Annotated in this window: 44 protein-coding genes; 20 read left to right on the top strand and 24 right to left on the bottom strand. The window is 51.0% G+C overall.

The features are described from left to right. Nucleotides 1-109: 109 nt before the first annotated feature. The 3 genes from BV405_RS15235 to BV405_RS15250 form a co-directional block, all read right to left on the bottom strand. Nucleotides 110-592, bottom strand: a complete 483-nt coding sequence (locus tag BV405_RS15235) for a GNAT family N-acetyltransferase (RefSeq protein WP_086481758.1) — start codon at nucleotides 590-592, stop codon at nucleotides 110-112. 532 nt (nucleotides 593-1,124) lie between these two features. Further along, nucleotides 1,125-2,228, bottom strand: coding sequence for a TRAP transporter substrate-binding protein (locus BV405_RS15245; protein WP_245832354.1), 1,104 nt, complete (start codon nucleotides 2,226-2,228; stop codon nucleotides 1,125-1,127). 232 nt (nucleotides 2,229-2,460) lie between these two features. After that, a complete protein-coding gene (locus BV405_RS15250; RefSeq protein ID WP_086481760.1) occupies nucleotides 2,461-3,906 on the bottom strand; it encodes an FAD-binding oxidoreductase in 1,446 nt (481 codons plus the stop codon). A gap of 691 nt (nucleotides 3,907-4,597) precedes the next feature. Between BV405_RS15250 and BV405_RS15255 the strand changes: the two genes are divergently transcribed. Further along, complete coding sequence (locus BV405_RS15255; protein ID WP_086481761.1) at nucleotides 4,598-5,548, top strand: LysR family transcriptional regulator; 951 nt, start codon at nucleotides 4,598-4,600, stop codon at nucleotides 5,546-5,548. Continuing rightward, nucleotides 5,548-6,378, top strand: coding sequence for a helix-turn-helix transcriptional regulator (locus BV405_RS15260; RefSeq protein WP_086481762.1), 831 nt, complete (start codon nucleotides 5,548-5,550; stop codon nucleotides 6,376-6,378). The genes BV405_RS15255 and BV405_RS15260 overlap by 1 nt, the downstream gene beginning before the upstream one ends. Here the strand turns inward: BV405_RS15260 and BV405_RS15265 are convergent. The 6 genes from BV405_RS15265 to BV405_RS15295 all read right to left on the bottom strand — a co-directional run bounded on the left by BV405_RS15265 (nucleotide 6,375) and on the right by BV405_RS15295 (nucleotide 15,897). Then, complete coding sequence (locus tag BV405_RS15265; protein WP_086481763.1) at nucleotides 6,375-8,660, bottom strand: bifunctional diguanylate cyclase/phosphodiesterase; 2,286 nt, start codon at nucleotides 8,658-8,660, stop codon at nucleotides 6,375-6,377. The genes BV405_RS15260 and BV405_RS15265 overlap by 4 nt on opposite strands. A gap of 243 nt (nucleotides 8,661-8,903) precedes the next feature. Further along, a complete protein-coding gene (locus BV405_RS15270) occupies nucleotides 8,904-10,061 on the bottom strand; it encodes an alpha-hydroxy acid oxidase (protein ID WP_176330183.1) in 1,158 nt (385 codons plus the stop codon). Between the two features lie 225 nt (nucleotides 10,062-10,286). Next, nucleotides 10,287-11,051, bottom strand: a complete 765-nt coding sequence (locus BV405_RS15275) for a 3'-5' exonuclease (RefSeq protein ID WP_086481765.1) — start codon at nucleotides 11,049-11,051, stop codon at nucleotides 10,287-10,289. Nucleotides 11,052-11,053: 2 nt separating this feature from the next. Continuing rightward, the gene (locus tag BV405_RS15280; RefSeq protein WP_086481766.1) at nucleotides 11,054-12,988 is read right to left on the bottom strand and encodes a DUF294 nucleotidyltransferase-like domain-containing protein; all 1,935 of its coding nucleotides are present in this window, start codon (nucleotides 12,986-12,988) and stop codon (nucleotides 11,054-11,056) included. 199 nt (nucleotides 12,989-13,187) lie between these two features. Continuing rightward, on the bottom strand, nucleotides 13,188-14,819 hold the full coding sequence (locus tag BV405_RS15285) for a BCCT family transporter (protein WP_086481767.1): 1,632 nt from the start codon (nucleotides 14,817-14,819) through the stop codon (nucleotides 13,188-13,190). A 286-nt stretch (nucleotides 14,820-15,105) separates the two neighbouring features. Next, a complete protein-coding gene (locus tag BV405_RS15295) occupies nucleotides 15,106-15,897 on the bottom strand; it encodes a phosphotransferase (protein ID WP_086481769.1) in 792 nt (263 codons plus the stop codon). A 300-nt stretch (nucleotides 15,898-16,197) separates the two neighbouring features. On the opposite strand from BV405_RS15295, the gene thiB reads away from it, so the two are divergent. The 3 genes from thiB to BV405_RS15310 are packed head-to-tail and all read left to right on the top strand — an operon-like array spanning nucleotide 16,198 to nucleotide 19,561. Then, entirely contained in the window at nucleotides 16,198-17,235 is a 1,038-nt protein-coding gene (gene thiB, locus BV405_RS15300; protein WP_245832355.1) for a thiamine ABC transporter substrate binding subunit, read from the top strand. A gap of 27 nt (nucleotides 17,236-17,262) precedes the next feature. Beyond that, nucleotides 17,263-18,879, top strand: coding sequence for an ABC transporter permease subunit (locus BV405_RS15305; RefSeq protein ID WP_086481771.1), 1,617 nt, complete (start codon nucleotides 17,263-17,265; stop codon nucleotides 18,877-18,879). 10 nt (nucleotides 18,880-18,889) lie between these two features. Then, nucleotides 18,890-19,561, top strand: a complete 672-nt coding sequence (locus BV405_RS15310; protein ID WP_086481772.1) for an ATP-binding cassette domain-containing protein — start codon at nucleotides 18,890-18,892, stop codon at nucleotides 19,559-19,561. Between the two features lie 88 nt (nucleotides 19,562-19,649). On the opposite strand, the gene BV405_RS15315 is transcribed toward BV405_RS15310, so the two are convergent. Further along, entirely contained in the window at nucleotides 19,650-21,848 is a 2,199-nt protein-coding gene (locus BV405_RS15315; protein WP_086481773.1) for a sensor domain-containing diguanylate cyclase, read from the bottom strand. Nucleotides 21,849-22,341: 493 nt separating this feature from the next. Here BV405_RS15315 and BV405_RS15320 point away from each other — a divergent pair, with 493 nt between their 5' ends. Both BV405_RS15320 and BV405_RS15325 read left to right on the top strand, forming a co-directional pair. After that, entirely contained in the window at nucleotides 22,342-24,180 is a 1,839-nt protein-coding gene (locus BV405_RS15320) for a Na/Pi cotransporter family protein (RefSeq protein WP_086481774.1), read from the top strand. Further along, nucleotides 24,177-24,437 (top strand): hypothetical protein, encoded by a 261-nt coding sequence (locus tag BV405_RS15325; protein WP_086481775.1) that lies wholly within the window; start codon nucleotides 24,177-24,179, stop codon nucleotides 24,435-24,437. Before BV405_RS15320 ends, BV405_RS15325 begins: the two co-directional genes overlap by 4 nt. Nucleotides 24,438-24,552: 115 nt before the next feature. On the opposite strand, the gene BV405_RS15330 is transcribed toward BV405_RS15325, so the two are convergent. After that, complete coding sequence (locus tag BV405_RS15330) at nucleotides 24,553-25,794, bottom strand: multidrug effflux MFS transporter (protein WP_086481776.1); 1,242 nt, start codon at nucleotides 25,792-25,794, stop codon at nucleotides 24,553-24,555. Between the two features lie 437 nt (nucleotides 25,795-26,231). Next, nucleotides 26,232-27,653 carry a sigma-54 interaction domain-containing protein gene (locus tag BV405_RS15335; RefSeq protein ID WP_086481777.1) on the bottom strand — a complete coding sequence of 474 codons (1,422 nt, stop codon included), beginning with the start codon at nucleotides 27,651-27,653 and terminating at the stop codon, nucleotides 26,232-26,234. Nucleotides 27,654-27,983: 330 nt separating this feature from the next. On the opposite strand from BV405_RS15335, the gene cydP reads away from it, so the two are divergent. The 6 genes from cydP to BV405_RS15365 all read left to right on the top strand — a co-directional run bounded on the left by cydP (nucleotide 27,984) and on the right by BV405_RS15365 (nucleotide 32,670). Continuing rightward, the gene (gene cydP, locus BV405_RS15340) at nucleotides 27,984-28,322 is read left to right on the top strand and encodes a cytochrome oxidase putative small subunit CydP (protein ID WP_086481778.1); all 339 of its coding nucleotides are present in this window, start codon (nucleotides 27,984-27,986) and stop codon (nucleotides 28,320-28,322) included. After that, nucleotides 28,319-29,917: a cytochrome ubiquinol oxidase subunit I gene (locus BV405_RS15345; RefSeq protein ID WP_086481779.1), complete on the top strand. Its 1,599-nt coding sequence runs from the start codon at nucleotides 28,319-28,321 to the stop codon at nucleotides 29,915-29,917. The genes cydP and BV405_RS15345 overlap by 4 nt, the downstream gene beginning before the upstream one ends. After that, on the top strand, nucleotides 29,914-31,053 hold the full coding sequence (cydB, locus tag BV405_RS15350; protein ID WP_086481780.1) for a cytochrome d ubiquinol oxidase subunit II: 1,140 nt from the start codon (nucleotides 29,914-29,916) through the stop codon (nucleotides 31,051-31,053). Before BV405_RS15345 ends, cydB begins: the two co-directional genes overlap by 4 nt. An 81-nt stretch (nucleotides 31,054-31,134) precedes the next feature. Beyond that, nucleotides 31,135-31,254, top strand: coding sequence for a cytochrome bd-I oxidase subunit CydX (gene cydX, locus BV405_RS15355; protein WP_078746289.1), 120 nt, complete (start codon nucleotides 31,135-31,137; stop codon nucleotides 31,252-31,254). Nucleotides 31,255-31,331: 77 nt separating this feature from the next. Beyond that, entirely contained in the window at nucleotides 31,332-31,610 is a 279-nt protein-coding gene (locus tag BV405_RS15360) for a cyd operon YbgE family protein (RefSeq protein WP_086481781.1), read from the top strand. 133 nt (nucleotides 31,611-31,743) lie between these two features. Then, nucleotides 31,744-32,670: a DNA ligase gene (locus tag BV405_RS15365; RefSeq protein WP_176330184.1), complete on the top strand. Its 927-nt coding sequence runs from the start codon at nucleotides 31,744-31,746 to the stop codon at nucleotides 32,668-32,670. A gap of 136 nt (nucleotides 32,671-32,806) precedes the next feature. Here the strand turns inward: BV405_RS15365 and alr are convergent, their stop codons facing one another. The 11 genes from alr to BV405_RS15420 form a co-directional block, all read right to left on the bottom strand. Next, on the bottom strand, nucleotides 32,807-33,886 hold the full coding sequence (alr, locus tag BV405_RS15370) for an alanine racemase (RefSeq protein WP_086481783.1): 1,080 nt from the start codon (nucleotides 33,884-33,886) through the stop codon (nucleotides 32,807-32,809). Nucleotides 33,887-34,064: 178 nt separating this feature from the next. Then, complete coding sequence (locus BV405_RS15375) at nucleotides 34,065-34,448, bottom strand: RidA family protein (RefSeq protein ID WP_086481784.1); 384 nt, start codon at nucleotides 34,446-34,448, stop codon at nucleotides 34,065-34,067. A gap of 184 nt (nucleotides 34,449-34,632) precedes the next feature. After that, the gene (locus BV405_RS15380; RefSeq protein WP_086481785.1) at nucleotides 34,633-35,886 is read right to left on the bottom strand and encodes a D-amino acid dehydrogenase; all 1,254 of its coding nucleotides are present in this window, start codon (nucleotides 35,884-35,886) and stop codon (nucleotides 34,633-34,635) included. A gap of 778 nt (nucleotides 35,887-36,664) precedes the next feature. Beyond that, nucleotides 36,665-37,552 (bottom strand): hypothetical protein, encoded by an 888-nt coding sequence (locus tag BV405_RS15385; protein ID WP_086481786.1) that lies wholly within the window; start codon nucleotides 37,550-37,552, stop codon nucleotides 36,665-36,667. Nucleotides 37,553-37,632: 80 nt separating this feature from the next. Continuing rightward, on the bottom strand, nucleotides 37,633-39,309 hold the full coding sequence (locus tag BV405_RS15390; protein WP_086481787.1) for a hypothetical protein: 1,677 nt from the start codon (nucleotides 39,307-39,309) through the stop codon (nucleotides 37,633-37,635). 17 nt (nucleotides 39,310-39,326) lie between these two features. Beyond that, entirely contained in the window at nucleotides 39,327-40,622 is a 1,296-nt protein-coding gene (gene traF / locus BV405_RS15395) for a conjugal transfer protein TraF (protein ID WP_176330185.1), read from the bottom strand. A gap of 205 nt (nucleotides 40,623-40,827) precedes the next feature. Then, on the bottom strand, nucleotides 40,828-42,972 hold the full coding sequence (gene dinG, locus BV405_RS15400; RefSeq protein ID WP_086481789.1) for an ATP-dependent DNA helicase DinG: 2,145 nt from the start codon (nucleotides 42,970-42,972) through the stop codon (nucleotides 40,828-40,830). Between the two features lie 106 nt (nucleotides 42,973-43,078). After that, on the bottom strand, nucleotides 43,079-43,837 hold the full coding sequence (locus BV405_RS15405; protein ID WP_086481790.1) for a substrate-binding periplasmic protein: 759 nt from the start codon (nucleotides 43,835-43,837) through the stop codon (nucleotides 43,079-43,081). A 66-nt stretch (nucleotides 43,838-43,903) separates the two neighbouring features. Continuing rightward, the gene (locus BV405_RS15410) at nucleotides 43,904-44,158 is read right to left on the bottom strand and encodes a TIGR02647 family protein (RefSeq protein WP_086481791.1); all 255 of its coding nucleotides are present in this window, start codon (nucleotides 44,156-44,158) and stop codon (nucleotides 43,904-43,906) included. 288 nt (nucleotides 44,159-44,446) lie between these two features. Further along, nucleotides 44,447-45,790 carry an ATP-dependent RNA helicase RhlB gene (gene rhlB / locus BV405_RS15415; protein ID WP_086481792.1) on the bottom strand — a complete coding sequence of 448 codons (1,344 nt, stop codon included), beginning with the start codon at nucleotides 45,788-45,790 and terminating at the stop codon, nucleotides 44,447-44,449. A gap of 273 nt (nucleotides 45,791-46,063) precedes the next feature. Beyond that, entirely contained in the window at nucleotides 46,064-47,569 is a 1,506-nt protein-coding gene (locus tag BV405_RS15420; RefSeq protein ID WP_086481793.1) for an FMN-binding glutamate synthase family protein, read from the bottom strand. 241 nt (nucleotides 47,570-47,810) lie between these two features. Here BV405_RS15420 and BV405_RS15425 point away from each other — a divergent pair, with 241 nt between their 5' ends. The 7 genes from BV405_RS15425 (at nucleotide 47,811) to rsgA (ending at nucleotide 56,138) form a co-directional block, all read left to right on the top strand. Continuing rightward, nucleotides 47,811-49,085, top strand: coding sequence for an imelysin family protein (locus BV405_RS15425; RefSeq protein ID WP_086481794.1), 1,275 nt, complete (start codon nucleotides 47,811-47,813; stop codon nucleotides 49,083-49,085). A 183-nt stretch (nucleotides 49,086-49,268) separates the two neighbouring features. Next, the gene (locus BV405_RS15430; RefSeq protein WP_217895675.1) at nucleotides 49,269-50,753 is read left to right on the top strand and encodes a di-heme oxidoreductase family protein; all 1,485 of its coding nucleotides are present in this window, start codon (nucleotides 49,269-49,271) and stop codon (nucleotides 50,751-50,753) included. Then, on the top strand, nucleotides 50,753-51,895 hold the full coding sequence (locus tag BV405_RS15435) for an imelysin family protein (protein ID WP_086481795.1): 1,143 nt from the start codon (nucleotides 50,753-50,755) through the stop codon (nucleotides 51,893-51,895). Before BV405_RS15430 ends, BV405_RS15435 begins: the two co-directional genes overlap by 1 nt. A gap of 2 nt (nucleotides 51,896-51,897) precedes the next feature. Beyond that, the gene (locus BV405_RS15440) at nucleotides 51,898-53,103 is read left to right on the top strand and encodes a DUF1513 domain-containing protein (RefSeq protein WP_086481796.1); all 1,206 of its coding nucleotides are present in this window, start codon (nucleotides 51,898-51,900) and stop codon (nucleotides 53,101-53,103) included. 277 nt (nucleotides 53,104-53,380) lie between these two features. Further along, nucleotides 53,381-53,584: a hypothetical protein gene (locus BV405_RS15445; protein WP_086481797.1), complete on the top strand. Its 204-nt coding sequence runs from the start codon at nucleotides 53,381-53,383 to the stop codon at nucleotides 53,582-53,584. A gap of 90 nt (nucleotides 53,585-53,674) precedes the next feature. Continuing rightward, nucleotides 53,675-54,490: an exodeoxyribonuclease III gene (gene xthA, locus BV405_RS15450; RefSeq protein ID WP_086481798.1), complete on the top strand. Its 816-nt coding sequence runs from the start codon at nucleotides 53,675-53,677 to the stop codon at nucleotides 54,488-54,490. Between the two features lie 448 nt (nucleotides 54,491-54,938). Further along, nucleotides 54,939-56,138, top strand: a complete 1,200-nt coding sequence (gene rsgA, locus BV405_RS15455) for a ribosome small subunit-dependent GTPase A (RefSeq protein ID WP_176330186.1) — start codon at nucleotides 54,939-54,941, stop codon at nucleotides 56,136-56,138. A 106-nt stretch (nucleotides 56,139-56,244) separates the two neighbouring features. Here rsgA and BV405_RS15460 read toward each other — a convergent pair whose 3' ends face one another. Further along, the gene (locus BV405_RS15460; protein WP_176330187.1) at nucleotides 56,245-57,288 is read right to left on the bottom strand and encodes an OmpA family protein; all 1,044 of its coding nucleotides are present in this window, start codon (nucleotides 57,286-57,288) and stop codon (nucleotides 56,245-56,247) included. Nucleotides 57,289-57,671 lie beyond the last annotated feature (383 nt).

Below are 57,671 nucleotides of genomic sequence, written 5' to 3' on the forward strand. Positions count from 1 at the left end.
CTGTACTCTCCTGATCTGTACTCTCCTGATCTGTACTCTCCTGATCTGTACTCTCCTGATCTGTACTCTCCTGATCTCTAACACCTGCTCTCAACCACCTGATCTGCTGTTATTCAGCGGCAAAGCTCTTCAGCGCATCGCCGGTCAGACGATAACCCACCCACTCACTCTGCGGCTTGGCACCGAAAGACTCATAAAAGTCGATGGCAGGCTGGTTCCAGTCCAGAACATTCCACTCAAAACGACCACAGTTTTCCGCAACTGCCTTCTGTGCCAGATGCTTCAGCATCACCTTACCTGCGCCGCAGCCACGGAATTTTGGTGTGATGTACAGGTCTTCCAGAAAAATACCGTACTGCCCCAGCCAGGTGGAGAAGTTGTAGAAGAAGATCGCATAGCCTGCTACCTCACCATCTACTTCGCAGATCAGGCTGAAAGCTTTTGGCTCATCACCGAACAATGCCTGCTCCAGTTGCTGCGGGTTGGTTTTCACCTCATCAGGGGCTTTCTCGTAAACCGCCAGTTCAACAATCATGTCAAAGATACGGGAAACATCTTCACGGGTAGCGGGACGAATCTGAATAGCGGACATAAAACACTCCTAAAATGGTGACTGACCGGATGACTAATGCCTTAATTTCCTGAACTAAGCTCTTAACTCTCGTAAGCAAAAGCTCTTAATTCGTGTAAACAAAAACTCTCAATTCGCTAAAAAGGACTCTTAAGCAGTTGAAAAGCCAATGGATTCTAACAGAACAGGCATTCGTTTTTTTATTTTGAATAAGCGGACCAACAACATAAGACAGCTCTGAAATAAAAGACACAACCTCCGGCGGAAAGGACGCAGCATCGATAAGCCGTGTCGCCTGTGTCGAAGTTTTGCCGGGCATAAACTCAAACAAAAAAGCCGGTGCTCATTTACAGAGCACCGGCAAAGGTCATAGGACTGATTCAACAGCCAAAAAGGGACAGCCATGCAAGCTGTCAAAATCCTTCGGTCCGGCAGACCTCAGCGAAACCGCTGAGAACGGGAAGACAGCAGACCGAAGTAACATCAGTGCAGCGCTAACTCCGGTGGCAAAGCCTGAAACAGGGAGTTTTCAGCTTAAAACCACCGGCGATAATTAAAGCTCTGCGCCTGAGGTATTACGTGGCAGGAAGGCGTGTTTTTCCCACAGGTCATACTGCTTACGGAAGCCATCCAGATCGGTCCAGACTTTCTTGAAGAAGTCGTTTTTCGCACTCTGCTCTTCAACTACTTCGTTCCATGCCGTGTTGTAAGCAGTCAGAATCTCGTCGCTCCAGTAGCGGATCTCAACACCGTTCTTCTTGGCATTTGCCAGCACTTCAAACTGCTTGGCTTCACCTTCCGCCAGAGAGTCGGCAACAACAGCTTTACAGGCGGTTTCCACCAGAGCCTGCTGCTGCTCGTCCATTTTGTTCCAGACTTTCTTGTTGATCAGCAGTTCCTGCATAGAGGTCTGCTGGTGCCAACCCGGGAAGTAGTTGTACTTAACGATTTTCTGGAAGCCCAGCATCTGGTCAACCTGAGGCAGGGAGAACTCAGCTGCATCAATTGCGCCTTTCTCCAGCGCGCTGAAGATCTCGCCCGGAGCGATCTCAACGGTGCCTACGCCCATTTTGTCCATGACGTTAGCGCCCAGACCATAGAAACGCATGTTCAGACCTTTCAGGTCTTCCACGGTGTCGATTGGCTTGGCGAACCAGCCGGAAGTTTCCGGAGGAATCATGCCACAAGGGATCGCATGTACGTTGTAGCCGGAAGTGTCATACATCTCCTGGTGCAGCTTACGGCCGTTGCCGTAGTACATCCACGCCATAAACTCACTGGCTTCCGGACCAAAAGGTACAGAAGTGAAGAAAGCTGCAGCCGGCATTTTGCCCTGCCAGTTTGCAGAAGCGGCAAAACCAGAGTTCACTTTACCGGCGGATACCGCATCCAGAATTTCAGATGGTGCAATCAGTTTACCCGGATCATAAACCTTCATGCGGATCGCACCACCACTGGTGGCGTTCAGAATGTTAGCCAGTTTCGTTACCGGCGTACCCACTGCAGGCAGCTGGGTTGGGAAGGCGGTTGGGGTTTTCAGCAGCATGCGGTCTGCCGCCTGAGCCTGTGTGGCACTCAGGGCAACCGGTGCCAGTACAGCGGTCATACCAATCGCTTTGGTCAGGGTCTTCACGGTGGATTGCTTATCCAAAATCATTATCGTTGCTCCAGCATTCGATCTTTAAAGGGTTCTTTTCTTATAAGTTTTGTTTGCGTTTTTAAGCCTTGAGCACCGCAGCAGTCATGTAAGCCTGGGCGCTCTTTAGCTTTGAGCAGCACTCTTTAACCTCAGGAGAAGCATTCTTTAACCTTGAGAGAAGCAGAGCGCTTCCCTGGCCAACGGGTGATCGGCCAGGTTGTTGAAAGATTTTTAATGGTCTATTCGGAACTTAAACGACAGGATCAAAAATCTTTCCGGGATTCATGATGTAATGCGGATCCAGCGCCAGCTTCATCGACCGCATCAGGTCAACGGACTCGCCGCGCTCCTGCAGCAGGTAGCCTTTTTTACCGAAGCCGATGCCGTGTTCGCCGGTGCAGGTACCTTCAAGCTCCAGCGCTTTAGCCACAATCGCTTTCGACAAAGCCTTACCACGAGCCTGTTGCTCAGCATCGTTTTCATCCAGCAGGATAAGAACGTGGAAATTGCCATCACCCACGTGGCCGACAATCGGGCAGGTCAGGCCGGAAGCGATCGCTTCCTGCTCAGCATACAAAACCGCTTCCGCCAGACGGGAAACCGGTACACACACGTCTGTGGTCAGTACAGATGCGCCGGGCTGCAGAGAGAGCCCTGCGAAGTAGGCCTGGTGACGTGCTTTCCAGAGGGCGTTGCGCTCTTCGGTGCTCTCCGCCCATTTAAAGGCGCTGCCACCCATAGAAGCCGCCAGATCTTCCACCAGCTCAACCTGCTCTGCCACAGAACCGGCTGTACCATGGAATTCAAAGAAGAGAGTGGTTTTCGGCTCAAAGCCTTCCAGCTTGGAGTAGCCGATACAGGCCTGCATCTGCAGTTCGTTCAGCAGCTCAATACGGGCGATTGGAATCGCACACTGCATCACAGAGATCACGGTATCGACAGCACTTTGCAGATCATCAAACTGGCAGGTTGCGGCCTTGATGGTGTCCGGGATCGGATGCAGACGCAGCTGAATTTCGGTGATCACACCTAAAGTACCTTCTGCACCTGTGTACAGGTGTGTCAGGTCGTAACCGGCAGAACTCTTACGGGCACGGCCACCGGTTTTAATAATGCGGCCATCAGGGGTAACGACGGTCAGGCCGATAACGTTTTCACGCATAGTGCCGTAACGAACGGCGTTGGTGCCGGAAGCACGGGTAGACACCATGCCACCGATACTGGCGTTGGCACCGGGATCGATCGGGAAGAAGATACCATCGTAGCGCAGGGCCTGATTCAGCTCTTCACGGGTGACACCCGCCTGAACACGGCAATCCAGATCTTCCGGATTGGTTTCCAGAATCTGATTCATCTCCGACAGATCCAGAGAAATACCGCCTTCCAGCGCCATCAGATGACCTTCAACAGAGCTACCGGCACCATAAGGCACCACAGGAACACGGTGCTGATGACACAGCGCCAGCACCTCTGCGACTTCTTCATTGCTGTGTACCATGGCAACCGCATCCGGTGCCATGCAGCCGTAACTGTCTTCGCCCTGACCGTGCTGATCACGCACCGCCTGTGCGGTAATCAGACGATCACCCAGCAGCGTCTGCAGCTGTTCGATTACCTGTGAACGGGTGGCCTGATCGGCATAGTGAAAAGCGGCCGTTTGGCCGGATTGGATCGACAGTTTGTCCGCAGAGGTCATGGGTAGCTCCTGATAGCTCTTGTTCTGAGTGCAGTGTTGCTTATTGCCATCGGCATGATTGCAAAACGAAGAGGTTTGCAATCACGAGGGCGCAATCGTGCTCAGCGTTAATGAGTGCTTAGCGTTCTTATGGCGTTTCCTCTGCATCCATCACGGGATGTCAGGGTCGGCTCACTTCTTATAACTCCCGCCAGCTCTCAGGCTGCAGGAGCGGGTGACAACAACCTTATGACAGGGGCTGATCACCACAGTTAGGGTCAACTGATAATAGAAGCTCCCAATGCGGTAAAAAAATTATTTATTGGAATCCAGTCATTCATAAAACGAATAATTAAATGATGACATTTGAGTAAAATATCTATATTTTCTCAACCCCATACAGAAGAAAGCTCTGATATAGCTGTAAAACTACGCCAATCCGCGGGCTTCAACAGCAAAATCAGACTTTTTATAGCTGCCGATAAAGGTTGCTGATATGGTAATCATTCGGTATAGAAATACTAAACAAGCGGTGACCGACGGGGTTTATCCCTCAGTCCGGCCAGAAAGACTTGAACTGCCAGAGCGCTGAAATGCTGCCGGAGCAGAAAAACTAATACACATTAAAAGATCTGATTAAACAGACAAAAGAGCTAACCCAACACTGCCGGCAAGCACCCACTTGTCACCCTGCGAACGATAGTGAAACCCTATGAACGACAGCCATAACCTTAGCCAGCGCCTGAGCCGGGTAAACCTGAACCTGCTGGTGGCTTTCCATGCGCTCTATCAGGAGCGACATCTGACCCGTGCGGCTAACCGCATCAGTCTGAGTCAGCCCGCCATGAGTCACGCCCTGAAAAAACTCCGCAGCCAGTTTGATGATGAGCTGTTTATTAAAACCTCGGAAGGCATGCAACCGACGCCGCTGGCCAACCGGCTGTTTCAGCGGATCGAGACCGGCTTACTGCAACTGGATGAAGCCATTGTCAGCAGTCACAGCTTTATTCCGGAGAAAGAGGTCAGAGAGTTTCGCATCGGCATCACGGATTTTATGATTAATGAGCTGGTGCCCTATCTGGTGCGGGCAGTGAACGAGCAGGCTCCGGGCATCAGTTTTAATATCCTCTATACCAAAATTTCCAGCCCTGAGATGGCCTATAAGCTGCTGCAGGAGCAGGAGCTGGATCTGGCGATTACCCAGTTTGAATACCTGCCGCAACATACCGGCTGTTACGAGCTGCTCTACGAAGATCAGCTCGTGTGCGTCGCTGATGAGGGCGTTTACGGTGACCGTGAATCCCTGAGCGCAGAAGAGTTTCTGGCACCGCCCCACGTCGCCCTCTCTCACCGTGAGGATGAGCCGATTCTGGTGAACCGTAAGCTGATCTCCTTAGGCATGAAACGTAAGGTGGTGGTTAAAACCCCTTATATCGCAACCCTGCCTGCGATTCTGAGCGGTACCAATATGATCACGGTGATCACCGAATACGGCGCCCGTCTGATCTGTCCGGAATCTCCCCTTAAGGCCTATCAGATGCCGATCGACTTCGATCCGCTTTATGTCTGCCAGATCTGGGAAGGCCGTAAGGCGGACGACCCCGGCATTCACTGGTTGCGCACTGTCGTACGCAACTGCCTGCAGGAAAGAGGGCTGAACTGATGACCTCTCATGAAAATGCCAAAGGCGCTCAATACCTCTACTACACCGATCAACCAGACTGGCAGCAACTGGACAGCCTGATTGCTATTCGACGTGCCCTGCAGGAGCTGGTAAAGGGCATCGGCTTTGATACTGCAAGCCTGATCTATGCCCCTGTGGGCGAACTGCCAAACCGAACCCCGGGACCGGTTTATCCATTGGTAACCGTCGGCAATGACAGCTTGCGTTGGCTGAAGCAATGGCGGGAACGCACCGAGCACACCGAAGATAATCCGTTGAGCCACCGGCTTTCTCCCACCTGGAAGCATACGCTGCAGCACACCCTGCCCCAGCGTTTCGATCTGGCACATCCGGAAAAATGGAGCAAGAACCTGACCATGGCAGATCAGCGTTGGCTGAGTGCTTTATACGAATATGGATTTCAGGAGTTATGTGTAACACCGGTTCATTTCCCCGGCCGGGAATATGTAGCGCTTTCCTGCCTGTCTCACCGCAGCAATCCGACTCCACCGGCATTCTCGGAACAGACTCAGGCCAACCTCCTGTACAGCACTCATCGCCTGGCTCACATCTGTCTGCAGCCGGAGTTCGCTCAGCTGCGCCAGAATGATGGCGCAACGCCCTTGTTGTCGAAACGGGAACAGGAATGTCTTTACTGGGCGGCACAGGGGAAGTCTGCCGTGGAAACGGCCTCAATTCTGGCTCTTCAGCCTGAGACCGTAAGGACTTATCTGAAGGCACTACTGAAAAAGCTGCAGGCAGATAATAAGCCGCAGGCGATCGCTATCGCCTACGAGACAGGATTATTGGGCAATCGGGCAACGAACTAATCGTTGCCCTTACAGTTGCAGAGAAACGTCTTAAGGTCTTCCGGTTTCATCGGTTTGGCGTAAAGATAGCCCTGGAAGCGGTCGCAACCGAAGCGAGACAGAAGATCCGCCTGCGCCTGTGTTTCCACCCCTTCCGCCAGAACCGCCATCTCATAGTTTTTACCGATAGCAATAATGTTCTGCACCATCTTACGGGCAGCATCGTCATTCAGGATATTATCGACAAAACTCTTATCGATCTTCAGCTCATCCACCGGCAGGGTACGCAGCATACTGAGTGAGGAGTAACCGGTACCAAAGTCATCCATAGAGACCTGAATCCCCATATCATGGATCTGCTGCAGCAGCGGCAGTATGTAATCCAGATCCTCAATAAAGAGGCTTTCGGTGATCTCAAGTGAGATAAACACCTTACTCAGACCGGATACCTCAATGGCATCCAGCAGCAGCGCCATAAAGTTGGCCTGCATAAACTGGCGTACAGAAACATTGATGGAGACATGAAACTCAAGTCCGGTTTCCAGCTGAGCCTGTTTCATTTCACTTAATGATCGGCGCAGGACAAACTCTCCCAATCGCGGCATCAGGCCTGACGCCTCAGCAATGGAGATAAACTGATCCGGCGGAACAAAACCCAGCTCTTCATTCTGCCAGCGCACCAGAGCCTCAACCCCATACAGCTTGCCGTTGCTGTCGATCTGCGGCTGATACACCATAAAGAGTTCGTCGTTATCCAACCCCTTGCGCAGCTGCTGCTCCACCACCAGTTTATGCAGATAGCCCGACTGCATCTCGTCCGCAAACACCCGCACGCTGTTCTTGTGCTTTTTGGCTTCGTACATAGCGATATCAGAAGCCCGTAGCAAGCTGTCCAGATCAGTGCCGTGCAGCGGATACTTGGCAATACCGATACTGGCACCCAGAGTAAAGTTGATCCCTTCCACCTGATAAGGGCGAGACAGTGCGGTAATAATGCCTTTGGCCAGAGGCAGCAAAACCTTGTCATCGGTTTCATGGATAAAGATCAGGAACTCATCTCCCCCCTGACGGATCAGGGTTGCCTGAGAGGGAGCATTTTCCTTAAGCCGAGCCGCCAGTTCCTTCAGCACCTCATCACCAAACTCATGGCCGAAGCTGTCGTTAACACTCTTAAAGTGATCCATATCGACAAAAAGCACACTGAACTCAGGAGGGTTTTCCTGACTCAGCCACTCCTCTTTATGCATCGACAGATAACCACGGTTCGGCAACTGAGTCAGAGGGTCGTGACTGGCCTGATAGATCAGATCCTGACGGCGCTGATCTTCTGCGGAAGCGATCAGTCTGAACAGTCGATAGATCACCAGCTGCCCCAGTCCAAAGATCACCAGATAGGAGAAAAAGCTCTCAAAGAAGTCATCATAGATCTTGGTCAGCTTGATCTCAGAAACCGTCCATAGCTGATACTTCTTATCAAAGCGGGCAACACCGACACTTTTCCAGTCGTTGGTTTTAATGCGGAAAGAAACCATGCTTTCGGTCTCTTTCAGTGATGCCAGAGAGACACCGGATTTTTTCAGCAGACTGCTGATCGCACGCTGCATCGCTTCAGCTTTGACCGGTTTGGAGTAGGCTAACTCCATATCAGCCCCTTCTGAAGAGTGGTATTGCGGATAGTGGTCGGCAGCCCGTAGCAAGGTAACCCGGTTGTACTTATCCATGTGGATATCGTTACTGAAAAAGCGGGAAGCCCCTTTAATCCGCAGGCCTGCGGTCATCACTGCCAACACCCGGCCATTCTCATCCCGCACCGCCTTACGGATCGGAATCACCCATTCATTAAGCGCGCCCATATAGTAGGTACGGCCCAGAACCATGGAGTTAGATTCCAGCGCCCGCTGAAAAGAATCACGACTGGCCTGCTGCTGTAGCAGGTTAGGTAAACGGCTGGGGTTCAGATTCGAGCTGATAAAGGTCAGCTTGCCCTGAGGGTTGGCCAGACCAAAACCGACAATGGCCGGATTCAGTGCCAACAGCTGATCCAGTAACGGCTTGGTTTTAACGGTATCGGTAAATTCCGGATCTTTAATCAGCTCAGAACCCAGAACATCGAGAATAATTTCCTGATTCACAAACAGAGAGTGACTGGCATTACTCACCAGATCCACCAGACTCTCCTGCTTCAGGCGATAGCTTTCATTGATATTCAGCCAGCGGTAATAGGAGATGGCGATCAGGAAGAGCAAACTACCGCCAAACAGCAGAATAAAGAGCGTCCAGATGTTTTTGCGAAGTAGTGCCATAGCGGGTCCGTCGGTAAAGGCCTGAAAACCTTAAGGCTCAATACCTTAAAGCGCCCATGAAACAAGATGTTACAAACTTACCGGAGCTTGATAATTCAGTCCAGAAATCCATTCATAAGAATTGTAAATCATAAAAAAGCGGTAACCCTCAGAGAGTTACCGCTTTTTTAATGGAGATCACAAATGTAGGTATGCTTTTGGAAACTTTGTAACAGATGCTTCAGAAAAAGCCTGATTAGTGCATCAGGCGATCTTACGAATATGCTCTGGCCCGATCTGATCAATCGAGGAACATCCCGCCAGAATCATGCAGCGTTCAAACTCTGTTTTCAGCAGAGAAAGTGCTTTAGTCACCCCTTCTTCGCCACCGGCGGACAAACCACGAACGTAAGCACGTCCAAGACTGCAGGCGTTGGCACCAAGAGCCAGCGCTTTAAAGACATCGGTTCCGCGACGGATACCGCCATCGACAATAATCTCCATCTCAGGGCCAACCGCCGCACGCACCTCTTCCACCAGCTCAATCGGTGCAGGAGTGCCATCCAGCTGGCGGCCACCATGATTGGACAGAATCACGGCACTGGCACCGATCTCTTTCGCTTTTACTGCATCAGCAGCCGACATAATGCCTTTGATCGCAAAAGGACCACCCCACTGTTCCACCATATTCCGGGCGTCATTCCAGGTCAGGTTCTTTTTGAACAGCTTACTCATCGCCTCAACAAAAGCGTGAGAATCACCCAGAGAGACCTTGGGCAGCTGAGGAAAGTTACCCATATTGGCACCATCACTCAGCATGTACTGCAGCAGCCACTTAGGGCGCCTCATGTACTGAAAGGTAGATTTCACCGTTAACGTCGGCGGAATACTCAGACCACTGCGGGCATCACGTTCACGGTTACCGCCAACAATGGTATCGATAGTCAGCACCATGGCTTTAAAGCCTGCGGCTTTTGCACGGCGATTCAGATCCGATGCCAGCTGTTCATCATCCAGCACGTAAACCTGAAAGAACTTATTACCGTCACTACTCTCAGAAATCTGCTCCAGAGAACGATTAGAGAACGTCGATGCGGTATAAGGCACACCGAATTTGCTGGCTGCACGGGCACCAGCCAGCTCAGCATCTTTCGGGCACATCATGCCGGAAAAGCCGGTAGCGGAGATATAAAAGGGCTGACTGGTGTGACATCCCATAATGCGGGTCTGAGTGTCGATCCGGCTCACATCCTGCAGCGCCTTAGGCACAATCTGATAGCGCTGAAAACCGCTGCAGTTTCGGGACAGGGTGACCTCATCATCAGCACCACCTTCAACGTAGTCATAAACCGGCGTCGGTACTTTTTTGGCAGCAAGACGCGCCAGATCATCAATGTTGATGCAGGATTTCAGATTACGCATGGGATTCAGTTGCCTTCTTATTTCAGTTAACGCCACGGGAAGCATCCGGTCTTCCTGTGATCCGATAGGGTCGGCAAAATCATACGGTCTGATGGCGAGAGTTCAGATACCCCTCTTTGGGTGAACCCTACGAAAGCTGGCTTTGAAAAGGCTACCCAAGGCGAAAGTAGCCACTTACCCGCTTATCTTGAGATGAAAAAGTTAGCGCTTCTAAGGGAGAAAGAATCAGTGCCAGATCAGGCGCACCGGATCATCAGGATTAAAACGATCGGCAATCTGTGCCTGCAGCAATTCCGCTGAAGCCAGCGCATCGGTCAGGGCATGGTGAGGGGCATAATAGGGCAGATGATAACGGGTTCGGCTATCCGCCAGTCGAATGGAAACCGGCTTTTTACCGAGCAGTCGGGCGAACCAACCCAGCGGGTGATGACGATGAATACGGGCTTCAAGCTCCATCGTATCCACCACGGGAAAAGTCACGCCCTCCCCGATTCGCGCCTTAAGTGCCGCATGCAGAAAAGGCTGTTCAATGCCTCTGTGATGCACCACAGCCACGCGACCTTTCAGGGCTTCCAATAACTGAGGCAACACCCGACTCAGATCCGGTGCATCATCAATATCCGAGTGGGTAATACCGTGAATAACCACAGACTCCGCACTCAGCGGTTTTCCGGGATCGAGAATCCAGTGCCGGGCCTGATTGCAATAGATCCGCCGAAGCGTAAAAGGCACTAGGCCTATGCTGACGATACCGTTCTTTTGCGGATTCAGCCCCGTGGTTTCAAAATCCATCGCCACAAAAGGCACCTGATCCAACGGGGTTTCCGGATCAACACAACCCGCCTGATAGAAATCCCTCAGCAGGGGATGCTTTGCCTTTTGGGCCAGATGCTGAAAACGATCCGGCCAGGCTTCCGGCAAACCGCCTTTCAGCTCCCGTTGCCCATCAGGATTCAGGTGTTTATTCCGGTCGGGAATCAGATGCAGCATGGTTAATTCGCCCGATTGGGTTGATAACGGAATTTCAGGAATTTCTGGGCATCACTCAGAATCTGGAAGGCTTCTTTCAGATTCCGGCGCTCAAAGTGCGACATATTCTCCGGTTCAATATTGTTATCCGGTTCCTGCTCGCCTTCAATATCCAGCGCCTGATGGCGGATACGCACCATGGAGATAAACTCCATCGCATCCCTAAGATCCGGCCCGCGATCCGGTGGCAGAATCTCCGCTTCGATCACATCATCCAGACGATCAAAGGAGTTCTGTGCACGGGAACCCACCGCAAGGGCATGTACCCGAATAAGATCCGCCAAAGGTGCCGTCCCCCGGCGTTTCAGATTGATCGAGTTTTTGTGCTGACCATCCTGTTCCATGACAAAAGTCTTGAAGAAGCCCAGCGGCGGCGTACGGTTCAGCGCATTGCGCGCCATACACGCCAAAAAGCGCTGACTGCGACGGGCACGACGACTGACCAGCGCCTGCAGCTGATCCGCCCACTCAGTACGCCCCCAAACGCCATCCAGATCGAAGAAGATATTGCTGTTCAACAGGGATTCCGGTGTCGGATTGTCGATCCAGTCGATAAAGTACTGCTCCCAGACCGACTTCGGCTGGCGCCACTTAGAGTTGGTTGCCATCACATCGCCGGTGCAGTAACTGTACCCGCAGGCCGCCAGCCCATCACAAACAAAGGTTGCCAGCTGCCTGAAGTAATCATCGTGAAGTGCCGGATCAAAGCTATCATCCAGCACCATGGCGTTGTCCTGATCGGTCACAATCAGCTGCTCATCCCGGGCCATAGAACCCAGCGCCATAAAGCAGTAGGGCACAGGTGGCGGACCTAGCTTCTCTTCTCCCAGCTCCAGAAGGCGCTGTTTGAAACTTCGGCCAATAACCGCCATCGCCGAACCCACCATGCGCGAATTAGCATCTTCGTTCACCATACGCACAAAGCTTGCCTGCACATCCGCATGCAAAGCCGCCAGTTCTTCTACCGTTTGCTGACGAAAAATACTGCTGACCACAAAGAGGCTGTTGCGGGATTCATAGCGCACCAGATCCGACAGGGCAATAACACCAATCGGACGGCCTTTTTTCAGAACCGGCAGGTGGTGCACATTGGTTCTCAGCATCATCAGCATGGCTTCAAAGACATACTCATCGCTGTTAATCATCACCAGCCCCTGAGACATAATCTCTTCCACCGGCGTATCAAAGGGCAGCCCCTGAGACACTACCCGGGTTCTCAGATCACGGTCGGTGATAATGCCACAAACCTTATGTTCGCTGCCGTCACTGGATGAAACCAGAGCCTGTTTAAAGTCATAGGGCTCATCTTCATCATAGGGTTCGCTGGCTTCAGTCTGCAGGATCAGCAGGGAAGAAACCCCTTCATCGGTCATCAACTGCGCCGCTTGCTGAACCGTGGCTGCACAGGAGATCAGCACGGGTTCACGGCCGATCAGCGTTGTAATTCGCGAGGTGAGCAGCTCATTGGCATCTTCCCGACGGGATACAGCCTGACGCAAGCGGGACTGATCGCCCACCTCGAAGAAATCCGCAAACTCTTCATGCTCATCAAACATCGGACGAAAGACCGACTCCGGCATAAAGTAGATCAGGCTGTCTTCAATCGCCTTAACGGGAAAACGCACCTTCTGATTCATCAAAAGACTTTGATAAGCAAAGAGACCGCCTTCACTCATTCGGTTGTAGAGTTCACCGTTGCGGCGGTAGATCTCAACCGCACCACTGCGCACAAAACAGAGATCGGTCACGGCATCGCCCACATCAAGAATCTGGCTGCCCGCTTTGTAATAAGCGATCTCAACATTTCGACTGAGCTCTGCCAGCGCCTCTTCCGGCAAGGATTTAAAGGGCACAAACCGACGCAGAAATTCGTAAATTTCAACCTGTTCAACTTCCATTGCTCACCCCCACCTTCGGTTTATCCGCCGCAGTTTCTATCGATGACTGCTATCTTTGGCTGCTATCGATTATTGCTATCAAGGCACCAAGCGGAAACAGTAAATGCGAAAAGGGCAGGAACGCTCTGCGCCCTGCCCTTTTATATGCTTTCCGGATCAAGCCTTGGGGATTGATAACAAAATCCCGATACCTGAAAGCTTAAACACTCTTAGGTTCTGACGCCAAACCTTTCAGAACCGATATCGTCGCCACCAGCAAGACGATAGTGAACGGGAAGCCGGTGGAAACCGCCATCGCCTGAAGCGCTGTCAGACCGCCCCCCAGAATCAGGGCGATCGCCACCAGACCTTCAAAAGTACACCAGAAGACACGCTGAGGCTTAGGTGCATCCACTTTACCACCGGCAGCAATCGCGTCGATCACCAGAGAACCGGAATCCGACGAGGTCACAAAGAACACAATCACCAGCACGATAGCGATCAGAGAAGTGATTTCAGCCATCGGCAACACATCCAGCATCGCGAACAGCTGCAACGGCAGATCCGCTTCCGTTACGGCTTTATAACCGTCATTCACAAACTGGTTGATGGCTGTGCCACCAAATGCGGTCATCCAGAGTACACAGGCCAGAGACGGAATCAGCAGAACCGAAACCATAAACTCACGCACCGTACGACCACGGGATACGCGGGCGATAAACATACCCACGAAAGGTGACCATGAGATCCACCACGCCCAATAGAACGCAGTCCAGCCGGAAGCAAAGTTGGCATCTTCACGGCCAATCGGGTTCGCTAGTGCAGGCAGATTCTGCACATAAGCCATCAGGTTGGTGAAGAAACCGGACAGAATCGCCAGTGTCGGGCCAACAATGATCACAAACAGCAGCAGAAGCGCCGCCAGTACCATATTGATCTCAGACAGACGCTTAACACCTGCATCCAGACCGGCAACGACAGATACCAGCGCCAGCGCGGTAATACCGATTACCAGCAGAATCTGAGTGGTCGTCCCCATCGGAAGATCAAACAGATAGTGCAGACCGGCACTCGCCTGAGAAGCACCGATACCCAGAGAGGTCGCCAGACCAAACAGAGTCGCAAACACCGCCAGAATATCGATGATATGACCCGGCCAGCCCCAAACACGCTCACCCAGAATCGGGTAAAACACAGAACGCATCGTCAGCGGCAGGCCTTTGTTAAAGGCAAAAATTGCCAGACCCAGTGCCAGAACGGCATAGATCGCCCACGGGTGCAGTGCCCAATGATAGATGGTAGCAGCCATACCCAGCTTAGCAGCTTCGGCCGCATCACCTGCCGCTGCGCCTAATGGAGCCCAGTCAGTACGCACACCATCGGCAACACTGGTTCCCCCCAGTGAAGAGCTGAAGTGAGACAGCGGCTCAGACACACCGTAGAACATCAGACCGATGCCCATACCGGCAGCAAACAGCATAGAGAACCAGCCCGCATAAGTGTAATCCGGGGTTGCTTCGGTGCCGCCAATACGTACACGACCTAAAGGAGAAAAGATCAGAAACAGACAAACCAGAACAAAAATGTTTCCTGCACTTAGGAAAAACCAGTCAAGGTTTGTGGTTAACCAGGAACGCATCGAAGAAAACAGGGGGGCGACCTGAGACTGAAAAATCAGCGTCAGCAGCACAAAAGCAACGATGCTGAGACCCGAGATCATAAAGACCCGGTTGTGAATATCGAGACCGAACGGCCCGATCTGCAGTGCGACATTGTCCTGACCGATCTGGTAATCCGTATCAATAGGATTTACCTTGCCGTCAGGAGTCATAATATCGTTATTATCACTCATGATAAGTTTAGCCTTCTCATCAGGTAGGTGTGGAGTATGCCTCTTCACCCTCAGCTATACGGCTACTTAAAGACTCTGATCAAACAAGAAAAAACAGAAAGGACGACTGTCAAAATCCAGCTGACAAAGACATTAAGATAGAAGAAAAGCACAGGGAGGAAGATAGGAGTTTACTTACATACCTAATGATTATAGCACAAACATATAGACTTTTGGATGGTTAACGTCAGAAACACCTGTCCGGACAGTCACTTAACGCTGCAGGTTGGTTAAAAGACAGGGAAAATCACCCTCGCCCCGCCCTGACCTTGTACCAGAGTTTTTCCAGTAACAGCATCGCATCCTGCGCCTGCTGCAGTCCCAGCTCAAACATCGGTGGCGACAGGTGAGAAAAAGCGGGCATACCGTGAATAGCTCCGGAAGAGATTCCACAGTAGCGGTGCAAACTGGCAGCATCAAACCAGGGGTTACCTATCCCCGCATACTCCCAATCGATCAGCACCAGATGGCCATCCTGCCAGCAACAGTTACCAGGATGAAGATCATGGTGGGTGTAGCACTCCGACACCTTAGGCAAAGAAGCAAACAGCTGAACCAGACGGTTTAACCGTTCCAGCCAGACCACAGGATCTGACTCCCGGTTAAGGCTCTCCTGATAGCGCTGAAACAGTTCAGGGTAGTTAATCCCGGCGATAGCCTTTGCATCCTCAGATTCCGGTAACGGGATCTGCTGCAGCTCACTGATCGCCAGAATCAGCTGGGAAGCGATTTCACCGGAAATGGCATCAGGCCCCAGACTCAGGCCATGATGCTTCATTACACACCACCCCTTATCCGGCTCGTTGCGCAGCACCTGCATCGCCCAGGGATAATCCGCAATCAGCTCAAGGACATGAGCTTCTCGCTCACGGGACACACCAAAAGCCAGCTGTCGCTGAGCGTTAATACGCAACATCAGCACCTGACTTCGGTTGCTGCCTTTATAAAGCCAGTTGCTGGTGCCCGACTGACTTAGAGGCAGCCAGTGTACCGGTACGTTCAGCTGTCGATTGACCTGTTCAAAGATAGCGTTGTGCATGGCGGGTCCAACAAGTTTCCGATATGATTCACAGCCTGAAAATTCAGCTCCCAAACACCGATAAACCCTGCATTTTCTGTGCGTTTCTCTTCAGGATAGACGCACAGACTACGCTCTGACGAGCTGCAAACAGATAATCGGCTTTAATCGCAGGTTGGTAATGGGCAAGCCTGATAGTTGCGGGGCAGTGTAACGCGAACCATAAATTTTCCTACAGAGGAATTCCTACGGTTTGTTGTTTTCTGTAACACCTGCCAGACAGCTATCCTTTAACTCGACTACCGGTTAGGAAGATGCACTATGACACGACTGCATACGGAAATGTTTCAGACTCTGAAACAGAAAAAACTTGTGCGTAAACTTCTGCTGGCAGCAAGCCTGCTGCTGCCTGTGACTCTGGCTCATGCCAGCGAGAAAGCAGAGTTAACCGTTTATACCTACGACTCTTTCGTGTCTGAATGGGGCCCCGGCCCGCAGCTGAAAACTGCTTTTGAAGCCCAGTGCAACTGCAGCCTGAACTTTATCGCCGTAGAAGATGGTGTCAGCATCCTGAACCGCGCCCGTATCGAAGGGAAAAAGACCAAAGCCGATGTCCTGCTGGGTCTGGATAACGTGCTGATCGAAACCACCCGCCAACAGGGTCTGGTTCAGGAGCACAACACGGACCTGTCCGGTCTGTCCGCTGATCTGAACTGGAACGACAAACATTTCGTTCCTTTTGATTACGGCTACTTCGCCTTTATCTATGACAGCAGCAAAATCAGCCAACCGGCCAGCTCACTGGAAGAACTGATCAACTCTGATGCTCAGGTGATCTATCAGGATCCCCGCACCAGCACACCGGGTCAGGGTCTGATGACCTGGATGAAAGCAGTGTACGGTGATGATGCCCCAGCCCAGTGGAAGAAACTGGCGGGCCATACCGTGACCGTCACTAAAGGCTGGTGGGAAGCCTACAGCATGTTCCTTGAAGGCGGCAGTGATTACGTACTCAGCTACACCACCTCTCCGGCTTACCACCTGATTGCCGAGGGCAAAACTCAGTACAAGGCAGCCCTGTTCAAAGAAGGCCATGTGGCGCAGACCGAAGTCGCAGCGATCAGTCGTTACAGCGATCAGCCGGAACTGGCTAACGAGTTCCTGAGCTTCCTGATCTCACCGGAAGCGCAGAAGATTATTCCAGTCACCAACTGGATGCTACCGGTAATCGACAATGCAGAATTGCCTGCTGAGTTTGGTCAGCTGATCCAGCCAAAAACCATCGGCTTCACCCCGGAAGAACTGGCAGAGAAACGCAGCAGCTGGCTGCGCGAATGGCGTCAGGCGGCAAGCCAGTAATCTGACCGACGGATAACCGCAATACCTATGAGCGCTTTAACTGACAGCCGGTGGCTAAAACCGGCTGTTCTTTTTGCCTACAGCCTGATTCTGCTGATTACCGCCCTCGCCTTTTATGGCCTGATCGGTTTCGATGGCGCGAGCCTGCAAACCGGGCTGCTGACCGACCCTTACATTCTGCAGATTCTCAGCTTCTCGCTGGAACAGGCTGGCCTTAGTGCGCTGATCTCGGTGGCTCTTGCCTTACCCATAGCCAGAGCCCTGCACTTTATGCCGCAGCTTTGGGCAAAACGGGCTTTTCTCAGCCTTTGCCTGCTCAGCTTTGTGATGCCGACACTGGTGCTCATTACCGGACTGGTTTCGCTTTTGGGCCGTTCCGGAATCATCACCCCGTTGCTACCGGATAACTTTAACCTCTATGGCCTGAACGGTATTCTGATCGCCCACGTTTATCTGAATACTCCCCTAGCTGTCAGGGTTCTGAGTCAGCAGATGGGGCATATCCCCGATACCAGCTGGCGCCTGGCACAACAGCTGCGCCTGAGCCGCTGGCAGCAGTTTACCCATGTAGAATGGCCCGCGATTAAACCCAGCCTGCTGATGCTGCTGGGCTTTATCTTTGTGCTCTGCTTCAACAGCTTTGCCGTGGTACTGGCTCTTGGCGGTGGTCCGGGTTCAACCACCCTTGAAGTGGCGATCTATCAGGCGCTGAAATACGATTTCAATCTGAGTGAAGCCCTGACTCTGGCCTGGCTGCAGTTCACTCTGGCCGGGCTTATCTTTGCCCTGATCGCCCGTATGGGTAAGCTCAACTGGTTAAGTGCCGACACCGCGAGTCAACGCTGGCAACCGGGTTTAGGCCGAAACAGTGCCCGCTTCCATCTGGGGCTGTATTACCTCAGCTGGCTGTTATTGCTGCTGCCCCTGTTAGCGTTACTGCCAACCGTGATGCGGGTTGATCTGGCAAAACTGGATCTGCCGGATCTGGTCTCTGCGGCAGGTTATTCTCTGCTGCTGGGCTTTGCTGCCGCCCTGCTGGCGATGCTGCTCTCCTGGTTGCTGCTGCTTCCGATCCGGAGCGCCAGCCTCCAGCATCAGGAAAACCGACGCATTCTGTTACAGTGGCTGGCCACTCACACCTTAGTGGCACCGGCAATGGTACTCTCCACCGGGCTTTATATTCTGCTGCTGCCCCGTATCGATCTGGAGCAATGGGGCATCTTCTGGCTGGTACTGATCAACAGCGTACTTCTGCTGCCGTTTGTTATCGCGCAGCTTAAACCCCGGGTACTGCAATTTGATCAGCAATATGGCCGGCTGAGCGCCAATCTCGGGCTTTCGCCACTCGAACAATTCCGGGTCATCTGGCCCTTTATCCGTCCCGTTGCCAAAGGCAGCTTTGCCTTAGCGCTGCTGTTGGCACTGGGAGATGTCGCAGTTTTCTCAATTTTTGGCGACAATAACACTATGACACTTCCCTGGCTGATTTACGGTTATGCCGGTAGCTATCGCATGGCTGAAGCGGCTTTGGCCTCACTTCTCCTGCTGACTATCTGCGCCCTGCTGGTCTTTTTCTTTGAACGCCACCAGACCCGCAACCCAAATCGTTCCGCCGACAATCACACTGATCAGCCGGGATCATAAGGAAAAACCTATGACTGAGACCATCAAACTCAGCGGAACGGATGCCGCAGCCTATCAGGATGCGCTACAGAAAGGCCTGATCGTTGATCAGCTGGAAGTGGTGCTGGATGGCTACAAACTTAATTATGATCTGCAACTGGCTGCCGGAGAATGTCTGGCCATTCAGGGCAGAAGCGGTGTAGGTAAAAGCACGCTGCTACACACTCTGGCGGGGTTCGAGCAAGCCAGAAGTGGTCGGGTTCTGTGGAATGGTGAAGATTTGCTCAGGTTACCGGCCCATCAGCGTCCCGTTAGCATGCTGTTTCAGGAACACAATCTGTTTGAACACCTGAGTGTAATGACCAACCTGAAACTGGGCTTTAGTGAGCCACCGAGTCGCGCTCAGTTTGAAGAAGCCGCTGACGCTCTGGATGTGGCTGATCAGTTGGATAAATTCCCGACAGAGTTGTCAGGTGGGCAACGCCAGCGTATCGGTCTGATCCGTACCCTACTGAGACCGGAGCCTCTGATTCTGCTGGATGAGCCCTTTGCCGAACTGGATCAGCACACTCGTCACAAAGCAGCCCTGTGGACAGCGGTAACCGCAAGAAGCCAGGGTAAAACCCTGATTCTGGTAACTCACCAGGATGAAGATGCCGAGCGCATTGCCGACCGGACTCTGGAACTGACCTATAAAGGTTAACCGGCAAATAAAGCGGGCAGTATGAAGTGAAAAGCTAAGAAGTGAACAAAGAAGAGCCTGAGAGCTGATTGAGCCTGATCAGCTCCAATCAGCACTCAATGGAAGCCGCAGGCTCACTGAACAGATAGCCCTGCGAGAAACGTATCCCCAGAGTTTCCACCACTCTCTGCACCGCTTCTGAATGGACAAATTCCGCTACCACCGGAATACCGGCGTTACGGGCGAAGAAGACAATCGCCCTGGTGATCTCATAACTGGTCTGATCGGTATCGATAGACTTAATGTATTTCGCATCGATTTTGATCAGATCCACATCCAGCTCCAGAATCCGTTCGAAGTTGGAATACTCGGTACCAAAGTCATCAATCGCCAGACGAAAACCTTTCGCCTTGAGTGAGGCCAGCTGCTTGATATGGTTCTTCTTGCCATCAGCACTCACCCCTTCCAGAATTTCCAGCGTAATACGCTGCGGATCGATATTGTACTGAGCGCACTTCTGCTCCAGAAAACCTTCCAGATAGTGATGACTAAGATCATCTTCAGTGATATTGATCGCAAAATCGCAGCTGTTACCGCTCATAACCCGACAACTTTTATCAATTACGGTGCGGGTAATCACCGGCAACAAACCGGAAAGTTTCGCAGGCTGCAGGAATTGGTACGGGCCATAAACCTGATCATCAATCTGCATGCGGATCAGGCATTCGTAATAGTTAATCTCACCGGTTTCGTTATCCCGGATACCCTGAAAATAAGGCACCAGACAATCTTCCGTCAGCGCCCGATGCAACAGGGCGTTCCATTGCATGTACTCAAGACGCTGATGCTGCTCCAGCTCATCTTTCTTGTCCGCGTAGAGATAAAAACGGCCGCGACCGCCCTGCTTGGCCTTCTTCAGCGCCATCAGAGCCTTACGAATCAGGTCGTCATGCCCCACGGCACCGCCATAGGAAAAACTGATATTAAAACTCAGGCCATCCACCTGAATCTGATGCAGAAAGAAACTCTCACGGATTTTGGTAAAGACCGCCTTCAGAAAGGTATCTTTTTCATAGTGAACCGCAAACTCATCGGCATTCAACCGGTAGATACGGGCACCATCAAGCACAGTCGTCAGGCGCTGAGTGATAGCTGAAAGCAGCCGGTCGGCAAAGTCGAGACCATAAGCGGAGTTAATCAGGCTGAAGTTATTAACATTCAGCACCAGAAGCGCACTGTCGCCATCGCAACGATCTAACGCATCCTGCAGCTGGCTTTTATTCGGCAGGCCAGTCAGGGTATCGGTGGTCAGGGCTGCAACATGACGATCCCTTTCCTGCTTAATCTCGGAAAGATCGGTGAACACGCCTACATAGTTCTGCACTACGCCCTGTTCATCCCGCAGCACACTCAGGCTCAACCATTGCGGCCATAAGGAGCCATCCTTGCGCTGATTGATCACCTCACCACTCCAGCGATCCTCGGCCATTAACCCCTGCCACATCGACTGATAGAAGTCGTCATCATGGGCACCGGAGGAGAGGAAATTCGGATTTTTGCCGACCACTTCCTCATGACTGTAACCGGTGACCTGACTGAAAAAGGGATTGGTTTCAATAATCCGGTTATCAGCATCAGTAATCACCACACCTTCAGATGCGCTTTCAATCGCGCGCCCCAGAAGCTGTAAACGGGTATTTTGTCGGGCAAGTTGTTCTTCCTGCTGCTGACGGGCCAGCACCAGACCTGCCATATCAGCCCCAACCTGCAGAATGCGCTGATGAAAGGAAGAGGGTAAACGATGTTCAAAGGAGGAAAGGGCAAAACTACCGACAGGCTCGCCCTCACTGTTGCGGACCGGTAAGGACCAGCAAGCGCAGAGATTGAAGTCATAGGCCAGATCTCTCAGATCCCGCCATCGCTCATCATTAAAAGTATCACGGACAAATACCGGTTCATTTTTCAGAACCGCATTACCACAGGAACCACCACCGGGGCCGGGGCGAAGGCCATTCAGAGCCTCATGACCGACTTCTGGCACACTGGGGGCTGAAAGCACATTCAGACGATAGGAATCTGCATCCAGAATCATAAGGGACGCAACAGAATTAGGTAGTAGCTGCTCGGCAAGACGGCAAAGGTGATCCAATACCTGCTGGCACGGCTGATTGGTGACAACATCATTAAAGACAGATTGCTGAAACGCCAGAATCTGATCCTGTTGCTCAACGGTTACCGGCACCCGCTCCTGACAGCCCGAAGCTTCTTCCGCAAAAGCTTCAGAGGTGTTACTGCCTGACTCCATCATACCAATACCCTTAACCCACCTAACTGCAACCAAAAATCCAACCGGAGCGTTCGCGTGAACCAACCCATCATGGGTCAGCTTCCATCAAATGAGTATTTTAGCAATTTAAGCAAGTTGCCAGATACCGGCCAAAAGCTATAGATTCTGACCAATTCCACAGTACAGAAACTCTAAAACTCGCTAATCAAACTCAGGAAAGTGAAAGAAAACTCCGGCCAGCCCATTTCTTGTTCTAATCTCGTCTGAGGCTGACAGCACTAGAAATACCATTGCTGCCAGTAGCCTTCCAGACGATTTATGTAAGACTTATATTCCTTTTGCATCTTCCCTGTTACAAAAGAAAAACCTCACTATGCTTAGTAAAGCTTGCCTTCTATGAACAGCAGGTTACAGTTCTGTGTCACCCTACTTTTTGCAGGTTTTTTTAATAATTAATACAAATATCAATGCGTTAAAGCTCTGACCGGCTTCGCATGCAAGGATAGCGCTACTTATGTTACGAAAACTGCTTCTGCCAACCATCTTTCTGGTGCTCGGCTATGGCTTCTGGGTTAGTCCTGACTTTAAAGAGATTGCAGCTGGTGTTGCGGTCTTTCTGTTTGGCATGCTCTCCCTTGAAGAGGGCTTTAAAGCGTTTACCGGCGGCCTGCTGGAAAAGCTGCTGAAAAAAACCACTGACACCATCTGGAAAAGCCTCAGCTTTGGCGTGGTATCCACCACTCTGATGCAATCCAGCTCGCTGGTTTCGGTGATTACCATCTCCTTTCTCTCCGCTGGCCTTATCTCTCTGACTGCAGGTGTCGGCATCATCTTTGGTGCCAATCTGGGGACAACAACAGGTGCCTGGCTGGTGGCCGGTCTCGGCCTTAAGGTTAAGATCTCCGCCTATGCGATGCCGATGCTGGTGTTTGGTATTCTGTTGATTTTCCAGAAGAGCAAAGAGCTGAAAGGCATGGGCTATGTGCTGGCAGGCCTTGGTTTCCTTTTCCTGGGTATCCACTACATGAAAGAGGGCTTTGAAGCCTTTAAAGACACCATCGACCTGACAGCCTACGCAGTTGAAGGTTATGCCGGTGTTTTCCTGTTTACCCTGATCGGGCTTTTTGCCACCGTGGTGATGCAGTCCAGTCACGCCACACTGGTTCTGATTATCACCGCGCTTTCAGCCCAACAGATCACTTATGAGAATGCCCTGGCACTGGCTATCGGTGCCAATATCGGCACCACCATTACCGCCATCATCGGCTCTCTGAGCGCCAACGTTGAAGGCCGTCGTCTGGCGGTGGCGCACCTGATCTTTAACGCCGTAACAGGCTTTGTCGCCATCCTCTTTATCTACCAGCTGACGGGGCTGGTGGATGCTGCCAGCGCTCTGGTCGGCATTGCGGCGGATAACTACACCCTGAAGCTTGCGGTTTTCCACACCATCTTCAACACCATCGGCGTGGTACTGATGCTGCCGGTGATCCCAGCCATGGTGCGCTTTCTGGAACGCGCCCTTAAAGCTGCTGAGACCGGACGCCGCTCAGCTCCCAAATACCTGAATGAAGCCGCATCTGATCTGCCGGAAGCAACTCTGGCAGCTGTGCGTCAGGAAACCCTGCATCTGTACGACAATGCTGCAGCTATCATCGCAGGTGGTCTGAGCCTGAAGCTGGATGAGATTCACAGTGACAAGCCACTGGAAGAGGTGATCTTTAAGGCTCGCACGGTGATTCCAACCAATATCGATCAGGAATACGCCGAATCGGTAAAGTCTCTTTATGCTGATATCGTCGATTTCAGCAGTGCTTATCAGGGCGAAATGTCAGCAGATCAGGTTGAAGAGCTTTTCCGCCTGAGAGCAGCCGGTCGGGATATCGTGGAAGCGATCAAGGACACCAAGCACCTGCAGAAGAACCTCTCCCGCTACTTTGTGGCTGACAACCCTTATATCCAGCATGAATACAACACGCTGCGCATGCGTTTGGCTTCTGTACTACGTGAGCTTTACAAAGTACGTCAGGAAGAGAAAAACGATTCCGTTATTATCCTGTCGCTGGACCGTCTGCGACTGGATATGGAAGAGTACGATCACAATCTGAACCACAGCCTCAGCAGTCTGATCCGCCAGAAACTGATTACCGGGCCAATGTCTGTCTCTCTGATGAACGACAGTGGTTACGCTTCGGACGTAACCCGTAAGCTGGTAATGATGGGTGAAGTGCTCTTCTCAAACAGCGATCTGAAGACCAAAAACATTGAACAAAGCCTCTCTCTGGATGACGAAGAACTGACCGAGGTGATTCAGGAACAGCAGGCTGCGAAAGGGGAAAGGAGCAGAGCCTCATGAAAATCAGCAAACTGATCAAAAAAGCCGAAGCCTTTATCCGCTCCGATGAACAGAAGCGCAAAGAGAAAAAAGAGTACCTGAAAAAGGTGATCAAAAAGCTGCGCAAGCACGAGAAGCAGCTGAAGGAAGAGTACGAAGCCTGCAGCGACTTTGAGAAAAGCCGTCAACTAAAGCAGGAGATCGCGCTGGCTTATAACCAGCGCAAGAAAGGCGTAAAAATGCTGAAGAGCCTGAAAAAGAAGAAAAAGACTGACTAAGAGCTGTACTCCCGACAAACCTCCCGACAAACAAAAAGCCGATGTCGCAAACAGCGACACCGGCTTTTTTCGTATCTGTAACCTTTCATTGAGCGTGACACTCAGCAAGGCCCGATCAGGCTGATGCTTTAGCCTGTGCCTCATGCTGGATATTTCGGGTTACCAACCAGCAAACTAATGACAGCACCGCAAATGCGATAAACAGCGGATACAGAGTACCGTTATAGGTCTGGCCAAAGGCCATCCCTACCACCATAGAGATAAAGGTGGTCACGGAACCGATTACCGATGATGCCACACCGGCAATATGCCCCAGAGGCTCCATCGCCAGCGCATTCATATTACCGAACAGCAGACCGATACAGGCAAAAATCATCGCGCCAAACAGCATAAACAGCCAGATAGGAACATTGCCATCCAGCAGGACCAGAAGAGCCAGAAAAACGACGGAGCTGGTAAACATGCCGATCAGCGCTCTATTCGCCAACAGCTTCATACCATAGCGCATCACCAGTCTTCCGTTCATAAACGAAGCAACACCCACGGATAGCGCCAGCACAGCAAAATAAAGCGGGAAGGCTTTCTCAATCTGGAAAATCTCTTTAAACAGCAACTGGGCTGTAGAGAGGTAAGCGACAAAAGCCCCAAAAATCAGGCCTGCACCTACGATATAACCCAGTGTGACCTTGTGGGTCATGGTCTCTTTGGTATTGTGCCAGACATTACCCAGAGAGAGCGGAATCCGGCGCTCTTTCACCAGAGTTTCCGGTTGGCGAACCGCAAACCAGATCAAAGCGATTAGTGACAAGAGTACAAAGAACTCATAGATGCCGCGCCAGTCAGCAATCATCAGTACACCAGCGCCAATACTTGGCGCCACAGCAGGCATAATGATAAAAACCGCCATTACAAACGACATCACACGCGCCATGGCACGACCTTCATAACGATCACGCACCAGAGCTACCGCAACCACTTTTGGCCCGGAGGCACCAATTCCCTGAATAAAACGCCCCACCAGCATCATCTCGTAGCTTTGGGCAAAGGCCGATACCAGAGAGCCAATCAGGAAGATAATCAGCCCCAGATAGATGGCTGGCTTGCGACCAAAACTATCGGATAGCGGGCCATAAAGGATCTGACCAAATGCCAGCCCCGCGAACAGTATCCCCACAATCCACTGCAGATCTTCCGCATGCACCACGGAGAAATCCTGACCTATGATGCTCATCGCAGGCAGAACGGCATCAATCGCCAGCGCCACCATGGACATTAACAGCGCCAACAGAGCTACAAATTCCGCAAAAGCGGGTTTATATGCGGAGGCATCAGCCCCTGCTCGGGATTGCGGGTTCATAGAAAACCTTTTTTTCAGAATGACGATGCGTCAGAAGAAAGCCGTATGCACCAGAGCGGGAATTGCTCTTAGCCGGTCGCTGATGACTAAGCTGTCATAAGCGTCAGTAAAGCATACTGAGGGAGTCGGACATTCTAGCAAGACCGTGAAGTCATTGCCGGACAAAAATTAGTCAGGATATCTCTTCTGGTCAGAAACACTGCCATAAAGAACAGCGGCTCTAGTCATAAAAGCAGCTGTTCTTGTCTTTGTTTAAAAGGCCGGTATCGCTAGAATAGCGCCTGCAAAGTAAGTATTAACTGGCGGAGAAAGTCATGGGTAACAACCCCTTTATGCAGAAAGTCATCCTGATTGTGGTCTCTCTAACCCTAATCATCATTATGGGCATGCGTCTGCTGGGCATGGCCTAAAGCTCCCTGCTGACCACCGAACCGATTTTAGCTTTGAACAGGTCTTAACTTGCGATAGAGCGTCCGCTCACTAACCCCTATCTTGTGCGCCAGCAACGCCTTATCGCCATCCAGCTGTTTTAGCGCCCAGTTCAGATAACGGCTTTCCAGTTGTTCAAGACCCATAATCTCCGGTTGGTAAAAACCTTTTCCTGTATCAGTGCTCATATCTGAAACACCTTGCATCCCAGCACCCGCTGGCAAAGTTCCCCCAGCCCGCCGACACGCATCCGGCAGATGCTCAGGTTCAATCCAGTGATCATCCACCAGCAGGCAAGCGCGCTCCAGAATGTTTCTCAGCTCACGGATATTACCGGGGAAGGCGTAGGCCTGAAGCAGCAGTAGCGCTTCTTTGGATATTTTGATCTCCCGCCCCTTGGTAAACTGAGGTAGCAGGCTTTCTACCAAAAGCGGAATATCGGCAATCCGTTCCCGAAGGGATGGCAGAATCACCGGAAAAGGGTTGATCCGATAGTAAAGGTCCATTCGGAACTCACCATCCGCCACCTGCTGTTCCAGATTTCGGTGCGTGGCGCAGACCAAGCGGAAGTTGGCCTTTAAAGGCTCGACACCACCAACACGACGGTAAGTGCCGGTTTCCAGCAGGCGCAGCAGCTTTACCTGCAGGGAGAGGGGAATATCCCCCACCTCGTCCAGAAACAAAGTCCCGCCATTGGCAGCTTCCACCAGCCCTGTCTTTCGGCTATGAGCACCGGTAAAAGCGCCTTTTTCATGGCCAAACAGCTCACTTTCAAACAGGGTTTCCGTCAGACCGGAACACTCCACCGGTACAAAGGCTCCCTGATTTCTGAGGCTGCCTCTGTGCACCGCCTGCGCCATCAGTTCTTTGCCGGTGCCGGATTCCCCTAAAAGCAGAACCGTTGTCTCGCTGGGAGCCGCCCGTTCGATCAGCGCCAGCGATGCCATAAACGCCGGCGAGCGGCCAATCAGCCCTTCACCACCCGCCCGAGGACTTGCCAGCTTGCTGTAGCGCATCACCTCCAGAAAGAACTGAGCGGTGCCATCGGCGGACTCTACCGGAAATAGCTCAACATCCACATGCTCTTCCCCCTGAGGCGTGTGATGCAAATGAAAGACTCTTTGCGCTTTCTTGCTCTGCATACATTGCAGCATGGGACAGGATTCCCCCATCTGATCACAGGGGCGATCATAGTGATGGGATACCTCATAGCAGTGACGTTTTGTCGCACTGACATCGCCATAGCTCTGGCGGTATGCTGCGTTCGCTGAAAGAATTTCGTAGTCAGCCGACAGCAGCACAGCGGGATCGGGGTAGCTTTGCAGCATCGAAACCAGCTCTGGTGGCGGTTGACGGTTAAGGTCTGAATCAGATGAATCTGTGGCTGAAATATCGGCTACGGGAATCTGAGAGGGTTCGGAGGGTTTCATAGCGAATCCTGCATTGGCGTTTAAACGTCATAACCAGAAGATGAATCCATTCAGAACGCCAGCCAGACTCTGCAAAGACTTCCAGCGCTCCATTTACTGCTGTCAATTATGACGCCATCCAGCCGGATTTGTCATTTTTGACAATAAAAATAATAAACAGCTGCCCAAAAACAAAATAAAACCCAGCAATATCAATGGGTTATAAAAAACCAAAAAGGGCATACACCTTGCTATACGCTAATCAGACACCTGAAATCCAGGAAAACAGGTTTGATTATTTAGATCCGGAACGCGAGAGATCGCCGACCGCCACTGCAGGATCAGAATGCTATGCAACGGAATACGCTGTTTGTGCAAACAAAGCGGGCTTTTGGCCAACGCTGGAAAACATCTTTGTTTGCCCGACAAAAATTAGTACGCGAACTCAGTATCGTACTGCTGATTAAGCTGGTGCTGCTCTACGGCATCATCAACTTTGTCGTCCCTTCCGCATCTGTCATCAATGACAGTGATGTCAGCACTCGCCTGCTTAATCCTCAACTGCCTGCCTCAGAGCAAACTTCCGCTGACGCTTCCGGCTCAGCACCCCGCTCCACAGCCACTGAGGCAGACCTGTTAAAGGCCGCCACTTCAGAACCTACGGCCTCGACACAACGGGAAACACCATGATTACAGAAGAAGTTGTTGATCTGTCCCGGCTACAGTTTGCGATTACCGCGCTGTATCACTTTATCTTTGTCCCTCTGACTCTGGGTCTGGCTTTTTTGCTGGTCATCATGGAGTCCGTCTATGTGATGACCCGCAAACAGGTCTACAAAGACATGACCCAGTTCTGGGGCAAACTCTTTGGCATTAACTTCGCCCTGGGGGTTACTACGGGCCTCACCATGGAGTTCCAGTTCGGAACCAACTGGGCCTACTACTCCCACTACGTGGGGGATATTTTTGGTGCGCCGCTGGCCATTGAAGGCCTGATGGCGTTCTTCCTCGAATCCACCTTTATCGGCCTGTTCTTCTTTGGCTGGGATCGCCTGTCGCCACGCCGTCATCTGATGGTGACCTTCCTGATGGCACTGGGTTCCAACCTGTCGGCACTGTGGATTCTGATCGCCAACGGCTGGATGCAGAACCCTGTGGGCGCTGAGTTCAGCTACGAAACCATGCGCATGGAGATGACCAGCTTCGCCGAGCTGGTGTTCAACCCTGTTGCTCAGGTGAAGTTTGTGCACACGGTAGCAGCGGGTTACGTCACCGGCTCCATGTTTGTGCTCAGCATCAGTGCTTATTACCTGCTGAAAAAACGTGACCTGCCTTTTGCCCGCCGCTCCTTTGCTATCGCATCGGCCTTTGGTCTGGCATCGATTCTGTCCGTTATCGTGCTGGGTGATGAATCCGGTTATGAGCTGGGTGATGTGCAGAAAACCAAGCTGGCGGCCATTGAAGCGGAATGGGATACCCATCCGGCTCCGGCGTCCTTCACCCTGTTTGGTATTCCGAATCAGGAAACCCAGACCACCGATTACGCCATCAAGATCCCGTATGCGCTGGGCATTATTGCCACCCGCTCGCTGGATCAGGAAGTAACCGGTATTAAGGATCTGATCGAGCAGCATGAAGTGCGTATCCGCAACGGTATGATCGCCTACGGCCTACTCACCAAGCTGCGTGGTGGCCAGACCGATGACGCCACCATCGCCGCCTTCGAAGAGGTGAAAAAGGATCTGGGTTACGGCCTGCTGCTGAAGCGTTATACCGAAAATGTGGTTGATGCCACGGAAGAACAGATTCAGGCAGCCGCACACGACACCATTCCCAATGTTGCCCCGCTGTTCTGGAGCTTCCGGGTGATGGTGGCCTGTGGTTTTGCCATGCTGCTGATCTTTGCGCTGGCGTTCTACTTTAACGCTACCCGCCGACTGGAAAGCAAACGCCGCTTCCTCAGAATCGTCACCTTTGCCCTGCCGCTGCCGTGGATCGCTGCAGAAACCGGCTGGGTGGTTGCTGAATATGGTCGTCAGCCCTGGTCAATCGGTGAGATTCTGCCAGTGCATCTGAGTACCTCCACACTGGAAGCCAGCAGCCTCTACACCAGTATCGGAGCCATTGTCGCTTTCTATACCCTGTTGTTGGTGATCGAAGTCTTCCTGATGGTGAAATACGCCCGCCTCGGCCCAAGCGCCCTGCATACCGGTCGTTATCACTTTGAACAGAATGGCGAACATTCAAACCAGGCCAAGCCTGAAATCGCCGGAGGTGCGGCATGATTCTGGATTATGAAACTCTGAAACTGGTCTGGTGGGTGCTGGTTGGCGTCCTGCTGGTCGGCTTTATGATCACCGACGGTTTCGATATGGGTGCCGGTATTCTGCTGCCCTTCCTCGGTAAAAATGATGCCGAACGCCGCATTATCATCAACACCGTTGGCCCACACTGGGATGGCAATCAGGTCTGGTTTATTACTGCCGGTGGCGCGCTGTTTGCCGCCTGGCCTGCGGTCTACGCCGTTGCATTTTCCAGCTTCTACTTCGCCATGATGCTGGTGCTGTTTGCCCTCTTCTTCCGTCCGGTGGGCTTTGATTACCGCAGCAAGATCGCTGATCCGCGCTGGCGCAGCACCTGGGACTGGGGACTGTTTATCAGTGGCGCGGTTCCGGCGCTGGTCTTCGGTGTTGCCTTTGGCAATCTGCTGCTGGGTGTGGATTTCTATCTGGACGAGTTCCTGCGCCCGCACTACACCGGCAGCTTCTTTGACTTGTTCCATCCCTTTGCCCTGATCTGCGGCGTGGTCAGCCTGACCATGCTGGCAGCACACGGTGCCATCTGGCTGCAGATGCGTGCCGATCAGCCGGTGGCGGATCGTGCCGGTAAAGCGGGTCTTATCATGCTGGTCATTATGCTGATCGCTTTTGCTGCCGGAGGCCTTGTGCTGCTGAACGGCATGCCGGGCCTGCATATCGATATGATGCCCGCCAAAGATGCCCTGCCCAACCCACTGAACAAACAGGTCAGTGTGGTGGATAACGGCTGGCTGGCCAATTATCAGACCTACAACTGGATGATTACAGCTCCGATCACGGCCTTTGTCACCGGCCTGCTGACCCTGCTGCTGGTAAAAGCCCGTCGCTCCGGCCTGGCTTTTGCGACCCACAGCATCACTATGACAGCGATCATCTGCACTGCGGCTTTCTCCCTGTTCCCCTTTGTACTGCCATCGCTGTCAAATCCGAACAGTAGTCTGACCTTGTGGGATGCGGCATCCAGTCATCTGACCCTGAACGTGATGTTTATTGCCGCCATGATCTTTGTACCGATTATTCTGCTCTACACCCTGTGGACTTATAAGGTGATGTGGGGTCGGGTGACCAGCAAACAGATTGAAGGCAATCCGCTGGCCTACTAAGCCCGGAAGCCTGTGAACCGCTTTTATTGTTATAACTGAGAGTTACCGGAACAATCCGGCAGCTCCCAAGGAGAAAAGACTATGTGGTACTTCGCCTGGATTTTAGGTGTATTGCTGGCGATCTCTTTCGGCATCATCAATGCGATGTGGCTGGAATCTGATCCGGCGTTTGATCTGGATAACGATCAGCCACAAGGCTGATCATCCTTACCGGCCAGCTCTCGCCCATAAAGCTGGAAGCTGGCCGGTTTTAAAATAGCGATACCGGAACCCCGATAATGAATATTCCCTATCCCAAATCCGGCTGGACTCAGGCGCTTTCCCTGATCAGTGCCATCGCCATCAGCGTTGTGCTGACCGCCTACCCACGCCTGATTGCTGAATCGATTCACGAAGTGGATCATGGACTCTTCACCCTCTTTATGTGGGCGGTGAGCGCAGGCTTTATCCACGGGGTCGGCTTTGAACCCAAAGCCAGTCTGTGGCGCATCATCTTTAACCCGGTTATCGCCTGGCTGGTGATCATTTACGGCCTGATTCAGTTTCTCTGGGCTTAACGAGCAATCCGATAGTGACCTCTGTCATACTCATCTGCATCCTCCCTCTAACGAGTACGACAAAACTTGAACTCCTGTTGATGACTCACTAGCTTTAATGGCATCGCCAACAGTCACTCAGGGAGGCAGTGATATGACGACTACAGGGAAGCTTTCAGTCAAACAGACCTCACATCGTTTCACCCGCATACTACTTAGCCTTGGGCTATCTACCACAGCCTGCTTCACATCATCCTCACTCGCCTGGGCTGACGCCCTGAACCCTCACTCGCCGTTGCCTTTAATGCTGGCTAAGCACTACCAGCAGCAGGACAATATTCAGGAATACTGGGTCAGCGAAAAGCTGGATGGCGTTCGGGCGTTCTGGGACGGCGAACAACTAAGAACTCGCCAGGGTAATCTCATCAGGCTGCCCAAAGCGATGCAGGATGCACTTCCCAAGGTGGCGCTGGATGGCGAGCTTTGGTTAGGGCGTGGGCGCTTTGCAGAGGTCTCTGGCCTGATCAGACAGCAGGAAACCAGCATTGAGGACTGGGCAGAGGTGCAATACCGGATCTTTGATCTGCCTAGCCAACTCACCTCTTTTGATCAGCGCGTTGACGATATCAAAAGCCTTTGCCGAACCGCAGGGCTGGAATGGCTACAGCCGGTTAAACAGTTCAAACTGCCCAGTCGCGCGGCGCTGGAACATTATCTGGAGCAGCTGACTGAAGAGGGCGCAGAAGGTCTTATGCTGCACCGGGGAAGCGCCCTGCATCAGGCGGGACGCTCTAATGATCTAATGAAGGTAAAGCTCTACGATGATGCCGAAGCCGTGGTACTTGGCTACACCGGAGGTAAAGGTCAGTTTGAAGGCATGATGGGAGCACTTAAAGTTCGTCTGGCGGATGGTCGGGAGATGAAAATCGGTAGTGGTTTTAGTCGACTCGAACGCCAGACACCTCCACCAGTCGGCAGCATTATCACCTATCGCTATAACGGCCACACCGCATCTGGTTTACCGCGCTTCGCCCGCTTTATGCGTATCCGGGATGACTACGGAGCGCTGGAGTTAAAATAAGACAATCTTGGCACGACAAAGAACAACCACAATAAAGAACAACCGCACCAAAGCAAAAAAGGCTCTCCTGCCAAACAGGAGAGCCTTTTTTATAAAGCAGACTTTGCTATCGCTTAAGAACCCAAGCTCTTACGCTCTAACGCTTATAAACCCTAGGTACACGAGTGGTGATACCGGTAAACAGGGTATAAGAGATGGTATCCGCACAGGCAGCCACCTTGTTCACATCGACCTGAGCACCCCAAAGTTCTACCGGATCACCGATTCTGGCATCCGGCTGATCGGTCAGATCAACGGTCATCATATCCATGGAAACCTTGCCTATCACCCGGGTCATCTTGCCATTTACGGCAACCGGAGTGCCATCAATGGCATGGCGCGGATAACCATCCGCATAGCCCATAGCGACCACACCCACTCGGGTTGGTTGTTCGGTAGTGAAACGACGACCGTAACCAATCGGCTCACCGGCAGGTAGTTCACGAACCGCAATCAGGGCAGAACTCAGGGTCATTACCGGCTTCAGGCGAGCGGCATTTTCAGTTTGCTGATCCAGCGGCGAAGCACCGTACAGCATAATACCGGGACGTACCCAATCACCGTGGGTTTCCGGCCAGTGCAGGGTTGCTGCAGAGTTTGCCATGCAGTGCTTCAGACCAAAACGGTCACAGGCGGCATGAAAATTAGCAATCTGAGTTTGGGTGTAATCGCACTCAAGCTCATCGGCGCAGGCAAAGTGTGTCATCGCGATCACTTCAGAGATGTGATCCAGCTGCTGCAAACGCTCAACTGCTTTAGCAAAACCTTCAGCATCAAAACCGAGACGGTGCATACCGGAATCAAACTTAACCAGAACCGGCAACGGCTGAGAAAATGCGTGTTGCTCCAGCGCATCCAGCTGCCACTCACTGTGAACAGCAGTCATCATCTGGTACTTATCAACGGATTCCAGCTCATCAGCGGTAAAGAAACCTTCCAGCAGAACAACCGGTTGTTTAACACCGTTTTCCACCAGCTGCAGCGCTTCTTCAATACAGGCTACGCCAAATGCATCGGCAACATCAGCCAGATAATGCGCGGCTTCAACGGCACCATGACCATAGGCATTCGCTTTAATAATCGCTACCGCCTTACGGCCGGGAGCTAGTTCTTTTGCCAGCAGGTAGTTGTGTTTCAGTGCAGCCAGATCTATTACAGCTTTAGCAGCCCGCGCCATGTGCAGGTCTCCATCTCGTTATTATATTGAGGGTCTGAATATAGGGTTTTGCAGTACAAAATTCGGGAAGAGTCAGAGCCGTCGTAGTCTAGCGTAAACGGTTCTGAACCGCAGTGCCGGAAGGCACTGCGATGGTCTAACGCATCAGTATTAAAGTGCTGAAATCAACGCACGAAAATTAAAGCGCCAGAATACCTTCGATTTCAACATCAACACCTTTTGGCAGCTCTTTAACACCCAGAGCAGCACGTGCAGGGTAAGGCGCGGAGAAGTAACGCTCCATCACTTCGTTAACCTTAGCGAAGTTGCCCAGATCAGGCATGTAGATGTTCAGCTTAACCACGTTCTCCAGAGAACCACCGGCTGCTTCTGCAACCGCTTTCAGGTTTTCAAATACCTGAACGGTCTGAGCTTCAAAAGACTCGGTAACCACTTCCATGGTTTTCGGATCCAGAGGGATCTGGCCAGACATAAACACCAGATTGCCTACCTGAACAGCCTGAGAGTATGGGCCGATTGCTGCCGGAGCGTTGTCAGAGTGGATGATTTTTTTATCCGCCATGGGAAAAGCCTCTTTTGAAACAGTCAGTTAAATTAAAACGTCAGCAAAACTGACGTTTTTTAGTCATAAAAAAGGCAGGCTCACGAGCCTGCCTGAGCACAAGATGTGTGTAAGAGCAGAACAACAAGTGCAAAAGTTCGTTGCCACTGCAGCCTGAACCTTCAGAGCTGCAGCAGCAGAAATCTTAGCGGTAACGGCTTACGTCCAGATCCGCCGGATCGATCTCAGTCTCGTTACCGGAGATCAGGTCAGCCAGCAGACGAGAAGAACCGCAGGACATGGTCCAGCCCAGCGTACCGTGACCGGTGTTCAGCGACAGGTTGCTGAACTTGGTTTTACCGATGATCGGCGTACCGTCCGGAGTCATAGGACGCAGACCAGTCCAGTATTCTGCCTTAGCGATATCACCACCTTCAGGGAAGACATCAGAAACCACCATAGAGATGGTATCCAGACGCTTCTGCGGCATCTCAAGGTTATAACCGGACAGCTCAGCCGTACCGGCCACACGGATACGATCGTCAAAACGTGTGATCGCAACCTTATAGGTTTCATCCATTACAGTGGAAACCGGTGCTGCATCATAGTTAGTGATCGGCATGGTCAGGGAGTAACCCTTAATCGGATAAACCGGCAGATCGATACCTACCTGTTTCATCAGATGGCGAGAGAAACTGCCCATTGCCACCACATAGTGATCCGCTTTCAGCGTTCCCGCTGAGGTCTTAACACCTGTGATCTCACCGGCTTTGTCTTCCAGGCCGTGGATCTCGGTATCGAACATAAATTTAACGCCCATCTCTTTACAGAGATCAGCCAGCTTGTTGGTAAAGGTAAAGCAGTCACCGGTCTGATCGCCAACCATACGCAGAGCACCAACAAACTTCTCTTTAACACGGGCCAGAGCCGGTTCGTACTGAATCGCACCGTCGATATCCAGTTCCTGGAAGTCCACACCAAAGTCACGCAATACCGCGATATCTTTCTGAACCGCTTCAATCTGTTTCTCGGTACGGAACAGCTGAGTCAGACCCTGCTGACGGTCTTCGTAACGGATACCGGTTTCTTCACGCAGGGAATCGATAGACAGACGCGCGTATTCAGAAACACGAACCATACGGGACTTGTTCACCGCGTAACGGCTTTCAGTGCAGTTCGCCAGCATCTGAGTCATCCAGGCGTACTGGAACGGATCTAGAGTTGCAGACATTTTCAGTGGCGCGTGAGTCTGAGTCAGCCACTTCATCGCTTTGAACGGAATGCCCGGAGCTGCCCAAGGAGTGGAGTAGCCAAATGAAACCTGACCCGCATTCGCGTGACTGGTTTCCATAGCGGGAGAATCCTGACGATCAACAACGGTTACCTCATGGCCTTGTTTAGCCAGATAGTAGGCCGTGGTTACACCCACTACACCGCTACCCAAAATCAGAATATTCATAACGCATCCACTCCACAGAGCCCTGGTTTTAATGAACCAGATGGGTTTAAAACATAAGTAGTTATTTTTCAGGCTGGCTGCAACATCAACAGATGATTTATCTAATCAAACGACCACATACCAGCGAATGCGCATAGATTATTATACTTCATTCAAAAAATGACACTTATTTCAACCATCTAATCAGAAGGAAAAACCTTTAATCAGGCCTTGGGCAGTAAAAACCATCTGCCAACACACCACATGACAGACCATATACCCACAAATAGGTACAAATTCTTTAAAACTCAATAGCTTAAAGCAGCCAAAACAGAATCAAACAGGGATAAAAGCACCGATAACAGAAAATAATTCTGCGAAAGGGAGAAAAATGAATGAATAATCTGAAACCGACTCAGAAAACGCGACAACTCAGGATCACAGACAGAGAAAGCAGCTCAAATCGCAGATAAAAGAAAAACGACGCATACAGAAAGAGACCGACTGGGATCAGGTATAGAAGAAGGAATACGATGGGAGCGTAAAAAGGACAAAAACAAAAAATCCGGGCTAAACCCGGCTTTTGTTCAGAACCCAGTGGGTGGATTCTGTGGAAACTGATTCGTGGTTGGTTCTAAGCTCATCCAGAAGACTTTTCAGTCTTAAGGAGAGTCGGCGTCCTTGCCGGCCATACCCCACATCACCTCCATGTGCGTTCAATAATAGGCCGGATCTTAAAGCGCCAATACTGTTTTAAACCCTAAAAAGGCCAAGGGAATTCCCTAGTTCTTTCAGCACGTTAGAAGCGGGTAGAAAAGCCAACCTGGGCTTCAGCACCAAATAACTCTGAATTTGGCAGCTGCGCATTAGCTGACAAAATCTTATTTCGTTTTTCGTAGTATGTGTGAATCCCAGCATGCAGCAACCACTGGCGGTCAAATTGCCACCCCAGCATGGCACTGGTATGAAGATCAAAACCATCAAACTGACTTGTCAACGTTGTATAGTTGCCACCGTTGATGTTCGTAACCCGGAAATACATTGGAGTCGAAAACTGTGCAGAAACCTTATAGCGCAGGCCACTGCTATTATCGATAAAAAAGTTACTCAGTGTATAACTACCAACAAGATTAACCGCCAGTAATTCTTCCTTTACAACTGCGTTATACAAGTCTGTTCGGTCATCATCTGTGTAAGCCGTACTATCCGACTTGGGGAAAACTGTTTCGCCATAGGCCGTCATATCAAACTTAGAGCGGGTGAACTTATTCTGATCGAACCCCACCCCTACAGAGATATCATGCAATTTGGCTAAGCGCCGGCCCACTTGAAGGCTAAAACTGGTTCGAGTCGCGGCCAGATTATTTTCTTGTACCAGCTGATTATTAACTTTCCAAGTCTCTTTGTTAGCCTGAGAATAAAGCGTTCCCATGCCTGCAAACTGCATATATGTTTGTGGCGAGAAAAAGAGTTTTATCGTTGTTTTGGCACTTGGTACCAAAGCATCATAGTCTGTTGCCAAACTGCCCGAAGAAATCGTCGTTTTCTCGCTGTATGCCTGAAGGTCAATACCGGCTCGAGCTTCAAGCTCTACAGGATAATAATTATCAGAAGCAACCGACAGAGCAGAAAAGCCAGCGAAAGCTGCTAACAAGCACGCATTTGTTATCCATTTTTTCCGTGCCATAGGATTCCTTAACTTAACGTTACATTTTTATCTGGTACAAAAAAGAAGGGCTCAAGGCCCTTCTTATCAGGTACTAAGAATTAATTAGCAATCAAATCAGGTAGCTCAGCAGCACAAGCATCATCAGTACTTGGTGCTGTTGAGTTAAACGGTGCAAGTGAACCGGTCCAAGTTTCCAGATCACCAGTCGAATCCAGAGCAAACTGGAACGAATCCTTATCATTCAAAGTGGCTCCGAGGGCAGTACGCTTAATAATCAAAGGCTGATCAGGCACGCCTGGTAGATCTAAGGAGACCGTAACCGAATAATCATTTAATCTGTTCCAACTACCGGCAATATAGAGACCTGTCTTAATTGCTTCCAAATCTTTAAGGTCACTATCGTCCCCTACTGCATTAACACAAAGTGTCACGCTACCTTGAGTATCAACTGCACTGCTTAGCGCTGAGAAATACAAATAGGCATTACCTTGTTTTGTGCTATCACTATCAGCGTAATCCATTTTCAGAACCTGAGCTGCCACAGTTTTTTCTGAACCTGATGTATCGCTAAACAACTCGGTACCAGTGCTGAATGTACTGACACTGGTCGGTGTTGAACTTGCCTTGATCAAGCTATCGAGATCAGCATCTTTACCGAAGTTATTAACATCGAACGTGCCTCCCGTACCAGTATCACCTAAAACACCGGTAATCACCGCGTTATCTGTGCTGGTAATATCACTATTGCTGCTCTTCGCAGCTTTCGCTTCACGTTTTACCTGACCTACTGCAAAGTCAGCAACCCGGGCATTTTTATAAAGATCATCCTGACTACTTGTGCTTGTAATCGACGTCGTATCTTTGAGCCAGTTAAATAATGCAGCTACACGGTTACCAACAGCCTGTCTAGAGTTGGGAGTCATGGCTGAGGTAGATGTAAGGCTGGTAACATCACTACGAAGCGTAGTTTCGGCACTTTCTAGCGCCTCAGCCCAGTTGTCAATTGCCGTCGTATTTGTGTTTGTACTTGCAGTCGGTGTTGTAGTATTTGCTAACAAGGTAGCAACAGCCTCATAGACATACTTACCGGAGGTTGCTGGAAGCTTTTTATCATTAAACTCTTTACCCGCCTCTAGTGCGTAACGGGTATCCAAAACAGTGGTCATAATAGCGACAGCTTTATGCACCTGCATAGCGCGACGGAAGCGCTCGGAGTTAAAACTGTCCCCAGAGAGGAAATCCTCTGTCAGCTGCTCTTTCGTGGCACCAATAAAGGTAAGAATCGCAGCTTCTTGAGCCTCTGTAGCAGAAACGAACAATGAGGTCAGAGGGTTCGCAGCGCCTACATCAGCAGGTGCTCCATTCAGATTTAAATCAACAACCAGAGATCCTGTGAAAGGCTGGCCAGTAGCAACATCATAACCACCTTCGATACGAAGAACCGCATCATCACTTAATTGAGTCGTTCTTAAGCAATAGCGCTCATAAACCTCATTGGCACAATAATCAATCTGGTTACCAGAAGCATCCGGCTTACTCTTTGAGAAGTAACCGTCTTTGTCGGTCAGAGCTTTCTTTTCAAGAACATTATCACGAATGCCGTTGTTATTAAGATCGACATAAACAGTTGCGCCTGAGATATATGGATCCACTACCAAACCAGACAACTGCACGTTACTACCGGAAGAACCAGTATCCTGATCACTGGCACCACACCCTACTAAGGCCAGAGTTACTGCCGAAACAGATGTTGCGAGAAGTTTCTTGCTAAACATTTTATATCTCCCTGATCTTAGAAGGATTCTTCAAAACTAAAATGCATGCCAAGCTGACGAGGCATACTACTACCATCAACCTGAACTGATTCAAGCCCGTAAGTGAAGTCAAGGTTAGCGACGCCACGGAATAGACCTAAACCAAAATTCAGAGCAGACAATTCAGAACCGGCTAAGTTCTTTTGATAACCAAAACGGGCAACGGGTACAAAAGGATTTTGAGGGAAATAGGTAGCAGATATATGAAGATTCTGCTGCTGGTCACCAACCATATCGTTCACTTCTGTAAGATCAAAGCTACCTGAAACCATAAGCGCTTTTGTCTTAGTAAAGAAAGCACCATCAACGGTAAACTGTGGATCCATGATATGTGTTTCATCTAGATCAATTTCGTCACTAAACTCAGTGGCCTCGTTATTCCCTGACAAGCTACCGTACTCAAACTCTGGACTATTTAGGTTCTTGCCAGTAACCCCAATCTGATAGTAATCAGACTGCCAAACAGCACCAATATCTACTCCTAAAGCGGTTGTATCTTTAGAGTTTGCATCTAAGCCATCACTAATGAGATCGCCTACACTTTTATCATCAATACCTGTCCGATCTACCAGAGAAACTTGCTTCGTCAAACTGGCTGAATATAGGTTTCCTCGAATACCGAGAACCAACTCTCCGTTAAGAGGACTTCTTCCTTTTAACTCAAAAACTGAGCGACTAAATCCAGCTCCAAACTGAAGAATATTTGCTCCTTTGATATATAGAGCAGAAGCCGTCGAAAGGTCATTTTCTACTGGAGAATCAAGAAAAGAGATCCCAGCTATTGAAGAAAAAGCTGCATCTAGAGTCACAACACCTTCAAGAGGCTTGATATATATCGCTAACGGCATACCTGGAACTGACACAGCACCAGAAAGCTTCATACTCCCAGACTCACCAAAATCCAAAAGCAGATCATTAAAGTCATTCTGTACTGCGGTAATATCCGACGGTGTCAACGTATTATTTTCTTCTTTAGTATTAAGCTCATCCAGTCTGTCTTGAAGGTCTTCAATTTTGTCTTGGAAGTTGTTCGCTTCACCAAACTCAATACTGCCACCAAATTGTGACCAATAACCTAAACGAACCTTTTCACCATCTTCATGGTCTACGACCAAGTAACCCGCTGCAGGGTTAAAGCGAACACTATTTATCGTCACAGGGGAAGCTGTCTGACCTAGCGTAGTAGCCGCACCATAGGTACCTACGGGCATAGCGGCAAAAGCTGGCGCGGTAACAACACTGGCTACAGCCAGAGCGAGAAGCTGCTTTTTCATGGGCATTCCTTGTTTTTAGAGACTGCTTGATTAATTTGTGGGATTAATTCATTAAAACTTAGCACTAAATCCCTTACAAGACTCTAAACGTATATTATTTCCTAAATAATACTCGCCATGACCTTACCCAAACGGAACTTAGTCACATTTCTACCGATTATTTGATTAATTTAACCTTTAATAACATCCCGTCACTCCAACAGTATCAAAACGCTCTTCTGAACGGTGGCAGGCTGTTCAATAGCTGCTTTCCATAGCGCTTGGTTTGCACTCGTCGATCCAGCATAGAGATTTTTCCGGTATCGGATTCCGTACGCAGCAAACGTCCCACGGCCTGAACCAGACGAATTGAGGCGTCCGGTACGGTGATCTGCAGGAAGGGATTGCCGCCTTTGGCTTCGATCCATTCGGACAAGGTCTTTTCTACCGGATCATCCGGTACGGAGAAAGGAATACGGGTGATCACCACATGGGAGAGGTATTTGCCCGGCAGGTCGATACCTTCGGCGAAACTTGCCAGACCAAAGATAATGCTGCCTTCATCTTTATCGATGCGGCTACGGTGTCGGTCCAGCAGTACCTGCTTGGTGAGGTCATCCTGAACCAGAATGGTGTTCACCAAACTGGCGGGCATCTTGTCGAGCACATCCCGCATCTGACGACGGGAGGAGAACAGCACCAGAGTGCCTTCATCCGTCGACACTTTGTTTTTGATAAAGCTGACAATCTGGCTGGTGTGAACATCGGACTGAGTCGGATCGCAGGCTTCTTCCGGCAGCTCCAGTACACCGTTAGAGGCAAAATCGAACGGACTGGGAACAACCAGACAATCAGCATCTTCCGGCAAACCGGCACGGGTTCGGATACGATCAAAGCTGCCCAGTGCGGTCAGGGTTGCGGACGACAAAACAGCGCCAAAGCATGGCTGCCAGAGATTACGCGCCAGCGTACCAGCGGCACTGATCGGACTACAGGAGACTTCGAGATCGATATCCACCTGCTGATTCTGCAGAGTGATCCAGCGGGCGATGGGCATCACATCCTCAGCCTGAGGTGTAGCGTACATGCCCCACAACTCCCATGCAGAGACCGCACGACTGTGCAGCATGGTTGCCAGTGGCAGCCACTGCTCGCCCTCTTCCCGACCTAAAGCACCGGAAGCTTCCGGGTCCATGGCATCTTTCAGCTGTTTAACCATGATCTCCAGTTTCTGACAGAGACTGGCAAAGCTGATCTTCAGGTTCAGCGCACTCTGAATCAGAGTCTCCGGCACAATGCCGTTCTCAAAGCGATAAACCGGACGGATATCTTTATCCATATTCTCCGGAGAAAACTGGGTGATCTCATGCAGCTGGCGATAACACTCGGCCAGCTCGACTTCCAGATTATTCAGAATTTCGGGCAGCTGATTGAGCTGCTTCACAATCAGCTGATCCTGTCCCAGTTCACTGTTCAGATCCGGCAGGGACTTTTTCAGCAAACGCAGCCACTGCAGAGACGCATTCACACGGAAGCTTCCGGCAAAGTGATCAATCGCTTTATCCGGCAGGTGATGGCCTTCATCAAAGATATAGATGGTGTCCTGTGGGTCAGGCAGGACGATACCGCCACCAAGGGAAAGGTCTGCCAGAACCAGATCGTGGTTGGCGACAATGATATCCGCGCCATCCAGCTCGTTACGGGCTTTAAAGAAGGCACAACTGCTGAAGTTGCTGCAGCGACGGTTGGTACACTGATTGTGATCTGTGGTTATTCGACGCCAGACCGGCTCTTCCAGAGAGTCTTTCCAGCTGTCTCTGTCCCCTTCCCATTTACCGGAAAGGTAATGCTGCGCCATCTCCTGATAAAGCGCTGTGGCTTCTTTTGAGGTGTTGGCCTGCAAAAACTCATCAAACAGAGAAAGAGTATTTTGTGCAGGAGCAGCTTCACTGGCGTCTTCCAACGCCTGCTCCAGCCGGCTCAGGCAGAGATAACGGCTTCGGCCTTTAGCCAGAGCATATTTAAACTGGATCTCAGCATGCTTTTGCAGATCCGGCAGGTCTTTAAAGATCAACTGTTCCTGAAGCGCTACCGTTGCAGTCGATACCACAATGCGCTTGTCACGCTCTTTGGCAACCGGCAGCGAAGAAACCAGATAGGCCAGTGTTTTACCGGTACCCGTGCCCGCCTCAATGGCACAGACATGAGGACCGGACGTACGCACGCCATCGGAGGAGGTCTGAATATTACCCAGTGTACGGGCGATCTGAGCCACCATCAGACGCTGGCCATGACGGGCTCTGAGCTTGCGGTTCTTCAGAAAGGTGGAATATGCAGACTGGATGTCAGATTTGATGGCGTCGGTAAGCATGCTGGCCTCTTTTTAATGAGGCGGCAATTTTACCTGATGCGATCATCCCATAACAGCGAAGACTGATCGGAGTATCTCGCCAGCGGTTCAGGCTATTCGGTGGGACTCAATCTTTCCCGGGGCGGGTCAGACCGTACTTTCTCAGTACAACCTGATAGCGCTTGGTTGTCATATAGCGTTTAAGGGCTTTAGAAAAGCGCTGGGCAATCATTTCGGCATCGGTTCGCGCCCGTGAAAAAGCGAAATAGTTATAGCCTTCAAAGATCGGAGGAGTCAGAAATTTCAATTTAGATTCAACTCCCTGCTGCCGGGCATAAAACTCGATAGCAGGCTGATTACCGACGCCGATCAGTTCAAAATTGGGATTAGCGATCCGGCGCACCAACTCAGATTCGTCACTGACATCACCCTTATGGTTTTCAGCAAGTCCCGCATACTGGTCACCGTAGAAATAGCCGCGCACCCCGAAAAACTGATAGGCACTCAAGGTTTTAAGATCGCCACTGAAGGTAATATCCATATTAGAAGAAACAAAGAGAGAAGCTTTTTCAGAGACATGGGGCTTATCGGTATAAACCACGTCTTTCGCCCGCTCCGGTGTTTTGAAGTACACCAGAACCATATCCACATCACCGGTTTGCAGATTACGCTGCACCCGCTTCCACGGGTAACGCTTGTAGCTGAGGGTATACCCCAGATCTTTAGCGATATCTTCGGCAATATTAACCGCAGCGCCTTCGAGACCTTTATCACCGACAAAATAGTATGGCGGGTAGTCGGCCAAACTCAGACCAACGGTCAGCGTCTGAGCCAGTACCGAAGTGGAAAGAGAGCAAAACAACAGCAGAGAGAGCAGATAACGCATAGATCACTGAGCCTGATAGCAAGAACAAACCCGGCCAGATCCCGCTGACCGGGGCTGAATTAGAGTTTAACCCGCGGTCGCAACTTCCGAGGCGGTGAGAATTGTTTTCAGAGCCTGAGCATGCTCTGCTGCGGTGTGTCCCAGCGATGTCAGATAACCGCCATCTTCCTGGGTGATTAAGCCTTTCTCAAACAAACGGCAGGTTGCCGCGATCAGCTCAGGTTCAGCATTGGAGTGAACCTTAATCCCTTCCTGCATGGAGCTGAGGTTAAACTGGAGTAGTACGTTGATTTCCTGATGTTGCGCTTCGCTTATTAACATAGAGTTCGCCTCTTTTATTGTTATTTGCACATATCGTGTTGTTCAAACGTCAGGCCTACTCTTCTACTCTAGCAAGTTTCCCTTACAGGTGTTAGGGAAAAATACGCATCCCAGAGACTGCTTTAGTCCTATATCCTATGCCCTAAGCGCGATGCAAAAACAGCGCGATGCAAAAACAGAACAATGCAAAAACAGAGCAATACAAGAGCAGCATTCATTCGCCAGCGATCAGGCATAAAAAAACCGGAGACTCAGCTCCGGTTTTTTATCTAAGCCGATCAGTGGCTATCAGTCGATATCGATCAGGCTGATATCCGGCTGCTGGCTCTCAATCTTCTTACCGATAAACTCTTCGATATCCGGCAGAACGAAAGCGTCTTCCTCACCGATAAAGCTGATGGATACGCCCAGAGAGCCGGCACGGCCGGTACGGCCAATACGGTGCACGTAATCTTCCGGGTCATCCGGCAGAGTAAAGTTCACCACGTGGCTGACGTCATCGATATGAATACCGCGACCCGCTACGTCCGTGGCGACCAGCACCTGGATCGAACCGTCACGGAATTTCTCCAGAGTCGCGATACGCTTGCGCTGCTCCACTTCACCGGACAGCATCGCAACACTAACACCCGCTTTTTTCAGCTGATCACACAGATCACGCACACGATCACGACGGTTAGCAAATACGATTACGCGATCCCAGCCCTCTTTACGCATCAGGCTGATCAGCAGCTTCTCTTTATCGGAATCCGCAACGATGTAAGCGTGCTGCTCAACATTTACGTTGGTCTCTTCTTCAGATTCGATCTCGATGCGAACCGGCTCGTGAGTCCACATCGCGGCTAGGTTTTCCACGTCCTGCGGATAGGTCGCACTGAACAGGAAGGTCTGACGCTCTTCTTTCTTCGGTGTCGCGCGGATAATGCGCTTCACATCCGGGATAAAGCCCATGCTCAGCATGCGGTCCGCTTCGTCCAGAACCAGCACTTCCACTTCACGCAGATCCAGATCGCGCTTCTGATGGAAGTCCAGCAGACGACCCGGTGTTGCCACCATGATGTCGATCTGACCTTTCAGTTGCTCACGCTGTTTCTGGTAGTCCATACCACCAACTATAGAAACAACATTGAAGCCACAGTACTTGTTCAGCTGGTGCGCATCTTTGGCAATCTGCATAACCAGCTCGCGGGTTGGCGCGATAATCAGGGCACGAGGTGCACCATTTTTCTGCAGACCCGGTGCTTCCTCTTCCAGGAAGTAGCTCAGAATACTGATCAGGAAGGCTGCCGTTTTACCGGTACCTGTCTGAGCTTTACCGATCAGGTCTTTACCCAGCAGGGTGTGCTCCAGAGACTGTCCCTGAATCGGTGTGCAGTACTCAAAACCAGCCTCATGGATCGAACGCATCAGAGGCAGCGGCAGATCGAAATCGTGGAAACGATGCTGACCTTCAACTTCCGGCACGACAAACTGAGCGATATCCCAGTTGCTGCTCGGCTTTTTCTTTTTGAAAGGCGGACGACGGCGGCGCTTATGGCTGCGTTTGGCATTTGCCGATTGAGAGTTGGATTCGTTGCGCTGCTTATCGTTGGTTGATGCGGAAGGTTTCTGATTTTCGGATGGGTTTGACACGGGTTTCTCTACTCCTGAAACCCTGAACGCATCAGGGTTTTGTCATTAATCTGTTCACCGTTGCCGGTATTGTCTCAGTTTTTGGGCTTCGACACATTGTTTTCTCTGCTTAAAAGCAAAGCCCGTTTTAGGCCAAATCTGCTTTTGGCAAAGTTCGCCTGATGCGAAATGAGCCCCGAAGCCTCTTCACAAGTGGATGCAAACAGGAAAACGTGGAAAGCATATTTCCGTGCTCAGGGAAAAAACCATCCCCGAGCTAAATGGGGCCGTAGTTTAATCCACTTTTTCCCTTAATGGGATGTAATTCCCTGGATAAAGTGCTGCCAGATTTTCTGACAGCCCGGAAGCTGTCACCATCTGTCCGTGATGACGGCGCAGTTCCCGTGGCTCACGGGCACCACAGGAGTGTGCAATAATGCCTACTTCGGTAATCAGGTGCTGGTGATAACTTGCCACCCGCACCGACTTATCCTGAGGATTCAGGCCTTCCTGCAGATCCGGATCATGCGTGGTTACGCCTGACGGACAAGTATTTTTATTACACTGCAGCGCCTGAATACAACCCAGCGCAAACATAAAGCCCCGGGCTGTCACCGTAAAGTCAGCACCAATAGCAATCGCCCAGGCCACATCCGTTGGGTTTACCAGCTTACCGGAGGCGATAACCCGTACCCGCTCCCGCAGTCCAAAGGCTTTTAGCATATCGACTAACAGTGGCAGGCTCTCTTTCAGAGAGAGACCCACGCTATCCATCAGCGGCATAGGCGCAGCACCGGTTCCGCCTTCAGCACCATCGACGGTAATAAAGTCAGGGGCTGCTTCCTCGCCCCGGTGGTTGATCTCGGTAAAGAGCTCATCCAGCCAGGCGTGACTACCCAGCACAAACTTGATGCCCACAGGCTTACCGGTAACACGGCGCACGCGATCAATCATATCCAGCAGATTCGCCGGACTATTGATATCCGGATGACGGTTCGGACTGATGGAGTCCTCCCCCACTCTGATACCGCGAATTTCCGCAATTTCAGGGGTTACTTTCTCACCCGGCAGAATGCCACCTTTACCCGGTTTCGCGCCTTGGCTGAGTTTGATCTCAAACATGCGAACCTGTTCCACAGCAGCGACTTTTCTCAGCTTTTCATCGCTCAGCTGACCGTGCTCATCCCGCACGCCGTACTTGGCAGTACCGATCTGGAAAACAATATCGCAGCCACCGGACAGATGATAAGGAGACAAGCCACCTTCACCTGTGTTCATCCAGCAACCCGCCATCTGCGCACCCGTAGACAGCGCCTCAACCGCAGGACGGGATAAAGCGCCAAAGCTCATACCGGAGATATTAACGATGGATTTGGCGTGAAACGGCTTATCGCAATAAGGACCGACCTGAAGCGGCGGCGACTCTACCGCATCCTCTTTCAGGGTCGGATACGGGGTGTTCAGAAAGATAACCGCACCGGGCTTATGAATATCACGACTGGAACCGAAAGCGACGGTGTTATCAACATTCTTTGCCGCCCGATAAGCCCAACTGCGCTGGGCGCGGTTAAACGGCAGTTCTTCACGATCCATGGCAAAAAAGTACTGACGGAAAAACTCGCCCAGATGTTCGAAGAAGTAACGAAAACGTCCCAGAACCGGAAAGTTACGACGGATGGTGTGCTTAGTCTGATGCTTGTCCACATAGTACATGGCACCAACCCAAACGATACCGGCAATCAACAACATCAGAAAACCGATCACCAGAATATCCAAGACAAAAACAGCAAACTGATCCATGGGAGCTCCTTGTTACTCCTTGAAGGGCAAAATTCCACTGCCCCGATAATACCTGATTTCACCTTCACTGCATCTCACCACCTGCATCAGATCAATTATTTATCAGTAGGTTATTAAATAACGATACCAGCCATGCAAAAGGTATTGATAACCCTTCTCATTTGTATTCTAATAATCACACCCAATCCGAAAACAGGCGTCACCATGATATGACGCTACAAAAACAGTTATAGGAACTCACATGCAAAAACGTTCACTGACTCTGGCTATCGCTCTGGCTGCCGGCATTTCCGGATGCAGCCTGATGCCTGCACAGGACAACGCAACTGCTGAAGAAAAAGTTGTAAAAACTTATACCGATATCGCTTTCGCTACTTTTGACGACGCATACCTGACTGCCGTTGAGCTGCAGAAATCCGTTGATCTCTTCCTGGCGAATCCGACGGCACAAGGCCTGGAACAACTTAAAGCTCAGTGGGTTATCGCACGTGCACCTTACCAGCAAAGTGAAGTTTTCCGCTTCGGCAACGCAATTGTTGATGACTGGGAAGGTCAGCTGAACGCATGGCCACTGGATGAAGGTCTGATCGACTACGTTAACGATGGCTACTATCAGCACGAACTGGGCAACCCGGGTGCTGAACTGAACATTATTGCTAATAGCCAGGTTCAAATCGGTTCTGAAACTATCAGCTTTGCAGATATCACTGCAGACAAACTGGCCGATATCAACGAACTGGGCGGTTCTGAAGCTAACGTAGCCACCGGTTATCACGCTATTGAGTTTCTGCTGTGGGGTCAGGATCTGAACGGCACCCGAACCGGTGCTGGCCAGCGTCCTTACACCGATTACGTTCAGGGTGCAGATTGCACAGGCGGCAACTGTGACCGTCGTGGCGCATACCTAAAAGCCGCTGTTGATCTTCTGGTAGCAGATCTGGACTGGATGCGTCAGCAATGGGCTCCGGGTCAGTCTGATAACTATCGCGCAACTCTGCTGGCAGATTCCGCAGATCAGGGTCTGCGCAAAATGCTGTACGGCATGGGCAGCCTGTCTCTGGGCGAACTGGCCGGCGAGCGTATTAAAGTGGCGATGGAAGCTAACTCTACCGAAGATGAGCACGACTGCTTCTCTGATAACACCCACTACTCACACTACTACGACGCAAAAGGTGTACAGAACGTTTATCTGGGCGAGTACACCCGTGTTGATGGCAGCAAGGTTAACGGCACCAGCCTGAGCGACCTGATCAAAGTAAAAGACGCTTCACTGGACGAAGCGATGCGCAATCAGCTGGCGAAAACCGATGCCACTCTGCAGGAGATGGTTGATCTGGCAGAAGGTCCTCAGCAGATCAAATTCGATATGCTGATCGCTCCGGGCAACCAACAGGGTGTTCAGCTGCTGACCCGTTCAATTAACACTCTGGTTGAGCAAACCCGTTATATCGAGCAGGTTGCCAACACTCTGAATGTTGATGCTCTGAATCCTGATACCGCTGATCACGAGTTCTGATACGTTGCGTTAAACGCACACTATCACTCGTAAGCACAACATATCAGTGAAAACCGCAAACGGCCTTCGGGTCGTTTGCGCGTTTAAGAAACTGATAAAAAGTGATTCAAATCAAAAGCCGAATTAAAAGACCTGCAAACCCGCTCCGGTTCTCCTAGGCAGAAGGTATAAGCAGGCAGCCTGATGAGTATGCCAACTATGCATCATAACCTGACCACCCGAAAACTACTGGCCACTCCCCTGTTAGCCAGCGCACTACTTACCGGCACTTTGTTAGCAGCAAGTACCGCATTGAGCACTCCTGCCTTCGCAGAAGGTGATCCACAACAGAATCCACGTCTCGGCGGCATGACCAGTGTTGCCCAGAGCGACCGTAACGCTTTCTCACGACCTGCAGCAAACCTATCCCCTCTGCGCCAGCTGGACTTTAAAGTCGGCAACAGCTTCTTTAAAGCGCCCTGGGTGATGGCTCCATCCAGCACTACTGCCCGGGATGGTCTGGGGCCGCTGGTGAATACCAATGCCTGTCAGAACTGCCACCTGAAAGATGGTCGCGGCCATGTTCCAGACTTTAATGACAAACGAGACGCGATGACCGAACAAGCGGTCAGCCTCTTCCTTCGCCTGAGCCGACCGGCGATTTCTGAAGCAGACCAACAACAGCAGGCCAAATTCGGCCCGTTACCGGATCCGGTTTATGGCGGCCAACTGCAGAATATGGCAATGCCGGGGATCACTCCGGAAGGTGAGATGAAACTCACCTACAGCCAAAAGACCCTTACCTATCCCGATGGCAGCCAAACTCATCTTCGCACCCCTCATTACGAGCTGATCAACCCGGCATACGGCAAACCGGCTGAAGACTTACAGATGTCTCCCCGCATCGCACCGCACATGGCAGGTCTGGGATTACTGGAGCTGATACCGGAAGAAGCAATTCTTGCCAATGCAGATCCCGAAGATAGCGACCAGAACGGTATTTCCGGCAAGGCTAACCGGGTTTGGGATCGTCAACAGCAAGCCTCGAGCCTCGGTCGCTTTGGTTGGAAAGCCGCAGAACCAACGCTGAAACAACAAAACTCAGGCGCCTTTGCTGGTGATATGGGGTTAACCACATCCCTGCACACCGATACCGATTGCACCCAACATCAGCCCTGTGAAAAAAGTGCCTCCGGCGGCATTCCGGAAGTACCGGATAAAACCCTGAATCATGTCACTTTCTATACCCAGCACTTAGCTGTTCCTATGCAGAGAGAAACCAGCTCTGAGGCTGTGCAGCAGGGTTATCAGCACTTCAATACTGCTGGCTGTAATCAATGTCATATCGAGAACTGGAAAACCGGTCAGGCTGCAGATCGCCCTGAACTGTCGAATCAAAAGATCCGGCCTTTTACCGACCTGCTGCTGCACGATATGGGCGAAGACTTAGCCGATAACCGTCCTGAGTATCTGGCCAATGGCCGGGAATGGCGTACCGCGCCACTTTGGGGAGTCGGCATCAATAAGGTCGTCACCGGACAGGAAAACTATCTGCATGACGGACGTGCCCGCACTTTAGAAGAAGCGATACTATGGCATGGCGGTGAAGCGGAAACCGCTAAGAACAACTTTATGTCACTACCGCAGAATGAACGCCAACAACTGATCCGTTTTCTGGAGTCACTTTAATGTTCAAGCTTTTCTCGACACCATCGTTAGCACTGCTACTGGGTACAGGTCTGGGAATGTCGACCCCGGCCGCTGCCGATTCTTCTGAAAAACCTGCATTTGATTACGACGCCTACACTCAGTCCGTTGAGCAGACTCAGGAACGACAGATGGCGGTATTTATTGCCCGAAGTGAGACCTTTCATCAACTGGTGTCCCAATCCTGTAAACCGGGCGCTCAAAACCTCAGCCAACCGATGAAAGACTGGAATGCCCTGCCAAAACTGCAACAGGCATGGCTGAACACCTCAGAGGAATGGCAGCGACTACAGGTTTTCCCTCTGGGACCTAATACCGATGTTACCGTGCGCCTGAATCTCAGCTTCTGGCCGGATAAAAAGAACCTGGTTGAACGCAAAGCCCGAACTCTGTTGAGTCAGGGCGAAAAAGCAGATCTGAAACAGGGTGGCATTGCGATGCAGGGTCTGACCGCCAGTGAATACCTGCTGTTCGATCCCAATCACCTGAAAAAATCCAGCCCACAGCAATCCTGCAACCTGCTTAGCCAAGTTGCGGCACAAAGCGAAGCTAACGCCAGAGCGATGCTGACCCGCTGGAATGAGAGTGATTTTCTGGTTGAATGGCACGATGCTTCACTGGGTAATGATACCTTTGCCAGCACCACGCAGGCAGCGGGTTACCTGATTGCAGGACTTGCGGAACAGTTAGAAGCACTCACCAAATATAAACTCGAAAAACCATTTCGTTTGAATGACGAGAAAGCCAGGGCGAACGGCTATCTAGCAGAGAACTGGCGCAGCAACCAGAGTCTCACCAACCTGGCGACGAACTTTGCCCAGATCCGGGCTTATTATCTGGGACTGCCTGCAGGCGACACCGGCAAAACCATTAACGGCCCCGATCAGTTATTACGCCATCAGGGCTTTGCCGGAGAAGCGGATCAGATCCTGGCTCATCTGAATCAAAGCCAAAGTACCCTCGATACACTGGTTAATATGGGTTCCGCTGTTTATCTATCTGCAGAAGGCAAGGCTCTGGCGGAGCAACTGCATCAAGAGATCAAACAACTGGAACGGGCACTGAAAAAGCCGCTGCCGCACTTCCAGCTGACCCAACGCTTTAACTCCGCAGACGGGGACTGATAATGACGAATATGTCTAACAAGCTGGAACCGAACAGCAGCCTAAGTCGTCGCCGGTTTATTCAGGGACTAGGCTCAACAGCATTTGGCATTACCACAATGGGCAGCGCCCTTCTGTCGGTATCAGCCCATGCTCAGGCAGCGCCTGAAGATTCGACAGCTGCAGTTGCTGTTCAGGACAATCAGCTGCATCTGGCCAGCAGCGTAAAAACCGACAGTGCAGGGCATCAGCTTCTCAGCCTGACGGGCAAGCAGCCTGTGCTACAGAAAAGCGGCTGGCGCGGCCATCAGGCGATTGCATCACCCGATGGCCGTTTTCTGGTTTCTGTGGCTCGTCGCCCGGATACACAACTTCTGATCGAAGATCTTCACAGCAAGCAGAACTATTTTGTCGATGCCGATGCAGGCCGCCACTACTACGGCCATGGTCTGTTCACACCGGATGGTCTCTGGTTTTATGCGCCGGAAAACGACTACGACAATGTGCGTGGCGTTATCGGCAAGTACGATGTGATGGCTGGTTTTAAAAAGGTTGCCGAGTGGGACAGCCATGGCGTAGGTCCGCACCAGATCGCCTTTCTTCCACAGCAAAATGATGAGCATCCGGTAATGGTGATCGCCAACGGTGGTATCGAAACCCACCCGGACTACCCGCGCATCAAGCTGAACACCGAAACCATGCGTCCTAACCTCAGCTATCTGAATGGCAAAGGCGAGTTGCTGGATCAGGTTGAGCCACCGCATTTTCAGTTGTCACTACGCCATCTGGATGTCGCCCCGGATGGGCAGGTCTGGGTCGGAGCTCAATATCAGGGGGAAATTTTTGAAAGCCCGAACCTGATCTTCAGTCATCGTATGGGTGAATCCCTGCAAGCGGTAGAAGCCCCCGCTGAACTCTGGTCTCAGCTGGATGGTTATATCGCCAGCCTCAGCTGCCACAAGACACTGGATACCGTCTGCATCACAGCACCAAGAGCTAATACTGCCACCTTCTGGCAGCGGTCTACGGGCAAACTAATCCGAACCCAGACGCTTAGTGACTGCTCCGGTGCCTGCTCTCACCCACAACTCCCGATGTATTACATCAGCAGTGGTGATGGTGATCTGGCCGTCTTTGATGCCCAAACCGGTGAGAAACTCTGGCAACAGCGTTTTGAAGGGATTCATTGGGATAATCACCTGACCTGGACGGGAGCGCTGCAAGGCTAGGTAGTTTAAGAACAGATCGAACGACAGAGCCAGAAGTCGCAACAGCTCTGTCGTTCATCTTTTCTTGCCGACTGTTCAAGTGAAGCACCTGATTACCTGCAACTAGCGGCTAAAAATCGAAAAATAGCCGCTTCTTTACACCTCTACCGGCTGTTTTCATTGTGTCAGGGATGCCACTGACCTAAAATGCTCGCCCTCAGGCGAAAGCCGACTCAACAACTTCCCCCGCTTCCGGCGCTGAACATCATCCCCGATACAAACGACAGGTGAGCTCACTATGACACGTATGAAGAAAACCCGCTCGCTGAAAGGCAAAGCCAATATTCGTACCGGTAAAAAAGAAGACTTTAAAAAATGGCGTGAAGAGCAAAGCGCTCTGGGTAATCGTCCGAAAACTGCGGCTCAGAAGAAAAAAGCCAAGCAGCGTAAAGAGCAGGCAGCTAAGAAAATGGAACGTCTTGGTGTGAAAAAAGACGACTGACCGGATAAGCGGCAATCGTTAACAGATAACCCATAAGCCCAGAAACAACAGTCACCGGCCTTAAGACCACAAGCCATAAGGATCTCTACTGTGAAAATTGTCAGCTTCAATATCAATGGACTCCGCGCCCGACTGCATCAGATTCAGGCGATCATCGACCAACTGCAGCCGGATGTGATCGGCCTGCAGGAGATTAAGGTACACGATGATGCTTTCCCGTTAGCAGATATCGAAGCAACCAGTTACCACGTAGAGTTCTTCGGCCAGAAGAGCCATTACGGTGTGGCTCTGATGTCGAAGAAAAAACCGCTGTCGGTACGCAAAGGTTTCCCAACCGATGATGAAGATGCACAGCGTCGTATGATCATTGGCGACTATGAAGCGGCAGATGGTTCAGTGGTAACCGTGATGAACGGTTATTTCCCTCAGGGGGAAAACATCAAACACGAGACCAAGTATCCCGCTAAGCGTAAGTTCTATGCCGATCTGCAAAACCTGCTGGAAAGCGAATACAGCAAAGATCAGCAAGTTGTGGTGATGGGTGACTTTAATATCTCATCTACCGACTGGGATATCGGTATTGGCGAACAGAACGCCAAACGCTGGCTACGTACCGGTAAAACCAGCTTTCAACCGGAAGAGCGGGAATGGTTTGATCGCCTGCTGGGCTGGGGCTTCGTCGACAGCTACCGTGAACAGCACCCGGAAGATAACAGCCAGTTCAGCTGGTTTGATTACCGCAGCAAAGGTTTTGATGACGAACCGAAACGCGGCCTGCGTATCGATACGCTGCTGGTCACCGACAGCCTGATGCAGAAATGCGAAGCCACCGGTATCGACTACGAGATCCGCGCGATGGAAAAACCATCGGATCACTGCCCGGTCTGGGCTGCGTTTAAGTTCTGAGTCAGAACTTAATAATCCGATCTGCAAACCGGAAAAGCGAAGCCTCAGGCTTCGCTTTTTGTTTGGAAGCTATTTTTCTACCCATAATACGATTGTTTGCCTCTTAGAAACTTCCGCCCGAGCGCCTAACGCGCTACCCTAGCCTCTCTTTCAAACATTAACTTTTTTATCCATTCGACGAGGGCCTTTGATGATTGTTCTTTTCTCCGCCAATACTGTTTTAGCAGGTCAGGCCGCTTAATCAGCCTCCCATTATTTTTCAGAGGCTAAGCCGCTGATACCTGTGACCCGATATCCTCGCTCAATGTCTTACGAGGGAAAGGTCAGGCTTATTTACGTCCGGAGATTTATCTCCCGCAGCCCCACGCCCTAAAACCTTTTGGCCCGTTCATTTCATCTTTGTTTAACAAAGACTTCATTTAACAATGACTTCTGGAACGGAAAGACAATGTCTTCAAACGCTAAAAAACCAAGAATTACACCATCCCGCCTAAAGCGCCCGGCTACTTCGGGTAACAGCCAGCAAGATTCCACTTCTAAAACGCCGGTTCATACAGAGCAAACACTGGAATCGACCTTAAACCTGACTTCTCTGGGTTGGGGTCACTTTTTTCAGCAACAGCTGACACTTGAAGAACTTGAGCAGCAAACCCCTTTTCGGGTAACCGAGGTGCACCGAAACCGTATTGTGCTGCAGAGCATTGCGCCATCAGCCAGTGGTAAAAACAGCCTGCAGGAAGAGAACCTTTCCACTCTGTTCTGGAAAGATCTACCCGCTCAGGAAAGACCGACGGTTGGTGACTGGTTACTTCTCAATACCGATAAGCAACCGGTACGCCTGCTGGATCGCTTTAGTCTGATTCAGCGTCTGGCTGCAGGTGCCGAAACTGCTCAGCAGCTGATCGCCGCCAATATCGATACCCTGCTGATCGTCACCTCATGCAATCAGGACTTTAATCTCAGCCGACTGGAACGCTACCTGAGCCTTGCGGCAGAAAGCGGTATTCAGCCGGTTATCGTACTGACCAAAAGTGATTTGTGTGCAGAGCCGGAAGACTTTATCCGTCAGATCCAAAGCCTCGATAACCTCTTGCCCGTGGAAAGTGTAAATGCCACGGATCCGGAATCAGTAAAGCGTTTACTGCCCTGGTGTAAAAGCGGACAAACTCTGGCGCTGACCGGATCATCAGGTGTTGGAAAATCCACACTGGTTAACAGTCTGACCGGCAACCATGAGCAGGCGACTCAGGACATTCGGGAAGATGATGCCAAGGGGCGACACACTACCACAGGACGCAGCCTGCATCTGATCACCGATGGCGGCTTACTGTTGGATACTCCGGGAATACGGGAACTGAAACTGTTCGACAGTGAATCCGGTATCCGACAAACCTTCTCAGATATCGAATCACTGGCCGAACAATGCCGTTTTGCGGATTGCCTGCACCATGATGAACCGGGCTGTGCTGTGACAGCAGCTATTGAATCCGGCCAGCTGGAAGCACGGCGACTGGATAGCTTTCACAAGCTGATGGATGAGCAGGAAAGAAATCAGCAGAGCCTTGCGGAAAAACGGGAGAAGGATCGGGCATTTGGTCGTTTTATCAAATCGGCCAAAACCTCCGCCAAGCAGTTTAAGGGGCGCTAAGTCACTAAAAGTCTATATCAAAAGCCCTGAAGGATGTTCAGGGCTTTTATTCTCTGAGGCAGGTTCTAAAAATACCCCGCTCAAGTAGCTCGTGAGCTCTCGATAATTACCGAGTGATATTCTTCATATCTACCGCGTAGATAATTGCCTCAATGCGTCGGTTGGTGCTGTGTGCCATCTCGTTATCCGCCGGATCCAGCAGACGGGATTCACCATAGCCTTTACCGGTAACCCGCTTAGGATCTACCTTAAACTCGTCAACCAGAACCTTGGCAACGGCTTTAGCACGGGCATCAGAAAGTCTCAGGTTGTATTCGAACGAAGCCGGAGCGGATGTGTGGCCACCAATTTCCACTGCTGTTTCAGGATTTCGGTCCAGAAAATCAGCAACTTTCCTAATCTCCTGATAATACGCAGGATCAACTTCAGAGGAATCGTTCGGGAAGAGCACGTTAAGCTGCATCGAGACCACAAACTGCTCGGCAATCGTACAACCATCCTCATTCACCAGATATTGCATCGGTGTCCCCGGACACAGATCCAGACGATCAATCACGCCATCTTTATCAATATCCGGCTCAGGCACAGAAATAATCACGGTATGAACCGGCTTATGGGGGTTAATAAAGTCCGTTTCACTGTTATAGAACTGATAGCGAATACCCGCTTTGGTCCCTATATCTGTGAAAGAGGTTTTCATACCCTGATAAACAGCGCCTTCAGCAAACACAGACCATTGAGATGCCAGAGGAAAACTCCCCCCCAGACCTGCATTGATCACCGAATGCCCTAGCCCCGGAGTCACACTTTTAAAACCAGCGAAGGTGTAGAGATGATTCTTTTCGGTAAACCGATACATCAGATCGATACCCAGGCGACGCTCATTACCACCGGTTGCTAAAGATGAAGCCCTGTGGTAATCCTGCTGTCCCCATTCCAGACGAGCGCCCCAGGTTGGCGTAAAAAGAACACCAATTTCGATACCCGGCCCCTTACCACCATCGATATAATCGTAATCAGCATCAGTTTTCTTTTTAGTGTCAGTAGCCACAGCTTCATAAAAGCCACCAACATAAACACCCTCCTGTGCAGATGCCAGCACAGGAGACAATCCTAAACCTGCCAACAGAATAAAGCTGCTGATTTTCATAGACACTTCCCGCTGATAAAACGCAAACATGCTCTTCTTGTTGCTCTTAATACCTGAAATAAAAAACAATCCATTATCCGGCAGATTGTAACATTTTGTTAGGACTCACTTTCTCACTATGACAAGGATTTAACAATCTGCGAGTGGTTTTTGTCGCTTTTGGTAAGGATTCCACCCGGAGAGCATGAAGAAAGCCTGAATAAAATATTACTTTTTCAAAAGCCAATACAATAAAGAGTACTTTATAAAAAAAAGAGAGCCTATTGGCTTTCAGACTGCTGACAAACCCCGGTTATTTTTGACCGGGGTTCGTTTTTCAGGGCTCATCAGATACCTAATGAGCCTGCCTGACGACCCGATCTCAGATGACTCGCTCGCTTTTG

The sequence above is a fragment of the Oceanospirillum sanctuarii genome, from assembly GCF_002150805.1.
Classification (GTDB): domain Bacteria; phylum Pseudomonadota; class Gammaproteobacteria; order Pseudomonadales; family Halomonadaceae; genus Oceanospirillum; species Oceanospirillum sanctuarii.

Bases quoted from the DNA above. Each gene is read 5' to 3' on its own strand.
- BV405_RS15360 (WP_086481781.1), top strand. From the start codon at position 31,332: ATGAATATTCCCTATCCCAAATCCGGCTGGACTCAGGCGCTTTCCCTG.
- BV405_RS15420 (WP_086481793.1), bottom strand. From the start codon at position 47,569: ATGGATCAGTTTGCTGTTTTTGTCTTGGATATTCTGGTGATCGGTTTT.
- alr (WP_086481783.1), bottom strand. From the start codon at position 33,886: ATGGCGCGGGCTGCTAAAGCTGTAATAGATCTGGCTGCACTGAAACAC.
- BV405_RS15325 (WP_086481775.1), top strand. From the start codon at position 24,177: ATGAAAATCAGCAAACTGATCAAAAAAGCCGAAGCCTTTATCCGCTCC.
- BV405_RS15430 (WP_217895675.1), top strand. From the start codon at position 49,269: ATGAGTATGCCAACTATGCATCATAACCTGACCACCCGAAAACTACTG.
- BV405_RS15275 (WP_086481765.1), bottom strand. From the start codon at position 11,051: ATGCTGCATCTGATTCCCGACCGGAATAAACACCTGAATCCTGATGGG.
- BV405_RS15365 (WP_176330184.1), top strand. From the start codon at position 31,744: ATGACGACTACAGGGAAGCTTTCAGTCAAACAGACCTCACATCGTTTC.
- BV405_RS15245 (WP_245832354.1), bottom strand. From the start codon at position 2,228: ATGATTTTGGATAAGCAATCCACCGTGAAGACCCTGACCAAAGCGATT.
- BV405_RS15375 (WP_086481784.1), bottom strand. From the start codon at position 34,448: ATGGCGGATAAAAAAATCATCCACTCTGACAACGCTCCGGCAGCAATC.
- BV405_RS15445 (WP_086481797.1), top strand. From the start codon at position 53,381: ATGACACGTATGAAGAAAACCCGCTCGCTGAAAGGCAAAGCCAATATT.
- dinG (WP_086481789.1), bottom strand. From the start codon at position 42,972: ATGCTTACCGACGCCATCAAATCTGACATCCAGTCTGCATATTCCACC.
- BV405_RS15440 (WP_086481796.1), top strand. From the start codon at position 51,898: ATGACGAATATGTCTAACAAGCTGGAACCGAACAGCAGCCTAAGTCGT.
- rsgA (WP_176330186.1), top strand. From the start codon at position 54,939: ATGTCTTCAAACGCTAAAAAACCAAGAATTACACCATCCCGCCTAAAG.
- BV405_RS15235 (WP_086481758.1), bottom strand. From the start codon at position 592: ATGTCCGCTATTCAGATTCGTCCCGCTACCCGTGAAGATGTTTCCCGT.
- BV405_RS15280 (WP_086481766.1), bottom strand. From the start codon at position 12,988: ATGGAAGTTGAACAGGTTGAAATTTACGAATTTCTGCGTCGGTTTGTG.
- BV405_RS15425 (WP_086481794.1), top strand. From the start codon at position 47,811: ATGCAAAAACGTTCACTGACTCTGGCTATCGCTCTGGCTGCCGGCATT.
- BV405_RS15320 (WP_086481774.1), top strand. From the start codon at position 22,342: ATGTTACGAAAACTGCTTCTGCCAACCATCTTTCTGGTGCTCGGCTAT.
- BV405_RS15255 (WP_086481761.1), top strand. From the start codon at position 4,598: ATGAACGACAGCCATAACCTTAGCCAGCGCCTGAGCCGGGTAAACCTG.
- BV405_RS15345 (WP_086481779.1), top strand. From the start codon at position 28,319: ATGATTACAGAAGAAGTTGTTGATCTGTCCCGGCTACAGTTTGCGATT.
- BV405_RS15405 (WP_086481790.1), bottom strand. From the start codon at position 43,837: ATGCGTTATCTGCTCTCTCTGCTGTTGTTTTGCTCTCTTTCCACTTCG.
- cydP (WP_086481778.1), top strand. From the start codon at position 27,984: ATGCAACGGAATACGCTGTTTGTGCAAACAAAGCGGGCTTTTGGCCAA.
- BV405_RS15380 (WP_086481785.1), bottom strand. From the start codon at position 35,886: ATGAATATTCTGATTTTGGGTAGCGGTGTAGTGGGTGTAACCACGGCC.
- BV405_RS15295 (WP_086481769.1), bottom strand. From the start codon at position 15,897: ATGCACAACGCTATCTTTGAACAGGTCAATCGACAGCTGAACGTACCG.
- BV405_RS15270 (WP_176330183.1), bottom strand. From the start codon at position 10,061: ATGCGTAATCTGAAATCCTGCATCAACATTGATGATCTGGCGCGTCTT.
- BV405_RS15285 (WP_086481767.1), bottom strand. From the start codon at position 14,819: ATGAGTGATAATAACGATATTATGACTCCTGACGGCAAGGTAAATCCT.
- BV405_RS15330 (WP_086481776.1), bottom strand. From the start codon at position 25,794: ATGAACCCGCAATCCCGAGCAGGGGCTGATGCCTCCGCATATAAACCC.
- BV405_RS15460 (WP_176330187.1), bottom strand. From the start codon at position 57,288: ATGAAAATCAGCAGCTTTATTCTGTTGGCAGGTTTAGGATTGTCTCCT.
- BV405_RS15410 (WP_086481791.1), bottom strand. From the start codon at position 44,158: ATGTTAATAAGCGAAGCGCAACATCAGGAAATCAACGTACTACTCCAG.
- BV405_RS15265 (WP_086481763.1), bottom strand. From the start codon at position 8,660: ATGGCACTACTTCGCAAAAACATCTGGACGCTCTTTATTCTGCTGTTT.
- BV405_RS15385 (WP_086481786.1), bottom strand. From the start codon at position 37,552: ATGGCACGGAAAAAATGGATAACAAATGCGTGCTTGTTAGCAGCTTTC.
- BV405_RS15335 (WP_086481777.1), bottom strand. From the start codon at position 27,653: ATGAAACCCTCCGAACCCTCTCAGATTCCCGTAGCCGATATTTCAGCC.
- BV405_RS15390 (WP_086481787.1), bottom strand. From the start codon at position 39,309: ATGTTTAGCAAGAAACTTCTCGCAACATCTGTTTCGGCAGTAACTCTG.
- thiB (WP_245832355.1), top strand. From the start codon at position 16,198: ATGACACGACTGCATACGGAAATGTTTCAGACTCTGAAACAGAAAAAA.
- traF (WP_176330185.1), bottom strand. From the start codon at position 40,622: ATGAAAAAGCAGCTTCTCGCTCTGGCTGTAGCCAGTGTTGTTACCGCG.
- BV405_RS15315 (WP_086481773.1), bottom strand. From the start codon at position 21,848: ATGATGGAGTCAGGCAGTAACACCTCTGAAGCTTTTGCGGAAGAAGCT.
- BV405_RS15260 (WP_086481762.1), top strand. From the start codon at position 5,548: ATGACCTCTCATGAAAATGCCAAAGGCGCTCAATACCTCTACTACACC.
- cydB (WP_086481780.1), top strand. From the start codon at position 29,914: ATGATTCTGGATTATGAAACTCTGAAACTGGTCTGGTGGGTGCTGGTT.
- cydX (WP_078746289.1), top strand. From the start codon at position 31,135: ATGTGGTACTTCGCCTGGATTTTAGGTGTATTGCTGGCGATCTCTTTC.
- BV405_RS15310 (WP_086481772.1), top strand. From the start codon at position 18,890: ATGACTGAGACCATCAAACTCAGCGGAACGGATGCCGCAGCCTATCAG.
- BV405_RS15305 (WP_086481771.1), top strand. From the start codon at position 17,263: ATGAGCGCTTTAACTGACAGCCGGTGGCTAAAACCGGCTGTTCTTTTT.
- BV405_RS15250 (WP_086481760.1), bottom strand. From the start codon at position 3,906: ATGACCTCTGCGGACAAACTGTCGATCCAATCCGGCCAAACGGCCGCT.
- BV405_RS15435 (WP_086481795.1), top strand. From the start codon at position 50,753: ATGTTCAAGCTTTTCTCGACACCATCGTTAGCACTGCTACTGGGTACA.